Source organism: Ligilactobacillus ruminis DSM 20403 = NBRC 102161 (assembly GCF_900113455.1).
GTDB lineage: Bacteria > Bacillota > Bacilli > Lactobacillales > Lactobacillaceae > Ligilactobacillus > Ligilactobacillus ruminis.
Window position 1 is genome coordinate 1 of sequence record NZ_FOPI01000006.1, and the last position, 57,671, is coordinate 57,671.

The 57,671-nt window shown below is 43.3% G+C and carries 61 protein-coding genes and 3 pseudogenes (1 of these 64 running past the window's edge); 52 read left to right on the forward strand and 12 right to left on the reverse strand.

Annotation, left to right across the window (positions count from 1 at the left end; genetic code table 11):
- On the forward strand, positions 1-210 hold a 210-nt coding region (locus tag BMZ95_RS11235), incomplete at its 5' end, for a transposase domain-containing protein (RefSeq protein WP_191981825.1).
- 91 nt (positions 211-301) lie between these two features.
- Here BMZ95_RS11235 and BMZ95_RS01880 read toward each other — a convergent pair.
- Complete coding sequence (locus BMZ95_RS01880; protein ID WP_046921988.1) at positions 302-1,201, reverse strand: GSCFA domain-containing protein; 900 nt, start codon at positions 1,199-1,201, stop codon at positions 302-304.
- Positions 1,185-2,504: a hypothetical protein gene (locus BMZ95_RS01885; RefSeq protein ID WP_039121814.1), complete on the reverse strand. Its 1,320-nt coding sequence runs from the start codon at positions 2,502-2,504 to the stop codon at positions 1,185-1,187. The genes BMZ95_RS01880 and BMZ95_RS01885 overlap by 17 nt, the downstream gene beginning before the upstream one ends.
- 169 nt (positions 2,505-2,673) lie before the next feature.
- Between BMZ95_RS01885 and BMZ95_RS01890 the strand changes: the two genes are divergently transcribed.
- The 4 genes from BMZ95_RS01890 to BMZ95_RS01905 are packed head-to-tail and all read left to right on the forward strand — an operon-like array spanning position 2,674 to position 7,431.
- Positions 2,674-3,846 (forward strand): MFS transporter, encoded by a 1,173-nt coding sequence (locus BMZ95_RS01890; RefSeq protein ID WP_039121813.1) that lies wholly within the window; start codon positions 2,674-2,676, stop codon positions 3,844-3,846.
- Between the two features lie 11 nt (positions 3,847-3,857).
- Positions 3,858-5,114: an ATP-grasp domain-containing protein gene (locus BMZ95_RS01895; RefSeq protein ID WP_225354877.1), complete on the forward strand. Its 1,257-nt coding sequence runs from the start codon at positions 3,858-3,860 to the stop codon at positions 5,112-5,114.
- Complete coding sequence (locus BMZ95_RS01900; protein WP_046921990.1) at positions 5,111-6,280, forward strand: ATP-grasp domain-containing protein; 1,170 nt, start codon at positions 5,111-5,113, stop codon at positions 6,278-6,280. The genes BMZ95_RS01895 and BMZ95_RS01900 overlap by 4 nt, the downstream gene beginning before the upstream one ends.
- A gap of 2 nt (positions 6,281-6,282) precedes the next feature.
- Entirely contained in the window at positions 6,283-7,431 is a 1,149-nt protein-coding gene (locus tag BMZ95_RS01905; protein ID WP_046921991.1) for a hypothetical protein, read from the forward strand.
- 454 nt (positions 7,432-7,885) lie between these two features.
- On the opposite strand, the gene BMZ95_RS01910 is transcribed toward BMZ95_RS01905, so the two are convergent.
- Positions 7,886-8,431, reverse strand: coding sequence for a cysteine hydrolase family protein (locus BMZ95_RS01910; RefSeq protein ID WP_056990421.1), 546 nt, complete (start codon positions 8,429-8,431; stop codon positions 7,886-7,888).
- A 284-nt stretch (positions 8,432-8,715) separates the two neighbouring features.
- On the opposite strand from BMZ95_RS01910, the gene rpsJ reads away from it, so the two are divergent.
- From rpsJ to BMZ95_RS02100, 38 genes are all read left to right on the forward strand, one after another.
- On the forward strand, positions 8,716-9,024 hold the full coding sequence (gene rpsJ, locus BMZ95_RS01915) for a 30S ribosomal protein S10 (protein ID WP_003692937.1): 309 nt from the start codon (positions 8,716-8,718) through the stop codon (positions 9,022-9,024).
- Between the two features lie 31 nt (positions 9,025-9,055).
- Positions 9,056-9,676: a 50S ribosomal protein L3 gene (gene rplC / locus BMZ95_RS01920; RefSeq protein ID WP_014072866.1), complete on the forward strand. Its 621-nt coding sequence runs from the start codon at positions 9,056-9,058 to the stop codon at positions 9,674-9,676.
- A 25-nt stretch (positions 9,677-9,701) separates the two neighbouring features.
- On the forward strand, positions 9,702-10,325 hold the full coding sequence (gene rplD / locus BMZ95_RS01925; RefSeq protein WP_003692941.1) for a 50S ribosomal protein L4: 624 nt from the start codon (positions 9,702-9,704) through the stop codon (positions 10,323-10,325).
- The gene (gene rplW, locus BMZ95_RS01930) at positions 10,325-10,612 is read left to right on the forward strand and encodes a 50S ribosomal protein L23 (RefSeq protein WP_003692943.1); all 288 of its coding nucleotides are present in this window, start codon (positions 10,325-10,327) and stop codon (positions 10,610-10,612) included. Before rplD ends, rplW begins: the two co-directional genes overlap by 1 nt.
- A gap of 24 nt (positions 10,613-10,636) precedes the next feature.
- Entirely contained in the window at positions 10,637-11,470 is an 834-nt protein-coding gene (rplB, locus tag BMZ95_RS01935; protein WP_003692944.1) for a 50S ribosomal protein L2, read from the forward strand.
- 48 nt (positions 11,471-11,518) lie between these two features.
- On the forward strand, positions 11,519-11,797 hold the full coding sequence (gene rpsS, locus BMZ95_RS01940) for a 30S ribosomal protein S19 (RefSeq protein ID WP_003692946.1): 279 nt from the start codon (positions 11,519-11,521) through the stop codon (positions 11,795-11,797).
- A gap of 17 nt (positions 11,798-11,814) precedes the next feature.
- Positions 11,815-12,162, forward strand: coding sequence for a 50S ribosomal protein L22 (gene rplV / locus BMZ95_RS01945; RefSeq protein ID WP_003692947.1), 348 nt, complete (start codon positions 11,815-11,817; stop codon positions 12,160-12,162).
- Between the two features lie 13 nt (positions 12,163-12,175).
- Positions 12,176-12,832, forward strand: coding sequence for a 30S ribosomal protein S3 (rpsC, locus tag BMZ95_RS01950; protein ID WP_046921993.1), 657 nt, complete (start codon positions 12,176-12,178; stop codon positions 12,830-12,832).
- Between the two features lie 3 nt (positions 12,833-12,835).
- Positions 12,836-13,267 (forward strand): 50S ribosomal protein L16, encoded by a 432-nt coding sequence (gene rplP, locus BMZ95_RS01955; protein ID WP_003692951.1) that lies wholly within the window; start codon positions 12,836-12,838, stop codon positions 13,265-13,267.
- Positions 13,257-13,451 carry a 50S ribosomal protein L29 gene (gene rpmC, locus BMZ95_RS01960; RefSeq protein WP_003696805.1) on the forward strand — a complete coding sequence of 65 codons (195 nt, stop codon included), beginning with the start codon at positions 13,257-13,259 and terminating at the stop codon, positions 13,449-13,451. Before rplP ends, rpmC begins: the two co-directional genes overlap by 11 nt.
- 27 nt (positions 13,452-13,478) lie before the next feature.
- Positions 13,479-13,745: a 30S ribosomal protein S17 gene (gene rpsQ / locus BMZ95_RS01965; protein WP_003692954.1), complete on the forward strand. Its 267-nt coding sequence runs from the start codon at positions 13,479-13,481 to the stop codon at positions 13,743-13,745.
- 62 nt (positions 13,746-13,807) lie between these two features.
- Positions 13,808-14,176 carry a 50S ribosomal protein L14 gene (gene rplN, locus BMZ95_RS01970; RefSeq protein WP_004050293.1) on the forward strand — a complete coding sequence of 123 codons (369 nt, stop codon included), beginning with the start codon at positions 13,808-13,810 and terminating at the stop codon, positions 14,174-14,176.
- 35 nt (positions 14,177-14,211) lie between these two features.
- Positions 14,212-14,532, forward strand: coding sequence for a 50S ribosomal protein L24 (gene rplX, locus BMZ95_RS01975; RefSeq protein WP_003692957.1), 321 nt, complete (start codon positions 14,212-14,214; stop codon positions 14,530-14,532).
- 28 nt (positions 14,533-14,560) lie between these two features.
- Positions 14,561-15,103, forward strand: a complete 543-nt coding sequence (rplE, locus tag BMZ95_RS01980; RefSeq protein WP_003692959.1) for a 50S ribosomal protein L5 — start codon at positions 14,561-14,563, stop codon at positions 15,101-15,103.
- Between the two features lie 12 nt (positions 15,104-15,115).
- A complete protein-coding gene (locus tag BMZ95_RS01985; protein ID WP_003692960.1) occupies positions 15,116-15,301 on the forward strand; it encodes a type Z 30S ribosomal protein S14 in 186 nt (61 codons plus the stop codon).
- A 31-nt stretch (positions 15,302-15,332) separates the two neighbouring features.
- Complete coding sequence (rpsH, locus tag BMZ95_RS01990) at positions 15,333-15,731, forward strand: 30S ribosomal protein S8 (protein ID WP_003692961.1); 399 nt, start codon at positions 15,333-15,335, stop codon at positions 15,729-15,731.
- A gap of 31 nt (positions 15,732-15,762) precedes the next feature.
- Positions 15,763-16,299, forward strand: coding sequence for a 50S ribosomal protein L6 (rplF, locus tag BMZ95_RS01995; protein WP_014072868.1), 537 nt, complete (start codon positions 15,763-15,765; stop codon positions 16,297-16,299).
- Between the two features lie 37 nt (positions 16,300-16,336).
- Positions 16,337-16,702, forward strand: coding sequence for a 50S ribosomal protein L18 (gene rplR / locus BMZ95_RS02000; protein ID WP_003692965.1), 366 nt, complete (start codon positions 16,337-16,339; stop codon positions 16,700-16,702).
- A 21-nt stretch (positions 16,703-16,723) separates the two neighbouring features.
- On the forward strand, positions 16,724-17,224 hold the full coding sequence (rpsE, locus tag BMZ95_RS02005) for a 30S ribosomal protein S5 (protein ID WP_003692966.1): 501 nt from the start codon (positions 16,724-16,726) through the stop codon (positions 17,222-17,224).
- Between the two features lie 17 nt (positions 17,225-17,241).
- Positions 17,242-17,424, forward strand: coding sequence for a 50S ribosomal protein L30 (gene rpmD / locus BMZ95_RS02010; protein WP_003696799.1), 183 nt, complete (start codon positions 17,242-17,244; stop codon positions 17,422-17,424).
- A 33-nt stretch (positions 17,425-17,457) separates the two neighbouring features.
- Positions 17,458-17,892, forward strand: a complete 435-nt coding sequence (rplO, locus tag BMZ95_RS02015) for a 50S ribosomal protein L15 (protein ID WP_003698906.1) — start codon at positions 17,458-17,460, stop codon at positions 17,890-17,892.
- A 3-nt stretch (positions 17,893-17,895) separates the two neighbouring features.
- Complete coding sequence (gene secY, locus BMZ95_RS02020) at positions 17,896-19,194, forward strand: preprotein translocase subunit SecY (RefSeq protein WP_003692973.1); 1,299 nt, start codon at positions 17,896-17,898, stop codon at positions 19,192-19,194.
- A 164-nt stretch (positions 19,195-19,358) separates the two neighbouring features.
- Positions 19,359-20,018: an adenylate kinase gene (locus BMZ95_RS02025; RefSeq protein WP_014072869.1), complete on the forward strand. Its 660-nt coding sequence runs from the start codon at positions 19,359-19,361 to the stop codon at positions 20,016-20,018.
- Between the two features lie 211 nt (positions 20,019-20,229).
- Positions 20,230-20,448, forward strand: coding sequence for a translation initiation factor IF-1 (gene infA / locus BMZ95_RS02030; RefSeq protein ID WP_003692975.1), 219 nt, complete (start codon positions 20,230-20,232; stop codon positions 20,446-20,448).
- 34 nt (positions 20,449-20,482) lie between these two features.
- The gene (gene rpmJ / locus BMZ95_RS02035; RefSeq protein ID WP_003696792.1) at positions 20,483-20,596 is read left to right on the forward strand and encodes a 50S ribosomal protein L36; all 114 of its coding nucleotides are present in this window, start codon (positions 20,483-20,485) and stop codon (positions 20,594-20,596) included.
- Positions 20,597-20,618: 22 nt separating this feature from the next.
- Positions 20,619-20,984, forward strand: a complete 366-nt coding sequence (gene rpsM, locus BMZ95_RS02040; RefSeq protein WP_014072870.1) for a 30S ribosomal protein S13 — start codon at positions 20,619-20,621, stop codon at positions 20,982-20,984.
- 26 nt (positions 20,985-21,010) lie between these two features.
- The gene (gene rpsK, locus BMZ95_RS02045; protein WP_014072871.1) at positions 21,011-21,397 is read left to right on the forward strand and encodes a 30S ribosomal protein S11; all 387 of its coding nucleotides are present in this window, start codon (positions 21,011-21,013) and stop codon (positions 21,395-21,397) included.
- 85 nt (positions 21,398-21,482) lie between these two features.
- Entirely contained in the window at positions 21,483-22,427 is a 945-nt protein-coding gene (locus tag BMZ95_RS02050; RefSeq protein WP_003692979.1) for a DNA-directed RNA polymerase subunit alpha, read from the forward strand.
- 30 nt (positions 22,428-22,457) lie between these two features.
- Entirely contained in the window at positions 22,458-22,841 is a 384-nt protein-coding gene (rplQ, locus tag BMZ95_RS02055) for a 50S ribosomal protein L17 (protein WP_046921994.1), read from the forward strand.
- Positions 22,842-23,166: 325 nt separating this feature from the next.
- Positions 23,167-24,318 carry a hypothetical protein gene (locus BMZ95_RS02060; RefSeq protein ID WP_046921995.1) on the forward strand — a complete coding sequence of 384 codons (1,152 nt, stop codon included), beginning with the start codon at positions 23,167-23,169 and terminating at the stop codon, positions 24,316-24,318.
- 97 nt (positions 24,319-24,415) lie between these two features.
- Positions 24,416-25,255, forward strand: a complete 840-nt coding sequence (locus BMZ95_RS02065) for an energy-coupling factor ABC transporter ATP-binding protein (protein ID WP_014072874.1) — start codon at positions 24,416-24,418, stop codon at positions 25,253-25,255.
- Positions 25,231-26,097, forward strand: a complete 867-nt coding sequence (locus BMZ95_RS02070; protein WP_014072875.1) for an energy-coupling factor ABC transporter ATP-binding protein — start codon at positions 25,231-25,233, stop codon at positions 26,095-26,097. The genes BMZ95_RS02065 and BMZ95_RS02070 overlap by 25 nt, the downstream gene beginning before the upstream one ends.
- Positions 26,090-26,887: an energy-coupling factor transporter transmembrane component T family protein gene (locus BMZ95_RS02075; RefSeq protein ID WP_046921996.1), complete on the forward strand. Its 798-nt coding sequence runs from the start codon at positions 26,090-26,092 to the stop codon at positions 26,885-26,887. Before BMZ95_RS02070 ends, BMZ95_RS02075 begins: the two co-directional genes overlap by 8 nt.
- Complete coding sequence (gene truA, locus BMZ95_RS02080; RefSeq protein ID WP_046921997.1) at positions 26,887-27,639, forward strand: tRNA pseudouridine(38-40) synthase TruA; 753 nt, start codon at positions 26,887-26,889, stop codon at positions 27,637-27,639. The genes BMZ95_RS02075 and truA overlap by 1 nt, the downstream gene beginning before the upstream one ends.
- A gap of 155 nt (positions 27,640-27,794) precedes the next feature.
- Positions 27,795-28,238 carry a 50S ribosomal protein L13 gene (gene rplM / locus BMZ95_RS02085; protein ID WP_046921998.1) on the forward strand — a complete coding sequence of 148 codons (444 nt, stop codon included), beginning with the start codon at positions 27,795-27,797 and terminating at the stop codon, positions 28,236-28,238.
- An 18-nt stretch (positions 28,239-28,256) separates the two neighbouring features.
- The gene (gene rpsI, locus BMZ95_RS02090) at positions 28,257-28,649 is read left to right on the forward strand and encodes a 30S ribosomal protein S9 (RefSeq protein WP_003698908.1); all 393 of its coding nucleotides are present in this window, start codon (positions 28,257-28,259) and stop codon (positions 28,647-28,649) included.
- Between the two features lie 185 nt (positions 28,650-28,834).
- A complete protein-coding gene (locus tag BMZ95_RS02095; protein WP_046921999.1) occupies positions 28,835-33,229 on the forward strand; it encodes an Eco57I restriction-modification methylase domain-containing protein in 4,395 nt (1,464 codons plus the stop codon).
- Positions 33,230-33,231: 2 nt separating this feature from the next.
- Positions 33,232-33,975: a DNA methyltransferase family protein gene (locus BMZ95_RS02100; protein WP_046922000.1), complete on the forward strand. Its 744-nt coding sequence runs from the start codon at positions 33,232-33,234 to the stop codon at positions 33,973-33,975.
- 313 nt (positions 33,976-34,288) lie between these two features.
- On the opposite strand, the gene BMZ95_RS02105 is transcribed toward BMZ95_RS02100, so the two are convergent.
- The gene (locus BMZ95_RS02105; protein ID WP_046922001.1) at positions 34,289-34,621 is read right to left on the reverse strand and encodes a hypothetical protein; all 333 of its coding nucleotides are present in this window, start codon (positions 34,619-34,621) and stop codon (positions 34,289-34,291) included.
- A 270-nt stretch (positions 34,622-34,891) separates the two neighbouring features.
- Positions 34,892-35,317, reverse strand: a complete 426-nt coding sequence (locus BMZ95_RS02110; protein ID WP_046922002.1) for a hypothetical protein — start codon at positions 35,315-35,317, stop codon at positions 34,892-34,894.
- A gap of 493 nt (positions 35,318-35,810) precedes the next feature.
- Between BMZ95_RS02110 and BMZ95_RS02115 the strand changes: the two genes are divergently transcribed.
- On the forward strand, positions 35,811-36,776 hold the full coding sequence (locus BMZ95_RS02115; protein ID WP_225354878.1) for an alpha/beta fold hydrolase: 966 nt from the start codon (positions 35,811-35,813) through the stop codon (positions 36,774-36,776).
- A gap of 288 nt (positions 36,777-37,064) precedes the next feature.
- Here the strand turns inward: BMZ95_RS02115 and BMZ95_RS02120 are convergent, their stop codons facing one another.
- Positions 37,065-37,601, reverse strand: a complete 537-nt coding sequence (locus BMZ95_RS02120) for a sugar O-acetyltransferase (protein WP_046922003.1) — start codon at positions 37,599-37,601, stop codon at positions 37,065-37,067.
- 62 nt (positions 37,602-37,663) lie between these two features.
- On the opposite strand from BMZ95_RS02120, the gene BMZ95_RS02125 reads away from it, so the two are divergent.
- The 4 genes and pseudogenes from BMZ95_RS02125 (at position 37,664) to BMZ95_RS02140 (ending at position 43,441) form a co-directional block, all read left to right on the forward strand.
- Entirely contained in the window at positions 37,664-38,239 is a 576-nt protein-coding gene (locus BMZ95_RS02125; protein WP_046922004.1) for a DapH/DapD/GlmU-related protein, read from the forward strand.
- Positions 38,236-40,308: a DNA topoisomerase 3 gene (locus tag BMZ95_RS02130; protein ID WP_046922005.1), complete on the forward strand. Its 2,073-nt coding sequence runs from the start codon at positions 38,236-38,238 to the stop codon at positions 40,306-40,308. Before BMZ95_RS02125 ends, BMZ95_RS02130 begins: the two co-directional genes overlap by 4 nt.
- A gap of 377 nt (positions 40,309-40,685) precedes the next feature.
- A pseudogene (locus BMZ95_RS02135) lies at positions 40,686-41,909 on the forward strand (IS110 family RNA-guided transposase).
- 257 nt (positions 41,910-42,166) lie between these two features.
- Positions 42,167-43,441, forward strand: a pseudogene (locus tag BMZ95_RS02140) (ISL3-like element ISL3 family transposase).
- 222 nt (positions 43,442-43,663) lie between these two features.
- On the opposite strand, the gene pulA reads toward BMZ95_RS02140, so the two are convergent.
- From pulA to BMZ95_RS02170, 4 genes and pseudogenes are all read right to left on the reverse strand, one after another.
- Positions 43,664-47,578 carry a type I pullulanase gene (gene pulA / locus BMZ95_RS02145; RefSeq protein WP_074786381.1) on the reverse strand — a complete coding sequence of 1,305 codons (3,915 nt, stop codon included), beginning with the start codon at positions 47,576-47,578 and terminating at the stop codon, positions 43,664-43,666.
- 372 nt (positions 47,579-47,950) lie between these two features.
- Positions 47,951-48,357: pseudogene (locus BMZ95_RS11395) on the reverse strand (DUF4767 domain-containing protein).
- 271 nt (positions 48,358-48,628) lie between these two features.
- Positions 48,629-49,555: an alcohol dehydrogenase catalytic domain-containing protein gene (locus BMZ95_RS02165; protein ID WP_022280883.1), complete on the reverse strand. Its 927-nt coding sequence runs from the start codon at positions 49,553-49,555 to the stop codon at positions 48,629-48,631.
- 143 nt (positions 49,556-49,698) lie between these two features.
- Positions 49,699-49,959 carry a DUF454 family protein gene (locus BMZ95_RS02170; protein ID WP_074786384.1) on the reverse strand — a complete coding sequence of 87 codons (261 nt, stop codon included), beginning with the start codon at positions 49,957-49,959 and terminating at the stop codon, positions 49,699-49,701.
- Between the two features lie 95 nt (positions 49,960-50,054).
- On the opposite strand from BMZ95_RS02170, the gene BMZ95_RS02175 reads away from it, so the two are divergent.
- From BMZ95_RS02175 to BMZ95_RS02185, 3 genes are all read left to right on the forward strand, one after another.
- On the forward strand, positions 50,055-52,235 hold the full coding sequence (locus BMZ95_RS02175) for an AAA family ATPase (protein ID WP_046922007.1): 2,181 nt from the start codon (positions 50,055-50,057) through the stop codon (positions 52,233-52,235).
- A 7-nt stretch (positions 52,236-52,242) separates the two neighbouring features.
- The gene (locus BMZ95_RS11570; protein WP_263850149.1) at positions 52,243-52,365 is read left to right on the forward strand and encodes a hypothetical protein; all 123 of its coding nucleotides are present in this window, start codon (positions 52,243-52,245) and stop codon (positions 52,363-52,365) included.
- A gap of 128 nt (positions 52,366-52,493) precedes the next feature.
- Complete coding sequence (locus BMZ95_RS02185; protein WP_046922008.1) at positions 52,494-53,873, forward strand: threonine/serine exporter family protein; 1,380 nt, start codon at positions 52,494-52,496, stop codon at positions 53,871-53,873.
- 84 nt (positions 53,874-53,957) lie between these two features.
- Here the strand turns inward: BMZ95_RS02185 and BMZ95_RS02190 are convergent, their stop codons facing one another.
- Both BMZ95_RS02190 and BMZ95_RS02200 read right to left on the reverse strand, forming a co-directional pair.
- Positions 53,958-54,812: an undecaprenyl-diphosphate phosphatase gene (locus tag BMZ95_RS02190; protein WP_202813196.1), complete on the reverse strand. Its 855-nt coding sequence runs from the start codon at positions 54,810-54,812 to the stop codon at positions 53,958-53,960.
- 441 nt (positions 54,813-55,253) lie between these two features.
- The gene (locus BMZ95_RS02200) at positions 55,254-56,171 is read right to left on the reverse strand and encodes an L-lactate dehydrogenase (protein ID WP_014072886.1); all 918 of its coding nucleotides are present in this window, start codon (positions 56,169-56,171) and stop codon (positions 55,254-55,256) included.
- A gap of 303 nt (positions 56,172-56,474) precedes the next feature.
- Here BMZ95_RS02200 and BMZ95_RS02205 point away from each other — a divergent pair, with 303 nt between their 5' ends.
- On the forward strand, positions 56,475-57,671 hold the 5' portion of the coding sequence (locus tag BMZ95_RS02205) for an RNA-guided endonuclease TnpB family protein (protein ID WP_074786387.1). Its footprint extends 39 nt past the window's final position; 1,197 of the gene's 1,236 nt are visible here — the first part of the coding sequence; the start codon lies at positions 56,475-56,477; its stop codon lies off the right edge, out of view.

A 57,671-nucleotide genomic window follows, 5' to 3' on the forward strand; every position in this document is an offset into this window, starting at 1 on the left:
ATGGGGAGAAAAAACTGGCTGTTTTCGTCAACTTTTGAAGGCGCAAGGGCTAATGCCGTTGCGCTGTCGCTGATATATACGGCCAAACTTAATCAGTTGGATCCTGAAAAATACTTGAGAAAAGTATTAACGGAGATTACCAACATTGAGGTATTTGATCCTGAAAGGTTCCGCCAACTTCTCCCATGGAACATCGATCTTACCTCATAAATAAGAAAATAAAAACGATGCATAAGCAATAACCTGAGATAATAATACTATCTCGGGCTATTTGTGTACACACCGCTGTTTTAACGACCGCTTACATTTTTCCAAATTTATCTACCTTAGGAACCCAGAAACTATTTTTAGTACCACAAATGGGAATTTGCAATGAAGTAAGTAAATTTTTAGCTAATATAGAAACAGCTGTTGCTGTGAAATGTCTTCCGTCAATCTGTAATCCGTCTTTGATCTTTCCGACTACGTACTGTGATAATTCATACTCTGGATAGTAACTATCGGGAAATGAGTTACTGATGGCTTTATATATAGCAACAGTACTTTTGAACGTAGTTATATTTAAATTTTCTCGTATAGCACTCGCTTTATGCTCTAAAAAAGGTATTGAAAACAATATATTAATTTCTGGATTAATCAATGTTAAATATCTTACAATACTATGCAATATATCTTCAATTTCTTGTGTGCTAAGAAATTGACTGGTAATATTCATATTTTTAATATTATGAAGAGGTATCTTATTGAAAACATGATCATCTATCTTCCATATTTCTGCAGATCCTAAATTACAATACAAAATATTTGTTTCTGATATTATTTTTCTGAGCGCTGTATTGTATTTGTTATTAAGTGAAATGCATGTTTCAATGTCGTTAGATTTTATCCATGGTCGCAATTCATCGGTATAACTTTCACCATCGAAGTATAAGTACTCCTTATCAGAAGAGTTTAAACAAATCCTCTTCAACTCGTTTAATATTACAGGAGGATTGAAGAGATTTTCCCATGGGTCTCTAGATAATATTTTGGACTTATCTGCATACATGGATATATATCTGTGCGTGTTGCGGGTTGTACATGCGCCTATGAAAGTGATATTAATTTTTCCTAATTTAGACAATTTATTGTTTGACCAAAAAGATTGTAAATCATTGTCTGTATAGAAAAATATCCCATTATCTCTATATGCATTTTTCAAATTTAACACCTACCTTGTTTAACATTGTTAAAACATTACCGTATCCTCTAAGGATTTGTTCAAAATTTTCAATGATAATTTCTTTATAACTGCTATTTAACATAAATGATAAAATTATAGCCATACCTGCACGTATGTCAGGAGCTTGTATTTTATTTTCTTTTATTTCAATACAATTCTTATTATTAGTATGGCCCACTATACCTTTATTTAGTATATCAAGACTTATACCCATACTATTTAAAGGCGGAATATGAGAATACCGTTCGCTATAGGTATAATCAACTATCAAGCTTTCAATATTTTTCGTAGCTAAGAAACTAGTGATTATAGGGTTTAAATCGGTTATCATATCTGGATATTGACCAAAGCGGACAACTAGTGGATGTTCAATTATATCAATATCTTTTTTGATTAATTTAACGCTTCTTTGGTCATCAATCAATTTGATACCAATTTTTTTCAGAAATTCAATTTGAGAATTAATAAAGCAATTTGTAGTTATCCCTTTGAGAGATAGAGTGTCTAATATATTGTAGTTTAACAAAATATAGGACATCGCCATTGTTGTATCGGGACACAAGGAATATTCGCAGTTCTTGAAAATTATCTTATCAACCTTCCTAATAATAATGTGATTATGCTTAACATAGTATGTCCTATTTGTTGATAAGGAAAGAAAAGATAGCATTTCTTTAACAGAACTTTCTTTTGGAAATCCATAGATACTAATTTCACCAGGATATGAGTATGCCATTAGTAAGGAATTAAAGAATACACCTATACTTGATGTGCAACCTGTATAACAATTACAATTAATTTTTGGTGGCAACGTTGACAGTCTATTGGCTATATAGTAGTTATTGCTTGCAGAATATTCCAAAGTGGCTATTTCTTTCAACAAATTAAGGTGTGCGTCAATTGGCCTTTCGGAAAAGGTGCATCCTCCTGGCTTGCAAAATTCAAGGAAACCATTTCTGAGTACTAAACTAGAGATCATACCAATACTTGCTCTACTTACTTTATTTAATGGCGAAAGATCTTTTATTGATTTTAGAGATATAATTTCTAGAGACCTATCTTCTTTGTCAATATGAATTTTACCTATGTTATTTTTTTCTATAAAGTTTACAATACGAAAAAAGTCTAGGCAAAAAGGGATGTTCTTTATACGAATTCTTCTATTTGTTACGAAAAGAGATTGCAATAGAATATGTACGGAAGATATTTTATCTCCCTCTATTCGTATCTGTTTCTCACGTTCATCTACTATAGAATTATTTTTAATTAATTTTATTTTCATAATAAACCTCTTTTTAACTTGAATAATAAGATGAAAATGATATAATTGTGAGTGCGTGATTAATACAAATGATATTTTAACACTGCCAAAGATAAAGTCAACACAATCATTTCACATTAACGAAATAATTGTGACTTTTCGAGAATAATTTCTATTTATTGAAGGTGATATGGTGGAAAAAGCATTACTGTCGTCGAAAACAATTTCGACGGCCGGGACATTATTTTTTAATGCAGTGATTGATTTGTGGGTCGTCCAGATATTTGGTTCAGCCAAAATATTGGGGAATACAATGGCATTCACGACGCTTGCCGCAGCGATTTGTTCATTTATTGGCGGATACTTAGCGGACAGTTCATGTAGGCTGCGGGTTTTGATTATGATAAATGCAGTATCTTCTTTGGTATGCGGCATTGCATTTTTAGAGCAGAAACAGCTGATTGGAAAACCGCTGACAGTCTATTTGCTGGTATTTCTTTTGAACATCGGCAGCTATCTCAGTTCGCCGCTTTTTAAAACCATCACGTCAATCAGCGTTGAGAAGACACGAATAGTTGCATTCAATCGAAGCATAACTTTTGCATCTCAGCTTTGTACGGTTTTGATTCCGCCAGCAGCAACGTGGCTTTTTGCAAAAAAGATTATCGGCTTGGAAGGAGCGTTGCTTTTAAACGGATTATCGTTTGTTTTGTGTTCCTTGTTGATGGTTGGTTTGCGGAAAGCCGATGGTGTAAAAACGGCCGGAAACTCGAACGGGTATCTCGGAACCATAAAATTGATTAACAACAGCGGACCGTTGTTGTTTATGGCCTTGTCAGGCTTCATTCTTAATTTTTTCCTGTCGGGAATCAATGTTTGGCTGCCTTATTTTACGACCAAAATCTTGCATAATGCTTCCGTTTACGGTGTTGCAATTTCATGTCAGGCTGTTGGAGGCATAATCGGTGCTTTGTCGATCAAGAAAATCAAGCTGGATACTTCGCTAAGGGTTGAACGACTCGGCTTGGTCATTTCGTGCGGGTTGCTTATGGCGATGTTGTTTGCCATTTCAGCTCCATCGCTCATTTTGGCAATGTTCTTTTTGGCCGCAATCATAACAAGGTATAATATTGCACTTCAAAGTTTGATCCAAACGCACGTTGAACAAAAATATATCGGTAAAACGTTTTCGACGACGTATCTGATTGCCAATCTGGCTTTGCCGATTGCATCATTTTTGTTTGGGCATCTGCTTAATTTTTCATGGAAGTGGTTATTGGTAGTTGTCGCGCTTGGACTATCAAGCATGAATCTTCTTTGGATCATAATGAAAAAAAGAATCATCATAAGAAATATAGAGTAGGGGGATATACAATGCATGTTTTAATAATTTCACCGCTAAGAGAAGGATATATGAATCTTTGTGGCTGGTTGGACGGACTCAAAAGCGAGCGGGTTACGATTCTGACTCAAACAAAATATGAAAACAACATGAATAAGATGCTGAAATTGAATAATCAGGATGAATTTTGCCAAGTGAAGTCAATTGAAGCATTTACTGATGACAACGTTATTTGGAACGGGCTTAAAATCAATCGCGAAAATAAGATTGACGTTGTTTTCGCATACACGGAAGAGATGATTCTGCCTGCAGCTCGGTTGCGTGAAGAATTGGGAATCAATGGTCAGAGCGTTAAAAGCGCAAAAGCTTTTCGAGATAAATGGACAATGTATGAAACGCTTTGTTCGAGCGAATTGTCGCTAAACGTTCCGCAGACGTTTAAAGTTGAAGGAATCGAGGACGTTTTGAAACTGGAAGATAAATTTCCAGTGGTTTTAAAACCGCGTTTTGGAGCCGGATCGGTAGATACGTTCGTAATCAAAAAAACTGATGACTTAGGTGATTTGACCAGTAAGGCCGACCTTTCGAATTATATCGCGCAAACCTTTGTCGAAGGCGATGTCTACCACATTGACGCGTTGGTTTTGGATAATGAAATCAAATATTCGGTTGTTTCAAAGTACTTCAATACTCCGCTCTGTTATCAGGATCAAAAATCGATTGCAAGCATTCAGATTGAGCAGACATCAAAAATCGCCTTGGATTTGAAAAAACTGACTGAAGACGTTTTGCGTGCGATGCCAACGCCCCAAAGCACAATCGTCCATTTGGAAGCATTTCATGATGGGAAAAAAGCAACTTTTCTTGAAGTCGGATCAAGAATCGGCGGTGGAAGGATCAATCAAGAGTTCGTGTACAATTTAGGAATCGATCCTGACAAAATTTTGTTGGAACACATGACGGGTCATGATTCTTCAAATGAATTATTGAAAGAAATTGATGGAAAACTTTCGAAAAGACGCTGCGGTTTTGTTTTAACGGCACCGGGAAAAGGGGTGCTGACAAAGCTTCCGCCGCAATCGTTGTTTGACGTGCCTTCAAAAAATGTATATGATTACTATATTTATGGACGTACGGGCAGAAAATACGATTACGGACATTCAAGCGTTGACGCGATTGCTGCCGTCTCCGTATTTGGTAAAACAACTGATGGAATTTTGCAAGAGTTAAGGAAAATCAACGAGTGGGTTGATTTTAGCAGTGCTTATGAAGAGGAAGAGAAAAAGTGAAAATATTTGTTTATCCATATTCACCGACTACAATCGGGTTTGATCCTGATTTTGACGGATATGTCATCACGACGGCCAATTCTTTTGAGAGGTACTTGAAACTAGGTTTTTTGAAAGAAAAGATCGAAATTGCAGAAAGCATAGATTTCAAACACGTTTTCAGGATTGTCCAAGATCTGGTTGAAAAGTTTTCGGATTTTGATGAAGTTTTTACGCTCAAGGAAAATGATATTGAATGGATCGACGTAATCAATGATTATTTTTTTGGCGAAAAAAACAAGCCGACTTTGGCATTGTTTAAGGACAAATATTATATGCGTTCCGTGCTTCAAGGAAAAATCGAGCAACCTGATTTTGTTGCGATGACACCGGGAATTTCAGCTGAAAAAGTTCCGGAAAAGGGCGTAATCAAGCCGAGAAGAGCAGAGGCGTCGCTTGGGGTCGATTTTTATACGAATCAGTTTGAGTTTGAACGGACAAGGGCAAATCTTGCGGCGGATGACGAGCTTATTTTGGAAGAAGCGGTTGATTATGATGTAATGTTTACTTGTGACGGCGTTTTTTATCAGAACGAATTGATTCAATTCTTCTCCAATCAATATTCGAACAAGGTTTCAAATTGCGATATTGAAAGATACACGATAATCCACACGAATGAGAATTATTGGAAAAACCCTTCATTAATATCAAGATTGAAAGAAGATACTGCAGAAGTTTTAAAAATATTGACCAACGGTAAGGGGACGATTGCGTTTCATATGGAATGGTTCTATAATTCCGTCACGGATGCGCTGACGTTTTGTGAAGTCGGAGCGCGCTTTGGTGGATGGCATATTCCGGAAATAGTGGAACTAGCTTTTGGCCAGGACTATCGCAAAACCTACTGGGAGTTGAAAAAAGGAAAACAATATTTGAAAATGAAGCAAATCCCGCAGCCAAAGCAAGCCGCAGCAGTTGTCGGAATATATGCCAACCATACGGCAATTCCCGAAAACATGGGAAAACTGCTTGGAGCAAGATTCAAGTGCATCCAGTACGGAAGCTCATCAAAGAAAGGCGCAACTGGAAATTCTGATCTGTTGTGTTTAATCATGTTTGCAGAAGACGATATTGAAAGCATCTATCAAATATCAGAAAGAATTGGCAAAATGATTGAGGAGGCATAGATTTGTTTAACGAATCGTTTGAAAAGTGGTGCATCAATCAAGGATACGTTGAATTGGCCCCCAGTCCTTTGATAAGAAACGATAATCACTTGTTTACATTTTCTCCATTTGAAGATTTGGAAGATAACTATCTTGAAGAAAAGCGCTTTAAAGGATTTAAGGTTCAGGATTGTTTTCGCAACGTTTTCCCGCAAAATTTGGTCAATCCCTTGTCGACGCCTTTGCAGAAGCTGGTCAGCATCCATGATTTTTCGTTTTCCGACAGCTTGGGTGAATTGAAAAATTGCGTAAATGGTTTTTTGATTGACGAATTAGGACTTAATGAAACTGACGTCTACTATATTATTCCGGATGACGCAAGCGTGGTCGCATTATTTGGCGACAATCAGATTCCTGAAGAAAAAACGATCGTCATTGATAAAAACAGACTTGTCTGCAAGCTTCCTTTTGACGGGATTCATTACTATATCAAGGTGATTTATGCTTATAAGGGCGGCGTGGTTACCGTTGCGAACTTCGTTTTGGTCAATTATCAAAAGAAAAACTTTCAGCTTGACAGCGTGATTTATCCTGAAAGAATCAAAATGATCATGGATGATGGTGATTTCCTTTATGATTTGAAGATTTATGGAAAATGCAGAGATGAATTTTTCATAAAGATTATTGATGACAAAAGGACGTTTAACTTTGTCTTAGGCAATCTGAATGCGATTGATCATTTACGAAGGCTTGTTTTTGAGAGCAACAATAAGCAGGGGTACACGCTCAAACGACTTGAAAAAGAACTCTTCCAAGAATGTCTGACAAAGAAAATCGACTTTGAACAGATGATGACCGTTTTTTGTCAAAACGGAGTCGTTGACGGAAACTGTCGTGATTATCTCAGCGAACGTGAGAAAAAATTCGTTAAAAACAAAAGACAGTGCCTGCGAACGCTGAAGAAAAGATTGAAATCGGTCAAAATCGTTGATGAGGCTTTATTCAACATCCTTCACGGAGAACTTGGATGTACCAAAGAAGACGTAATTTCAACTTGTGAAACGTTGGGCATCAAAAACGAAATAAAAAAGGAAGCGATTCAACAACGTTTTGCCTTTTACTATGAAAAATCAAAAAATACGATGACCAACCCCAAAAATCAGTATTGCTAAAAAGAGGCTGGGAAAAAAGTCCCGATTCTCTCTTGAATTAAACGTACTGAACGAAGGCTGTACTATGTCCGGCTTTTTTAAATACAGTGCTGCTCAACCAATCTGGTCAAAATCTCATGCAAATTTACGGACGAAGTGCCATTTTTGGAGCAGGCCATTTACGGACAGAAGGCCCATTTTCATCGGTGTGTCCGTAAACGGCAGGTCTTTTGCCAAATGCAGCACCTGATAAATCAGCATGCCAAGCTCTCAGTCAAATTTATCGCCAAACTATTTTGGGTTATTTCCATCATGGAAGGCGATTGTCATGCATACACAAAAAACCGGATCAGATTTGCAATCAATTGCAAATCATCCGGTTTTTCAATTTGAGACAGAGTTTTTTCCTGCCTGTTTGTTTTGCATAATCTTTTCTATATGTGTAGAAAGAAGGCTGAGCACTGTATTTGGCAGATCAGACGATCGTTGCTCCGAGACAGTTTTTAAAATGATTCATTGCCCATTCATGACCGGTCTGATCAAAGCTTGCAACGGCATCTTTTGGAATCGTCAAAGAATAATTGAGGTTGTAGGCAGCAATTGCCGTGTGGAGTACGCAGATGTCGGTGCAAACACCGCTGAGCCAAAGTTCGGTGATTCCGCGCGAGCGCAAGTAGTTGTCCAGATTAGTGTTTTGGAAACTGGAATAGCGATTTTTATCAAATTGATAGACAAAATCCGAATCCTTGTGGGCATTGAACCACTCGGCCGTTTTTCCATAAAGGTCATGACCGCTCGTGCCCTTGATGTTATGTGGCGGGAACAGTTTTGTTTCCGGATGGTACGGGTCGTTTTTTTGATGAGTGTCCGTCGGGAAGATGACATAATCGCCGTTCTTTAAAAAAGAGTCCGCAAGTTCTTTGATGCGGTCGTCGATTTTTCTCCCTGGATCTCCGCAAGTCAATGCACCGTTTGGGGCAATGAAGTCGTTAGTGTAGTCGATGACAAGTAAAGCTTTCATTGAAATACCTCGCAGCTTTTTTCCTATATTATACGTTTAATTTGATCAAGAGTCCATGCGTAAAAAAAGTTTATGAAAAATAGAATTTTTGCTTGCTTTTCAGTTTTGTTTGTAATACCATAAAAAGGTACCTGTGCAAGGGACAGGTGCAAATTTAGTTGTTTAACTTTTGAAATGAGCTATGATGTGAAAGGTTGCGACACACCCGGCCGCTTTGCCACAGGTGTGGCGGTAATTTTCACGGAGCTAGTCTTGTTTTTAAAATAGACGAGGGAGGTAACACAATGGCAAAACAAAAGATTCGTATTCGTTTGAAGGCATACGAACATCGCATTTTAGATCAATCTGCTGATAAGATTGTTGAAACAGCAAAGAGAACAGGTGCTCAAATTTCCGGTCCTATTCCGTTGCCAACGGAACGCACATTATATACGGTTATCCGTTCACCACACAAGCACAAAGATTCTCGTGAACAATTCGAAATGCGCACACACAAGCGTTTGATCGATATCGTAAATCCAACGCCAAAGACAGTTGACTCATTGATGAAGCTCGACTTGCCATCAGGCGTAGATATCGAAATCAAATTATAATATATAAATTCAAATAATTGGAGGTGTACTCATGACCACTAAAGGAATCTTAGGAAAAAAAGTAGGTATGACGCAAGTCTTCACTGAAAATGGTGAATTAGTTCCTGTAACGGTTGTTGAAGTTGGTACAAACGTGGTATTGCAAGTCAAGACGGTCGAAAACGACGGCTACAACGCAATCCAATTGGGCTTCGACGATCAACGCGCAGTGAACGTCAACAAACCTGCTAAAGGTCATGCAGATAAAGCAAAAACTGCTCCTAAGCGCTTCGTTCGTGAAATCCGCGATGTGCAGGGAGATTACAAAGTCGGTGACGAAGTTAAGGCAGATCTCTTCGAAGCAGGCGACATCGTAGACGTAACAGGTACGTCCAAAGGACATGGTTTCCAAGGCAACATCAAACGTTGGGGACAAAGTCGTGGACCTATGGCTCACGGTTCTCGTTACCATCGTCGTCCCGGTTCAATGGGTGTTATCATTAACCGTGTTATGAAAGGTAAGATGTTACCAGGACGTATGGGTGGCAAGAGAGTTACGATCCAAAACTTGGACATCGTTAAAGCTGATACGGAAAATGGCGTTCTTTTGATCAAGGGTAACGTTCCTGGCGCAAACAAGTCATACGTTACAATCAAGAGTACGGTTAAATAATTAGAGGAAGGGAGGAAAAATACACATGCCTACAGTAGCATTATTTAAGCAAGATGGTACACAAAACGGTGACGTTCAATTGAACGATGCAGTTTTCGGTATCGAACCAAATAACAATGTTGTCTTCGACGCAGTTATCATGCAACGCGCATCATTGCGTCAAGGCACACACGCTGTCAAGAACAGAAGCGCTGTTCGCGGCGGTGGCAAGAAGCCATGGCGTCAAAAGGGTACAGGTCGTGCTCGTCAAGGCTCCATCCGTTCACCACAATGGGTTGGTGGTGGTACTGTTTTCGGTCCTACACCACGCTCATACGCATACAAGCTTCCACGCAAGGTTCGTCGTTTGGCAATCAAGTCCGTCCTTTCTCAAAAGGTCTTGGACAACAGCTTGGTTGTTGTTGATGCTTTGACATTTGAAGCACCAAAGACAAAGGCTTTTGCAGAAGTTTTGAACAACTTAGACGTTAAATCCAAAGTTTTAGTAGTTCTTGAAGATGACAACAAGACAGCTGCATTGGCTGCTCGCAACTTGGCCAACGTTACAGTTATCCCAGCTAAGGGCTTGAACGTATTGGATGTTGTTAACAACGACAAGTTGGTCATCACAAAGGGAGCTCTTTCTCAAGTAGAGGAGGTTCTTGCATAATGGAATCACGTGATGTAATTTTACGTCCAGTTATCACAGAAGCATCAATGTCTGAATTGGACAACAAGCGTTACACGTTTGACGTTGATACACGCGCAACGAAGACGCAAGTCAAAGCTGCTGTTGAAGACATCTTTGACGTTAAAGTTGCTAAGATCAACGTTATGAACGTTAAAGGCAAAAAGAAGCGCATGGGTCGCTACGAAGGCTACACAAAGAAGCGTCGTAAGGCTATCGTTACTTTGACTGCCGAATCAAATGAAATCAAATTATTCGACGAAGAATAAAATAATTAATAGGAGGGAAATATAGTGGGAATCAAGAAATTCAAACCAACCTCTAACGGTCGTCGCAACATGACTGGTTCAGATTTCGCTGAAATCACAAAGACTACGCCAGAAAAGTCATTGCTTGCCAAGAAGAGCAAGACTGCAGGTCGTAACTCTTACGGTCATATCACAGTGCGTCACCGTGGCGGTGGCCATAAGCGTCAATATCGTTTGATCGACTTCAAGCGTATTAAAGATGATGTTCCTGCAACAGTTAAAGCAATCGAATATGATCCAAACCGTTCAGCTAACATTGCATTGGTTGTTTACGCTGATGGTGTTAAATCATACATCCTTGCACCTAAGGGCCTTAAAGTTGGCCAAGAAATCCAATCCGGTACAGAAGCTGATATCAAGGTAGGTAATGCTTTGCCATTGGCAAACATCCCTGTCGGTACCGTTATTCACAACATCGAACTTAAGCCTGGCAAGGGCGGTCAATTGGTTCGTTCAGCCGGTACGTCAGCACAATTGCTTGGTAAGGAAGGCAAGTACGCAATCGTTCGTCTTACATCCGGCGAAGTTCGTATGATCCTCGTAACATGCCGTGCAACGATCGGTGCTGTTGGCAATGAACAACACGAATTGATCAATATCGGTAAAGCTGGTCGTTCCCGTTGGATGGGCAAGCGTCCACAATCTCGCGGTTCCGTAATGAACCCTAACGATCACCCACACGGTGGTGGTGAAGGTAAAGCTCCTGTTGGTCGTCCATCTCCTATGTCTCCATGGGGCAAGAAGACAGCCGGCAACAAGACTCGTTCCAAGAAAGCTCGTTCTAACAAGTTGATCGTTCGCGGTCGCAACAAGAAATAATCTCCATGCCGCATAAAGGCGGTTAATGTTCCGAAAGGAGGACATACTTTGAGTCGTAGTTTGAAAAAAGGACCTTTCGTCGATGAACATTTGATGAAGAAGGTTGAAGCACAAGCTGATCAAGAAAAGAAGTCAGTTATCAAGACATGGTCACGTCGTTCCACGATCTTCCCTAGCTTCATTGGCTACACAATTGCTGTGTATGATGGACGTAAGCATGTTCCAGTTTACATTCAAGAAGATATGGTAGGACATAAATTGGGTGAATTCGTTCCAACCCGTACGTTCCACGGCCATGCAGCAGACGATAAGAAGACAGGCAAGTAATCAAGGGAGGATAAAAAATGGCTGAACAAGTAACATCAGCAAAAGCAACTGCCAAGACAGTTCGAATCCCTGCACGTAAAGCACGTCTTGTGATCGATCTTATTCGCGGTAAGAGTGTTGCTGAAGCATTGGGCATCTTGAAGTTCACACCAAGATCCGGTGCTTTCTTAGTTGAAAAAGTATTGAAATCTGCAATTGCGAACGCAGAAAACAACTTTGATTTGGATGTTGAAGATTTGTATGTAAGCGAAGCTTATGCAAACGAAGGACCAACATTGAAGCGTTTCCGTCCTCGTGCTAAGGGTTCTGCTTCTCCAATCAACAAGCGCACAAGCCACATCACAGTTGTTGTATCTGTTAAATAAGGAGGGATAACGCGTGGGTCAAAAAATTAATCCTACAGGGTTACGTGTTGGTATCATTCGTGACTGGGATGCAAAATGGTACGCTGAAAAAGACTTTGCATCAAACCTTCACGAAGATTTGCACATCCGCAAATACATTGAAAAGAAGTTAGCCGACGCTTCTGTCTCTACCGTTGAAATTGAACGTGCAGCAAAGCGCGTTAACGTTTCAATCCATACAGCCAAGCCAGGTATGGTAATCGGTAAAGGCGGTTCTGAAGTAGAAAAGCTTCGTAAAGAATTGAACAATTTGACAGGCAAGCGAGTACACATCAACATTGTGGAAATCAAGAAGCCTGATTTGGATGCTAAGCTTGTTGGCGAAAGCATTGCGCAACAATTGGAAAACCGTGTTGCTTTCCGTCGTGCCATGAAGCAAGCTATCCAACGTACGATGCGTGCTGGCGCACAAGGCATCAAGGTCCAAGTTGCCGGTCGTTTGAACGGTGCTGACATGTCTCGTGTCGAACATTTCTCAGAAGGTACCGTTCCATTGCACACATTGCGTGCTGATATCGACTATGCATGGGTTGAAGCTCGCACGACATACGGCCAATTGGGCGTTAAGGTATGGATCTACCGTGGCGAAGTTTTGCCAGAAAAGAAAGATAACAGCAAAGGAGGGAAATAATCTATGTTAGTACCAAAACGTGTAAAGCACCGTCGTGAATTCCGCGGTAAGATGCGTGGTGAAGCTAAAGGCGGCAAGGAAGTTGTTTTCGGCGAATTTGGTTTGCAGGCTCTTGATTCACATTGGATCACAAACCGTCAAATCGAAGCTGCTCGTATTGCAATGACTCGTTATATGAAGCGTGGTGGGAAAGTTTGGATTAAGATTTTCCCTCACAAGTCTTACACAGCTAAGGCTATCGGTGTTCGTATGGGTTCTGGGAAAGGTGCTCCAGAAGGTTGGGTAGCTCCAGTTAAGCGCGGCAAGGTTATGTTTGAAATCGGCGGCGTTTCTGAAGAAATTGCCCGTGAAGCATTGCGTTTGGCATCACACAAACTCCCAGTCAAGACAAAGTTTGTAAAACGTGAGGTAGGTGGCGAATCAAATGAAGATTAATGAACTTAATGAATTAACCACTGCTGAAATGCTTGAAAAAGAAAAGCAATTCAAAGAAGAATTATTCAACCTGCGTTTCCAATTAGCTACCGGTCAATTAGAAAATACGGCTCGCTTAAAGGAAGTTCGCAAGTCGATTGCACGCATCAAGACAGTATTGCGTCAAAAAGAATTAAACAAGTAAGAATACGAAGAAGGAGGCTAATCGCGCATGAGTGAAGGTCGTAACCAACGCAAAGTCTATCAAGGACGTGTCGTTTCTGACAAGATGGATAAAACAATCACAGTTGTTGTTGAAACTTATGTTAACCACAAAGTTTACGGCAAGCGTGTCAAGTATTCCAAGAAGTACAAGGCACATGACGAAAACAACGAAGCAAAAGTTGGCGACATCGTCAAGATTATGGAAACACGCCCATTGTCAGCTACAAAACGTTTCCGTTTATTAGAAATCGTTGAAAAAGCAGTTATTATCTAATCTGATAATCAACTTAACATTCGTATTCTGATCTATCTAATAGCGAAAGGAGGTCACATACTGTGATCCAACAAGAAAGTCGTTTGAAAGTCGCTGATAATTCAGGTGCTCGTGAAATCTTGGTTATCAAGATCTTGGGCGGTTCTCGTGTGAAGACTGCAAATATCGGTGACATTATTGTTGCTACTGTTAAACAAGCAACACCAGGTGGCGTTGTCAAAAAAGGCGATGTTGTCAAGGCTGTTGTTGTTCGTACAAAGTCTGGTGCACACCGTGCAGACGGTTCTTACATCAAGTTTGATGAAAATGCCGCTGTAATCATCGGTGATGATAAGTCACCTAAGGGTACACGTATTTTCGGGCCGGTTGCTCGTGAATTACGTGACGGAAACTTCATGAAGATTGTTTCCTTAGCACCTGAAGTATTGTAATAACCGTATATCAGGCAAGGAGGTGCGCAAGCAGAATGTTCATCAAAAGCAATGACAAAGTTAAAGTGATCGCCGGTAAGGACAAGGGCAAGGAAGGCGTTGTATTACGCGTATTGCCTGCCAAGGATCGCGTGGTCGTTAAAGGCGTAAACGTCGTTAAGAAACATCAAAAGCCAAACAACGCAAACCCAAATGGCGGTATCGTTGAATTTGAAGCACCAATTCATGTTTCTAACGTTATGCTCATTGACCCATCTACAAACGAACCAACACGTGTTGGCTTCAAGGTTGTTGATGGCAAGAAAGTTCGTGTTTCCAAGAAATCCGGAAATGCTATCGAATATAAAGAAGACTAATTAGTCGAGAAAGGAGGAACTATTCTTCATGGTCAATCGTTTAAAAGAAAAATATGATAAAGAAATCGTTCCATCAATGATGGAAAAATTCAATTACACATCAATCATGCAAGCCCCAAAGGTTGATAAGATCGTTATCAATATGGGTGTTGGTGATGCTGTAGCAAACGCTAAGAATTTGGATGAAGCTGTCGAAGAACTTACACTGATTGCTGGTCAAAAGCCTGTAATTACACGTGCTAAGAAGTCTATCGCTGGTTTCCGTCTTCGCGAAGGCATGGCCATCGGTGCCAAAGTTACGCTTCGCGGCCAACGTATGTACGAATTCTTAGACAAGTTGGTTTCAGTTTCATTGCCACGTGTGCGTGATTTCCACGGTGTAAGCAAGCGCGCCTTTGACGGTCGCGGCAACTACACATTGGGTGTACGTGAACAATTGATCTTCCCTGAAATTGATTTTGATAATGTTAATAAAGTACGCGGTTTGGATATCGTTATCGTTACGACAGCCAACACTGATGAAGAATCACGCGAACTTTTGACACAACTCGGAATGCCATTCGCTAAATAAGGGGGTATTACATTGGCTAAAAAGTCACAAGTTGTAAGAAATCATCGACCAGCCAAGTTCTCGACACAAGCTTACACACGTTGCGAACGCTGTGGTCGTCCACATTCTGTATATCGTAAATTTAAGTTATGCCGTGTTTGCCTGCGCGACCTTGCCCACAAGGGTCAAATCCCTGGCATGAAAAAGGCTAGCTGGTAATCCAAATATTCTATAAAAGGAGGCAAACAACATGGCAATGACTGATCCAATTGCAGACTTCTTGACACGTATTCGCAATGCCAACATGGTAAAGCACGAATCCGTAGAAGTTCCTGCTTCAAAGATGAAACGTGACATCGCTGAAATCCTTAAGAATGAAGGATTTATCCGTGATGTTGAATACATCGATGATGACAAGCAAGGCATCATCCGCGTATTCTTGAAATATGGTAAAAATAACGAACGCGTAATTTCTGGCCTTCGTCGTATCTCTAAGCCAGGCTTGCGTTCATACGTTAAAGCAGACGCTGTTCCTAAGGTTCTTAACGGCTTGGGCATCGCTATCCTGTCAACATCTGAAGGTGTCATGACAGACAAAGATGCACGCGCTAAGAAAATTGGCGGCGAAGTAATTGCTTACGTTTGGTAATATAAATTAACCGCAAGGAGGTGTCCATTCCGTGAGTCGTATTGGTTATAAAGCAGTTGAATTGCCTGCAGGAGTTGAAGTCAAGCAAGACGGCAACGTTGTGACTGTCAAGGGTCCTAAAGGTGAATTAACTCGTGAATTTTCAGATTTGATCAAAATCAACGTTGAAGGCAACGTTGTAACTTTTGAACGTTCATCTGATGACAACAAGTCTAAATCATTGCACGGTACAACGCGTGCAAACTTCCACAACATGGTTGTTGGCGTTTCAGAAGGTTTCAAGAAGGAACTTGAACTTCGTGGTGTTGGTTACCGTGCACAAATGCAAGGTAAGAAGCTCGTTTTGAACGTTGGCTATTCTCACCCTGTAGAATTTGAAGAAGAAGATGGCATTACTTATGAAACACCATCTGCAACTTCAATTATCGTTTCCGGTATCAATAAGGAAGAAGTTGGCGATTGTGCAGCTCGCATTCGTGCAACTCGTGCACCAGAACCTTACAAGGGCAAAGGTATTCGTTACGTTGGCGAATTTGTTCGTCGTAAGGAAGGTAAGACTGGTAAATAATCTTGCAGCATGATGCTGTTTTAATTTTAATTAAGAGGTGAAAATTGTGATTTCAAAACCAGACAAGAATAAGACACGTCAAAAACGTCATACGCGTGTCCGTGGTAAAATCTCTGGTACTGCTGAGTGCCCACGCTTAAATGTTTATCGTTCAAACAAAAACATCTACGCTCAAGTTATTGATGACGTAGCGGGTGTGACGCTAGTTAGTGCCTCTACTTTAGACAGTGAAGTTAGCGGCAGCACAAAGACTGAACAAGCTGCTTCAGTTGGTGCTGTAGTTGCTAAGCGTGCTGCAGACAAGGGTATCAAAGAAGTTGTATTTGACCGTGGCGGATACCTTTATCATGGTCGTGTGCAAGCTTTGGCTGAAGCTGCGCGCGAAAACGGCTTAGACTTTTAGGAAAAGGAGGAAATAACGTTTATGACTTTTATTGATCCAGCTCAATTAGATTTAGAAGACCGCGTCGTTGCAATCAACCGTATCACTAAAGTTGTTAAAGGTGGCCGTCGCCTCCGTTTTGCAGCTTTGGTTATCGTTGGCGACCACAACGGTCACGTGGGCTTCGGTACAGGTAAAGCTCAAGAAGTTCCAGAAGCTATTCGCAAGGCTGTTGATGCTGCTCGTAAGAACTTGATCAAAGTTCCAATGGTCGGAACAACACTTCCTCACGAAGTTGTCGGTCAATACAGCGGTAGCCGCATCTTGCTTAAGCCAGCTGAAGCAGGTTCTGGGGTTGCAGCCGGCGGTGCAGTTCGTGCCGTTATGGAACTTGCCGGAGTTGCTGATGTTACAAGTAAATCATTGGGCTCCAACACACCAATCAACGTTGTTCGCGCAACAATGGATGGTTTGTCAAGAATGAAGGATGCTGAAGAAGTTGCTGCAATGCGCGGCGTTTCCGTACAGCATTTAGCAGAATAATTAAGGAGGACAAATTCATGGCTAACTTGAAAGTTACATTAGTTCGTTCTGTCATCGGACGTCCTCAAAACCAACGCGATATCGTTAAGGGCCTTGGCCTTGGACGTGTCAATAGCTCTGTCGTTGTTCCTGACAATGCTGCTATGCGTGGTGTGATCCGCAAGATCAATCATTTAGTGGACGTTGAATTGGCTAAATAATTATTATTTAGAAGAATGGAGGTGCCAACCCTAATGAAATTACATGAATTAAAGCCAGCAGAAGGCTCACGTCAATTGCGCAACCGCGTAGGTCGTGGTACTTCATCCGGCAATGGTAAGACTGCAGGCCGTGGCCAAAAAGGTCAAAAGGCTCGTAGCAAGGTGCGTGTAGGTTTTGAAGGTGGACAAATGCCATTGTTCCGTCGTATGCCTAAGCGCGGTTTCAAGAACGTAAATCGCAAGGATTACGCAATTGTTAACTTGGAAACATTAAACAAATTTGAAGACGGCACGGAAGTTACGCCAGCATTGTTGGTTGAAACACGTGTTGTTAAAGATGAAAAAGATGGTATCAAGGTTTTGGGCAATGGTGAATTGACAAAGAAGCTTACTGTCAAGGCAAGCAAGTTCTCTGCATCTGCCAAAGCAGCCATCGAAGCAGCAGGCGGTACAGCTGAGGTGATGTAATAAATGCTTAAAACAATGAAGAACGCCTTTGCTGTAAAAGAGATTCGTCAAAAAATCTTATTTACCTTAGGTGTCTTGATTGTATTTCGTTTAGGCACTTACATCACTGTCCCTGGGATCAACGCTAAAGCTTTGCAAAGCGTTGCGTCTTCAGGGTTAATTAGTATCTTGAATACTTTTAGCGGTGGCGGTTTGACAAACTACTCCATTCTCGCAATGGGAGTTTCTCCATATATTACTGCTCAAATCGTTATTCAATTGTTGCAAATGGACATTGTTCCGCGATTTGTTGAATTGGGTAAACAAGGGGAAGTTGGTCGTCGTAAGCTCAACCAATATACGAGATATTTAACGATCGTGCTTGCGTTTATACAATCAATCGGTATTACGGCCGGTTTCAACTACATGAGTAGCTTGAATCTGGTCCAACATCCAGGTGTTAAAACGTATATCAGTATCGGTATCATTTTGACTGGTGGTACCATGTTCACGACCTGGTTAGGTGACATGATTACGGAACGCGGTCTTGGCAACGGAATTTCCATGATTATCATGGCGGGTATTTTGGCTCGCGTTCCCGTTGGCGTTCATCAGATTTACGTTGAACAATTCAAGAGTGCTTCCAGTATCTGGCAGCCAATTTTGTATGTTGTCGTTCTTGCATTGGTCATCTTGGTTATCGTAACGTTTGTAACTTACGTCCAACAGGCTAATTACAAGATTCCGATTCAATATACGAGACGTCTTGCAGGAGCTTCAGAGAGTTCGTATCTTCCGCTGAAGATCAACATTGCCGGTGTTATTCCGGTTATCTTTGCAAGTTCATTTATTGCTACGCCGCAGACGATTTTGATGCTCTTTACTCAAAATCACTCAGAAGATACTTGGTATCAGGTGATGAGCAATCTTTTCAACATGCAGACGACTTCAGGTATGATTCTGTATACTGTTTTGATCATTGTGTTTACATTCTTCTATGCCTTTGTTCAGGTCAACCCTGAAAAATTGGCTGAAAACTTGCAAAAGCAAGGCAGTTATATTCCTTCTGTCTGGCCGGGCAAGGAAACGGAGAAGTATGTATCAGGTCTCTTAATGCGTTTGAGTTCCGTTGGTTCATTATTCTTGGGGCTTGTTTCCTTGATCCCATTGATTGCATCCTCCGTTTGGGGCTTGGATGAGTCGATCGGATTAGGTGGTACGAGTCTGCTGATTGTTGTCGGGGTTACCCTCGAAACAATGCGTCAATTACAAGGTATGATGATGAAGCGTGAATATGTTGGTTTCATTCGTGACGAAGCCTAACGCTGCTAGATGAGAAGTCGGGTTTTCCCGGCTTCTTTTTTTATGAAATGCAGAGCTTTCAATGCACTGCATTTTTAAGCGGCAGCATTATTTTTCCTACTATTGAACGGATATTTAAGGTATAATGAACGAGTAGGACATTGAATAATAAAGGAGAAATTGTCATGGCATTAAATCTTATGTTGATGGGTCTTCCTGGCGCCGGCAAGGGAACTCAAGCTGAAAAAATCGTGGATGAATACAAGATTCCACACATTTCAACAGGTGATATTTTCCGCGCCGCAATGAAGAACGGTACGCCGATGGGCCTTGAGGCTAAGAAGTTTATTGATAAGGGCGAACTTGTTCCTGATGAAGTTACGAATGGTATCGTTAAGGAACGTTTGGCAAAAGATGACGTGAATGACGGCTATATGTTGGACGGCTTTCCGCGCAACATGGCTCAAGCAGAAGCTTTGGATGAATTCGGCAAGGAACTTGGCAAGTCGCTCAGTTGCGTCATCAACATTCACGTTGATCCTGAATCATTGATGGAACGTTTGACAGGTCGCTACATCTGTCGCGATTGCGGTGCAACTTATCACAAGGTTTTCAACCCGACAAAAGTTGAAGGTACTTGCGATCGTTGCGGCGGTCACGAATTCTTCCAAAGAGAAGACGACAAACCTGAAACGGTCAAGAATCGTCTTGACGTTAACATCAAGATGAACACGCCATTGCTTGATTTTTACAAGAAACAAGGCCTGCTTCATGAAGTAAACGGCAACCAGGATATCGACAAGGTCTTCGCTGACATCAAGGAAATTTTGGACCAAATCAAATAAATTTTTCAAAAGAACCTGAATTGTTATTTTTTTGCAGTAGTGCTTGCAACCACAAGTCTATTGTGATATGATAATTCAGGTTTATCTTTTCAATAGGTGCAGTTTGCCCAAATTTGGAAATTGCCCTGCGGAAAAAGGTGGGACTCCAAAAAAGCTTCTCACATTTTGACGTGTAAAGTTTTAAAACCAAAATTTAAGGAGGTACTTTTGCGTGGCGAAAGATGATGTGATTGAAATTGAGGGTACGATTAAAGAAACGTTGCCCAATGCGATGTTTAAAGTTGAACTCGAAAACGGACACGAGATTCTTGCTCACGTTTCTGGCAAGATTCGCATGCACTACATTCGTATTTTACCAGGTGACAGGGTTACGGTTGAAATGTCCCCTTACGATTTGACTAAGGGTCGCATTACCTATCGCTTTAAATAGATTGTACTTCGAAACTATTCAGGAGGTATGATTAATGAAAGTAAGACCATCAGTTAAACCGATGTGCGAACATTGCAAAGTAATCAAGCGCAAGGGTCGCGTTATGGTTATTTGTGACAATCCTAAGCACAAACAACGTCAAGGCTAATAATTTAAGGAGGTGAAAATAAATGGCTCGTATTGCAGGTGTCGATTTACCACGTGACAAGCGTATCGTAATCGGCTTAACATACATCTACGGTATCGGTGATACTACTGCTAAGAATATCCTGGCAGAAGCAGGTGTTTCAGAAGATGTTCGTGTTCGTGATTTGACTTCTGATCAAGAAGACAAGATCCGTGCAGTTGTTGACAACTACAAGGTAGAAGGTGACCTTCGTCGTGAAGTATCCCTCAACATCAAGCGTCTTTCTGAAATCGGCTCATACCGCGGCCTTCGCCATCGTCGTCATTTGCCATCTCGTGGACAAAACACGAAGAACAATGCACGTACATGCAAAGGTCCTAAGGTAACTATTGCCGGTAAGAAGAAATAATCTAGAGTAAGGAGGTTAGCTATTTCATGGCAGTAAAGAAAGCTCGCAAGCGCCGTGTCAAGAAGAATATCGAAAGCGGTGTTGCACATATTCATTCCACATTCAATAACACACTTGTTATGATCACAGACGTTCATGGTAACGCTGTTGCATGGTCATCTGCAGGTGCATTAGGCTTCAAGGGTTCACGTAAGTCCACGCCGTTTGCCGCACAAATGGCAGCTGAAGCAGCTGCTAAGGGCGCAATGGATCATGGTATGAAGAACGTTGAAGTCGCAGTCAAAGGTCCTGGTTCCGGTCGTGAAGCAGCAATTCGTGCGCTTCAAGCAACAGGTCTTGAAGTTACATCTATCAAGGATGTTACACCAGTGCCTCATAACGGATGCCGTCCTCCAAAACGCCGTCGTGTTTAATGTGGATCAGTATTCATTTTGAGGGTACACTTCATAATGTTTTCGCCAGATTACACGTTACGTTTTGAAAGGGGTAAAGATAAGAATGATCGAATTTGAAAAACCAAAAATTCACAAAATTGAAGAAAGCAATAACCATGGCAAGTTTGTCATTGAACCGCTTGAACGTGGCTATGGTACGACATTAGGCAATTCGCTTCGTCGTATTCTGCTTTCTTCATTACCAGGTGCTGCTATCACAGACGTTCAAATTGATGGCGTTTTGCACGAATTCTCCACTGTAAAAGGTGTGCTTGAAGACGTGACTGAAATCATTTTGAATCTCAAGAAAGTTGCATTGAAACTCAACTCCGAAGAACCACAATCATTGGAATTCGATATTGTTGGACCTAAGGAAGTTACTGCCGGCGATATCAGCACGAACAGCGATGTTGAAATCCTCAATCCGGATCTTTACATCTGCACGGTTGCTGATGGTGCTTCATTCCATGCACGGATGACTGCAAACAAAGGTCGTGGCTACGTTTCCGCAAACGAAAACAAGGCTAAGGCAGATGATATGCCAATCGGCGTATTAGCAATCGACTCGATTTATACCCCGATCGAACGTGTCAACTACCAAGTAGAAAAAACACGTGTTGGTCAAAAAAATGATTATGACAAATTAACATTAGACGTATGGACTAACGGCTCAATCACGCCTAGCGAAGCAATTAGTCTGTCCGCTAAGATCTTAACGGAGCATTTGGCGTTATTCGTTAATTTGACAGATGAAGCTAAGAATGCTGAAATCATGGTCGAAAAAGAAGAAACGCACAAAGAAAAAATGCTCGAAATGACAATTGAGGAACTCGATTTGTCCGTTCGTTCATACAACTGTTTGAAGCGTGCAAGCATCAATACCGTGCAGGCTTTGACAAACAAGTCTGAATCTGACATGATGAAGGTTCGTAATTTGGGCCGCAAGTCATTGGAAGAAGTCAAGGCTAAGTTGGCAGATCTTGGTTTATCATTACGTCATGATGACTAATATTTTTTAATTAAGGGAGGGAATCTGTTCATGGCTTACCGCAAATTAGGACGCACAAGCGCACACCGCAAATCAATGTTACGCAACTTGACAACTGATTTGATCGTTAATGGTCGTATTGTCACAACAGAAACTCGTGCTAAAGAAGTACGCAAGTTTGCTGACAAGATGATCACATTAGGCAAGAAGGGCGATCTCGCTTCACGTCGTCGTGCAGCTGCATTCATGATGGATGTTATTGCAGACGTTAAGGAAGAAGAAGACAAGGTCGTTGCTCAAACTGCTTTGCAAAAACTTTTTGACGATGTTGCACCTCGTTTCGAAAACCGTAACGGTGGTTACACACGCATCATCAAGATGGATGCTCGCCGCGGCGATGCTGCAAAGATGGCTGTGCTTGAATTAGTTGACTAATTCAATAGCAATCGAATAAAAAAATTGTCACTTTTACAATGATAACTGGGCGTTACGATGTTGGGTTAAAATCCGAGTCTAGTCCTAAGTAGCAGGTTGCGGAACCTGTGAAACCTTCATTGTAAAAAGTGATTTTTTTTTGGCTTGAAGATGACGTCCAAGCCTTTTTTAGTTGTGTTTGGTTCATGTAGGAAAGTTGGTTTTTTATCGTGAGTTTTTCTAGTAAACTTCAAATAATTTTTGTACAATGAAACATAATATTGCCAATTCTCTATTGTTTTGTACGAAAGGAACGAATAATTTTGTTATTCTTGAAAATGTTTAAATGAAAATCAAAATTTGGCGCGGGATGACGATCATATTGGCAAGTTTTTGGAGCGTTTTCCTGTTCTTTAATGCATATATATACAAGACCAAACTCTATGAATCGAAATTTTCCATGATTTATGCAATTGCCGGGATTTTTGCGATGCTTTTTTATCTATGGCAGATTACCGTCTTGGTGATGCCTGAAAAAAGCTTCGACAGCTGGAACGAGTGGATACATAGTCTGCTTTTGAGAAATTTATTTGAAACCGCGTCGTGGCTGATGCTTTCGATAAGTTCGCTGCTCTATTTCATGACTGAAGAAAATTTTTTAAGCGGTGCGCTGCTACTTTTGTGTCTCGTTTTGGTCTGGGGATGCGGGGCTTGTCTGACATGGCTTCTTTTAAAGAAAGATTCCGGCCATGAACAAAAAGAACGCTCATTTGAAGCCGTTTCTTCGCGTCTGGAGAAAAACGTTCATTACGTTGTTGATTCGACTGTTGAGAAATTTGTCGAAAATGAAATCATCGTTCATTTTAATGCCTGCTTACGTCGAAGCATTTTGGCACTGGTGCTGACAAGCATTGTTTTGATCGTCAGCGTTTGCGATTTTGATTGGAACAGCTTGGTTTTTGCCGGCGCCTGCGTTTTTTTTGCACTGTATCTTGTGACAGGAAAGATTTCTTACCGATCAAAGGTTGCCAAACGGCGCAAACAGGCGGTATACCTTTTGTCGGCAGCACAATTGCTCGGTATTTACAAGACGATCATCTCGCTGGCTGATACCAGAATCTTGGATTTCAGGCCGATTGACGAGCTTCAGATCGCGTATTGCCTTTTCAGGGTCGAAACTTTTGATGAGTGCATGGCCTACATGGATACGATCTCTTCTGAAAAATACAGTACCGAACTCGAATATTTGCGGCTGTCATGCAATGTCGGCCTGCATCGGCGCGACCGTGCGCTTGCGCTCTTTGCTGATCTGCAGGAAAAAATCGCACGGATGAATCAAAAGAAAGCTCACGATTACAGACTGGGACTGACTTTTTTGAGCACGATTCTTTGGCGAAGATATGATCAGGCGCAGTTTGAATTGAATGCCTACAAGCCATGCATTACCGAAGAAGAAGAAACTTTTTATCAGGCCTGGATCGATGAACAGGCAATCTAGAAATCGTCGTGTCCGCAAGTTGACAATTTGCGACACGGCTTTTTTTTTTGTAAAATGTGGTATGATATTTTTAACATGATGAGAGCGGGGAAACAGATTGAGCTCAATAATTAAAATTAAAAATCTGACATTTTCATATTCAGCTGAAGAGGAAAGAAAAACACTGGATAACGTTAATTTAGAAATTGAAGCAGGCCAATGGGTCGCACTGATCGGCCACAACGGAAGCGGCAAGTCGACCTTGGCACGGTGCATTGACGGCCTGCTCATGCCTGAATCCGGGTCGATTGAAGTCGACGGACTGCATTTGACGGAAGAAACCGTCTGGGACGTCAGAGAACGCATCGGCATGGTTTTCCAAAATCCCGACAACCAGTTCGTTGGCGCGGACGTTGAAGGAGACGTGGCATTTGGCATGGAGAACAGGGGGATTCCGCGCTCAGAAATGCAAAAGCGCGTCAAAGAAGTTTTGGAAGCAGTCGATATGACCGCATTTGCAAAACACGAGCCCGTGCGTCTTTCAGGAGGGCAAAAGCAGCGCGTGGCGATTGCCGGCGTTCTGGCCGTCAGACCGAAGATCATTATTTTTGACGAATCGACAAGCATGCTGGATCCGGAAGGAAAAAGAGACATCGTCGGACTGATGCGTCGGCTGAACGATGAGGAAAACTTTACCATTATTTCGATCACGCACGACATCGATGAAGCCAGCCTGGCCGATCGCGTCATTGTCTTGAACGACGGCAGGGTCATTGATGATGACGTTCCGGAAAAAATTTTTGCGAGCGGTGATCTGCTGACGAAAATCGGACTTGATCTGCCGTACCCCGAAGCGTTGAAAGAAGAGCTGAAAGAAAAAGGAATCGATGTTCCAAATGAATATTTGGATGAAGAAGGGATGGTTGACTGGTTATGCCGATCCGCGTTGAAAAATTAAGCTACAGCTATCAGGCGGGCACGCCGATGGAACATAAGGCGCTGGAAGATGTTTCGCTTGAGATAACAGACGGAAGCTATACCGCCGTCATCGGCCACACCGGAAGCGGCAAGTCGACTCTGATGCAGCATTTGAACGGCTTGCTGAAGCCGACTGAAGGATTCCTGGAAATCAATGGACGTCAGATTACGCCGGAAACGCAAAACAAGGAGCTCGGCGATTTGAGAAAAGAAGTCGGGTTCGTTTTTCAGTTTCCTGAAGCGCAGCTGTTTGAAGAAACGGTCAAAAAAGATATTGCGTTTGCTCCGAAAAATTTCGGCAAGTCAGACGAGGAGGCAGAAGCAATCGCAGTCAGGATGGCCAAAATGGTCGATCTTCCCGATGAGGTTTTGGACAAGTCTCCGTTTGAGCTTTCCGGAGGGCAGATGCGGCGCGTGGCGATTGCCGGCATTTTGGCAATGGAGCCGAAAATTTTGGTTCTGGACGAACCGACGGCAGGACTTGATCCCATGGGTCGTCTGGAAATGATGCGGCTTTTTTCAAGACTTCACAAAAACGGGATGACGATCATTTTGGTAACGCACCAGATGAATGATGTCGCTGATTATGCCGACCATGCGCTGGTTTTGGAACATGGCAGACTGATTGCCGATACGACGCCAAAAGCTTTATTTTCAAAACCTGAATGGCTCAGAGAACATCATCTCGATCTGCCTCAGACGACCAAGTTTGCCGAAAAACTGATGGCAAGCGGGATGAAATTTGATTCTCTTCCGCTGACGAAAAAAGAATTGGCGCAGATCCTGGCGGACAGGATAAAAGGGGGTTCTGCAGATGAATAAGCTTTTGCTTGGGCGCTACGTCAACGGTGATTCTTTGGTTCACCGAATGGATGCCAGAAGCAAGCTGGTGCTCAGTTTCTATTTTGTGGCAATCATCTTTTTGTGCAACAACTGGCAGACGTATCTGTTGCTTACGGCATTTGTCTTGATGTGCGTCAAGTTTTCCGACCTTGGCATCGGATTTTTCATCAAAGGCGTCAAGCCCTTGCTTGGTTTGATCGTTTTTACCGTGCTTTTGCAGGTGTTTTTCACAAGAGGCGGCCATGTCTATTGGTCTTTCGGTCCGCTGTCCCTGACGCATTTTGGGATTGTCAACGGCTTTTACGTCTTTTGTCGCTTCGTTTTGATCATTTTCATGTCGACGCTTTTGACGCTGACGACTGCGCCGCTTGAAATTTCCGATGCGATCGAGTCGCTTTTGAAGCCGCTCAAGGCCATCAAGGTTCCGGTATACGAAATTTCCTTGATGCTTTCGATCGCATTGCGCTTTGTGCCGACTCTGATGGACGAAACGGAAAAGATCATGAATGCGCAAAGATCGCGCGGCGTCAATTTTTCGGAAGGGACTCTGATGCAACGGATCAAGGCCGTGATTCCGCTGTTGATTCCGCTGTTCGTCAGTTCGTTCAACCGTGCGGAAGAACTTGCGACGGCAATGGAAGCACGCGGTTATCGCGGAGGTGAAGGCCGGACGAAATACAGAGTGCAGGTTTGGACCAAAATCGACACGATTGCGGTGATTTTATTTGCGATTGTGACGATTCTGCTATTTATTTTGAGGAAATTTTAATGACTAGAAGATACAAGATTACGCTTGCTTATGACGGCACCAATTTTGCCGGTTTTCAGGTACAGCCGAATCAAAGAACCGTGCAATCGGTACTTGAGGATGCCGTCAACAAGATGAGCAAAAATTCTGATTACATCACGATTTACGGCTCCGGCAGAACGGATGCCGGCGTGCACGCTTTGGGACAGGTCGTGCATTTTGACTTTCCGCATGACATTCCGGCAGAAGGAATGCTCAAGGGGCTGAATTCAATGCTTCCGCTCGACTGCGAGGTTGTCGGATGCGAAATCGTTCCAAACGACTTCCATGCTCGTTTTACGACGCATGGCAAGCGCTACATGTACCGTGTCAGTCGCGGGCGTTTTACGAACCCGTTCAAGCGTTTTTACACGGGTCACTACAAATATCCGTTGGACATTGAAAAAATCAAGGAAGCCATGCCCGATCTGGTGGGAACGCATGATTTTTCAAGTTTTGTTGCTTCCGGCAGCCAAACGAAAAATCACGTTCGCACGATTTATGAGGCAACCGTCAGAGAAGACAAGGAAAACGACGAAATCATCTTTGAATTTTGTGGCAACGGCTTTTTGTACAACCAGGTCAGAATCATGGTGGCAACGCTGCTTGAAATCGGCAACGGCAAACGTCCCGTGCATGATTTTTTGAGATTGTACGAAGTCAAGGATCGAAATGAATGTCGCGAAACGGCGCCTGCCAGCGGACTGTATTTAAAAGAAGTCTATTATGACTAAGGAAAAATTGCAGATTCTTTAAATTTTTAAGAGAAATCCAATTGACTATATCGAAGAAAAATCGTAATATAGTATTTGGTATTGTTTGCCCCACAGTAAGCCCCGTTAATCTTATTGTATGTCAAACATGTATACATCAAATGGAGGAAATTAACGTGCGTACAACATATATTGCAAAACCAGGCGAAGTAGAACGTAAGTGGTATGTCGTAGACGCAACAGACGTGCCTTTGGGCCGTTTGTCAGCTGTTGTGGCTTCCGTATTACGCGGTAAGAACAAACCAACATTTACACCAAATGTTGATACAGGCGATTACGTAGTCGTTGTCAATGCTGAAAAGGTTGCTTTGACAGGTCGTAAAGACAAGAACAAGATTTATTACCATCACTCAAACCATCCAGGTGGCTTGAAGGCTCGTACAGCTGGTGATTACCGTGAAAAGGATCCGGAAAAGCTTATCGCATTGTCCGTTAAGGGCATGCTTCCAAAGGGTTCCCTTGGCCGTCAACAAGCTAAGAAGCTTCATGTATACCGTGGCACAGATCACAAGCATGCAGCACAAAACCCAGAAGTTTTGGATATCACTAACTTAATCTAACCTAGGAGGAAAACGATTTTGGCACAAGTACAATATCGCGGCACAGGCCGTCGTAAAAACTCTGTCGCTCGTGTAATCTTAGTTCCTGGTACAGGCAAGATCACGATGAACGGCAAACCTGCAGAAGAATATGTTCCATTTGCAAACTTACGCGAAGTTATGGTACAACCATTTGCTGTTACGGAAACAAAAGGTCAATATGACGTTTTGGTAAACGTAAACGGCGGTGGTTTCTCCGGCCAAGCAGGCGCTACACGTCATGGTATCGCTCGTGCATTGCTCGAAGTTGACCCAGATTTCCGTGGCGTTCTCAAGCGTGCAGGTCTTTTGACACGTGATGCACGTATGAAAGAACGTAAGAAGCCAGGTCTTAAGAAAGCTCGTAAGGCTTCACAATTCTCCAAGCGTTAATTTTCGATTATCGCAAGGAAAAAAGCACTCGCTCTATGGGGGCGGGTGCTTTTTTGCGTGGTGTAGGTCTGATTTTGCCTCAATAAGAGCTTCGTGATCAGATTTTTTTTGACGATGAAAAGTGCTATAATTTGTTTACTGGAATATGAATGGAAAAATCAATAGTGATGGCGGGGTGTTGTCATATGGAAAGTAATTTTGAGTTTTTAAAGGGCGATACTGATACGATTGACTTATATAAAACTGCAAGAGAGATTGAAGAAAATTATTGCAAAGAAAGATATGACGTGGAAAATATTTTGATTCGCAAAGTGCTTGAGCAGGTCGTCAAAATGGTGTTGGACTTCAATTATATTAATGTTCACGAAAGTTCAACGTTCAATGACTGTCTGCGCACCTCAAAAAATCATTCTTTTATACCATCAAAAATATTGAAACAATTCTATGAGTTAAAGAATATCGGGAATGATTCTGTTCACAATATCGTGGAATATTCTCATAGCGAAGCTTTAGAAAACATTAAAAAATTTCATGAAATTATGGTATGGTTTGCCACTGAATATACCGAACAAAGACCGAGGGTTGAAGATTTTAAAGAGCCTAAACTAAAAGCTGACTATAATCCCTTTGAAAGAAAAGTCATCTACGTTCAAACGGCGAACGGAAATTCTGATGAATGGCCCGCTTATAAAGGGGCGGAAAAAATCGGAGATGCCACAATTAAAGATCCTGAAACCGATAATACCCCTAATAGTCAAGATCTGAGGAACGCAGCTAAAAAGCGAGTTGCGGATTACATGGGAACGGCCGGTGTTCCCTACAATATTGAATGGGCAGAATTGGCTTGCTGCAAGGTTAACAAAACATGGTTCAGGGATTATGACGTTCATGATGTTTTAGAGCGATCAGGCGTAAAAAGAAATCCCAAACTTGGCAGAGAATGGTTCTTGACAGATTTAGAAACGGCTAAAGCAGCTATCAAGGCTGTTAAAGAAGGTCGAAAATCTTTGGAGGATTTGTCAAAAGTTCAAGACGGAAAAAAGTTTGCTATCAAGCTTCGTCCGGAACAAAAGGACGCAGTCAATAAAACAGTGAAAGTTTTCAAAAAAGATAACAAAATGTTATGGAATGCCAAGATGAGGTTTGGTAAGACGTTGTCGGCCTTATATCTTATTAAAAAAGAAAAATATCAACATGTTTTGATCATGACTGATCGTCCGGCAGTTGATGATAGCTGGTTTGAAGATTTTCGCAAGATGAATATGAATGAAGAAGGATATGCCTATGGTTCAAAAAATAATGGTGAGCCAATCAGCTGTCTTCAAAAAAGCAATAAGCCGTTTATTTATTTTGCAAGTATCCAAGATTTGAGGGGGTCAGAGATTTTTGGCGGAAAAACCGGTGATAAAAATCGTGAATTTGCTGAAATTGACTGGAATTTAATAATTGTTGATGAAGCTCACGAAGGAGCACAAACGGATCTGGCCAAAAATGTGATCAACGGAGTGAAAAATGAAAACACCAAGATTTTGGAACTTTCCGGGACACCGTTCAACATTATGGGCAATTACGATGAAGACCATATTTATACTTGGGATTACGTGATGGAACAAGAAGCTAAATGTGGTTGGGAAAAAGAACACCCTGACGAAAAAAATCCTTATGAGAACCTTCCAAAGGTTTTAATGTATACTTTTGACATTGCCGAGCAGTTTCGCGACAAAAATTACACCGACCTTTTGGACAAATCTTTTAACTTCAAAGAGTTTTTCAGGACGGATGATGAAGGAGAATTTGTTCATAAACAAGATGTCATTAAATTCTTGGATAACATTACTTCGCCTGACGAAAAGACCAATTACCCATTCTCTACTCAAAAATTCAGAGAAAATTTGCGGCACACGCTTTGGATCCTGCCAGGAGTCAAAGAAGCCAATGCTTTGGAAAAGCTGATGAAAAAACACCAGGTTTTTGGATTCGGCTATAATATCGTTAATGTCGTCAAAGATGACAAGTCAGACAACGTTGAAACATCAAATGCCAACGATCTGAAAAAAGTTCGCGATGCAATCGGGAACGATCCTTCAGCAACTCGGACCATAACTTTGACCGTTAGAAAATTAACTACGGGCGTTAACGTTCCGGAATGGACAGGGGTTGTTTTTCTGTCCAATACGACTAGCGCAATGCAATATCTACAGGCGGCATTTCGTGCTCAGACGCCATTTTTTGATGAGAAGATGGGGAGAAAGGCTGAATGTTTCATCTTTGATTTTGCTCCTGATCGAGCATTGACGGTTATGGCAGAATCCTCTCGGTTAAATACAGGGGTCGGCAAGAAAACATCTGCCGTTCAAAAAGAACAGATGGCCAAGCTTTTGAACTTTTTGCCGATCATCGGCGAATCAGGCAACGGAATGAAACGATACGAAGTTGACAGTCTGTTGACCAAAATCAAGCGAGTCTATGCCGAAAAAGCAGTTAAAACCGGTTTTGATGATGACTCTTTGTATTCAGACAATCTTCTGACTTTGAACGATGCCGATTTGAAAGAGTTTAATAAATTGAAAGCCATCGTAGGGACGACTAATAAGGAAAAGAGCCCAATCAAAATTGACGTTAACAAGCAGGGACTTTCTGACGAGGAATACGACCAGGCTGAACGAGGCAAAAAGAAGAAACCGAGGGAGCGGACACCAGAAGAAATCGCCGCCATGGAAAAGATGAAGGAATTAAAGAAACAGCGTAAGGCAATGATTTCAATTTTGCGTTCTGTTTCTATCCGGATTCCGATGATGATTTATGGGATGGATATTGATATTCAAGACGGCGTCAATATGAAAAAGTTTGTCAAGCTCGTTGATGATGTTTCTTGGACTGAATTCATGCCAAAAGGCGTTACCAAAGAATTATTCCTGGCTTTTTCCAAGTATTATGATCAAGAGGTATTCGTTGAAGCCGGAAGAATTATCAGGCGGAAAGTCAAAAAACTCGATTCTTTGGATCCAATCGATCGAACGGAGAAGCTGGCAGAAATATTTGGCTCCTTCCGTAACCCTGACAAGGAAACGGTTCTTACTCCATGGCGCGTGGTAAACATGCAGCTTGGTAAGACCATCGGCGGATACTCGTTTTATGATGAAGATTACAGGCAGACAACAGTTGATGGAAAGAGTGCTGCTCACTGGATTCAAACAAATTACACCGATAACGTTTTCAATTCTAATGCTCATATTCTGGAAATCAACGCCAAAACGGGTTTGTATCCGCTTTATGCGGCCACTTCACTGTATTTTAAAGAATTCGAAAAACTTAATGAGGAAAAAGCGGGCAAATTTACTCCCGAAGAAGAGTTCTTTTTGTGGAAGAAAATTCTTCGAGAAAATATTTTTGTCATTGCCAAAACACCGATGGCAAAGGCAATCACGAACCGCACGCTTTCCGGGTACCAGCATTTGGATACTAATGTTGAGTATATTGAAAATATTGTGGAGGATTCTAAGGAAAACTCGTCAAAAGAAGCTAAACTAGTAAGAAGTAGGTTTAATAATATGAAATTTGATGTAGTAATCGGAAATCCGCCATATACAGAAAAAGACGGAGGAGCTGGATCAAGTGGCAGTCCAATTTATCAAAACTTTGTCGAGTTATCTAAAAAGCTGGATCCAAAATATATTAGCTTAATCACACCAAGTAGATGGTTTGTTGGAGGAAAAGGCCTGGATGATTTTAGAGATAGTATGTTAAAAGACAATCAAATCAAAGAATTGCATGATTGGCTGACACCACAAGATATATTTCCGAGAACAAACATTCGAGGAGGGGTTTCTTTCTTTTTGTGGGAAAAAGGATATGATAATTCTAATGAAGGTGTCAGAGTTGTAACCTACAAAGATAATAAAATTGTGTCTGATTGTTTTAGAAATATGAAAATTGACGATATCGATGTATTTATCAGAGATAAAGTTGGATATGACTTCGTTTCAAATAATGTAAAGTTGTTGAAAGAAGATAATTTTTCTCTTCACATGTCGTCACGTAAGCCATATGGACTGGATACATCTTTTAATAAAAAAGGAAAATTATCCGATAGCAAAATCGGAATGAATGATCCTTTGTTGTGCTATGCAAATAATGGCAAGGTTGGATTTTTGGAAAGAGATAAAATAAGCCAAGGTTTTGATTCTATTGACGCATGGAAAGTTTTGACGACTCGTGCAAACAATGTCGGAACAGAATTAAATGATGATAACGTTAACACGATTATTGCATCACCAGGAACAGTATGTACAGAAACATATTTAGTAGTTGGCGCAGACTTAAATTTAGATAGTGCGAGTTCTAAAAACTTAAGTAAATACATGAAAACTAAATTTTTCAGATTTTTACACGGGCTAATGAAGGGTGGACAAGATGCATCTCTTAAAACTTTTAAGCTTATTCCAATGCAAGACTTTACGTGTGAATCTGATATAAAATGGGATCTTTCAATAGATGAAATTAACAGGCAGTTGTTTAGAAAGTATGGTTTAAACGAGGAAGAATGTAATCACATCAACACATCAATTAAGGAGATGTGATTATGGAATATGAACAGATAAAAAGTAATGAAAGAGTTAAGAATTATGGTGAAGTTTTTACTCCCCCAAAAACAGTCAATAAAATGTTAAATCTTTCTGGGATAAAAGAACATACCGAATTGCTTACGTCCACCTTCCTTGAACCCTCTGCTGGTGAGGGAGCCTTTTTGACTGAACTTTTGCACCGGAAAATGATTGTGGCTTTTGAAGATAGTTCAACTTTAGAAGAGTATGAAGATAATTGTTTGATTGCTCTTTCAACTTTATATGGGATTGAGTTGATGGAAGATAATGTTGAAATGCTGGTTATGAAGATGAACGATGTATTCCAACGTTGCTACCGTGAAGGATTGTCCAAATTTTTCGGAAAGGAAAACATGGATGTTGTTCGAAGCGCCATGGTGATTATTCAAGCCAATATGGTTCAGGGAAATACCCTGACAAAATTAGATGGAAACGGAAATCCCTTGATTTTTAGCGAATGGAAGCTTCCTCCTAAAAAGAAGGGGAAACGGCAGATGGTTCAACGTTTGGAATATACCTTCCAAGAAATTATCGATGGTTCGGATGAATCGGCAGGAAAGCTCAATCATGAAGGGACAACCGTAGTCAAAGAATATAGTCTGTTTGATTTTGACTATGAGGGTAATAAATTTCCCGATGATGAGGACGAAATAGACAAAAAAATCAGCTACGTTCCTGTCAGGATAACGGAAGTATATAAAAAATTGACTAAAGTTGAGTGAGGCTGGGAAAGACTATGCCTCAAACTAAAAAACTTGGATGATGCTGGGGAAAAAGCCTCTTTTCTCTCTTGAATTAAACGAAAAGCCGAACGAAGGCGGTCGATTTGCGACTGACTTTGTCCGGCTTTTTTTAATTTCCAATGAATAAAAACTACTTTTTTCAAGCATCAGTACTGCTCAATCAATCTTAGCCAAGATCTCACTCAAATTTACGGACAAAGTGCCATTTTTGGCTGATTTGTCCGTAAGCATTTTTTTCATGATAAATTCCTCCAATCTATCTATAATTTTGAATATAAATTCTTTTCCAACATTAACGGTAAGTTGAAAAATAATGCGTTAGCTTGCCATTATTAACGATGAAGTCATCAAGCATTGATTTTCCGTTGTAGTAAACTTGTTGAGCGTAGAAATAAAACGCTACTATTTTTTGAGCATATTCGTCTTGATTAGTATTATTTAACCCCTGTAACTTGAATGATTCAGCTAAAGATTCGCTGTAAAAGTCACGTTTTGTTTTGTCTGATAAATTTAGTCTTACTTTGTCTGCTACATACGCACGTTTAGCAGGTGTATCAAAGATTCGATTCATTTTTTGTACCTCAGTTTGAACATGAGGTGGTGTTACAAAAATTTTTGTGTTCATTTAGTTTTCTCCTTCCTATATTTTGGCTTTTTCTTGTGTGTCACAATATTACAATGGTGAAGCTCTACTCATAAACAACCTCCTTCGAATCGGTATTTTGACACGCATTTTCTTAGGCTAACCTAATGATTAAAATTTTAACAGCTTATTAAGCTGCTAAATAGAGTTATCTTAATTATTGTCGCGCATTCTACTAGGCTAACCTACGATAATAGTATAAATCTTTTTCGAATACTTTGCAAGTATTAACTCGCATTCTACTAAGCTGACCTAAAGCAAATCTTTTTCTATTTTTTGAATATATAAGTATTTCAACATCAACTTGACAGAAAAAGCCCTATATAAACGCATATTCCATTGCTCAGATAAGGTTGTTGTAATTTTATCTATTAATTCGCTTGTGTCATCTGTAAGCTTAAATTTTATCGTTCCGCCTTTAAGTTTGTCAATATTACTATTCAAAAAAATATCCTGCTCTTGTGAATAAACAACTTTATGATCTAAAACGTCTTTGAAGTTTACGCTATCTATATCATTACCTATTTCTTTTGCTGCTTCATCTAAGATGTAACCATACTCAATACCACCAGTTTCAAAGCTTTCAAATTGATTATCGATTTTTTTACTATAATAATCTTTTAAAATAAGCAAATAGCATTTTGCTTCATATCCAGTCCTAAATTGTTTTACTTTCATTTTATCACTCCTCGTATTATTTTATAAAAATCAAATTTTAGTTTGGCTTTTTTTAGTATTTTTTTAGGCTACACCAATTGTATGAATATCTTTTGTATTTGTCAAATCAAGTCTAATTTATTGTAGCAAATCACATCTAAATTCTTCCATTTTCATCAAATACAATCCACTTAATAATTCTAAAATCGTTGATATAAGTGGATATTCAAGTATATCGAACACACCAATATTTCAAAATTATTGCTCAAAGCGTTAATTTTCGATTATCGCAAGGAAAAAGCACTCGCTCTATGGGGGCGGGTGCTTTTTTGGCGTGTTTGGGGATGCGCTGGTGATTCGGCAACGAGTGGGCAACTTTTCGTAAAAGCATATTCCCTTACCAACATTTTACCAACTCTGTACATAAAAAGAGCCGAATTCCATAGTATAATTTCCTTTGGAAACTATTTTTTAATTTCAGTTTCGAAAAGATGCTTTGGAAGGGGTACATGATTTGAACGAAGTAAGGATGGTTCCGTTCAAGGACGAGGACTGTGAACGTTTTATGGAGCAGGAAGTCAAGCCGTGGATTGAAGAAAACGTCACGGATTTTGCGTTTGACAGCTATGACGGAAAAAAGCTTCAAGCATACTGTGCGATTCCGGAAAAACCAAAAAAAGCGCTTGTTTTCGTGCATGGTTTTTGCGAATTTTTTGGCAAGTATCACGAGCTGTTTTACGATTTTTATCATGCGGGATATGCCGTGTTCTTCTATGAGCAGCGGGGATTCGGGAAGTCTTTGCGCGAAGTTTCGGACAAGGATGCGGTTTACGTCGGAAATTTTGCCGAGTATGTCGAAGACTTGAAATTGTTTACCGATGAGGTTTCCAAAATGATGGGAAAAAAGCTTGAGTTGATGTTGTTTGCGCACTCGATGGGCGGCTGCGTCGGTGCGCTGTATTTGGAAAAATACCCGGAAACGTTCAAAAAAGCAGTGCTGAGCTCGCCGATGATGAGGATGGCACTTGATCCGCGGTTAAAAAAGGTCGCCAGGCCGCTCTGCCTGGTGCAAAAAGCTCTTCATCGCGCCAAGCGACTGGCAATCGGACAGGAAAGATTCGACGAACGGCCTGATTTCAAGAACAGCTGCGCGTTGTCCGAGGCGCGCTATTCGTATCAGTTCAAGCAGCGCCTGAAAAATGCAGAGTATCAAACGAACGGCGCGACCTATTCATGGGTTTTGGCAGCGCTGAACGCGGAAAAACAGCTCATGCAAAATGCAGGCAGGATCAAATGTCCCGTGCTGCTTTGTTCGTCAGGGAACGATGCGATGGTTGACGTTTCGGGGCAAACGGAATTTGCCGAGAAAAGCAAATTCGTCAGACTCAAGCAGTTTCCTGAAGCAAAGCACGAATTGTTCAACTGTTCGGCTGAAATTCTGGAAGAATACTATGCGACTTTGCTGAAATTTTACGAATAAAGCGAAAAACCCGGATGATTTGCAATTTACTGGAAATCATCTGGGTTTTTGAGCAGTGGATGCGCAGCACTGAATTTGGCAAAAAATGCCGGACCGCCCTGTTCGGCTTTTTTTATGCCTTGATTTTTATCTTGCCTGCAAACGAATAGCCGAAACCGCGGTTGGTTTTGATCCACAAAGGCGTGTTCGGATCGTCTACAGCAAAAACGGTCATCTGGTTGAATTAAACGACAAACAGTAGTTTTGAATACCCGAAAAAAGCTCGCGACACCCCTAGGTCGCGAGCTTTTAGTCTGCTTCGATTTTTTTGATGACTTTGGCAGGATTGCCGACTGCGATCACGTTTTCCGGAATGTTTGCCGTGACGACCGAACCTGCTCCGATGATGCTGTTTTTGCCGATCGTGACTCCGCCCCAGATGGTCACGTTTCCGCCGAGCCAGACGCCGTCTTCGATCACGACCGGTTTGGCGTAGCGTTTTTTTTGTCTTCTGAGTTCTTTGTCTTTCGGGCAGAATTCAGTGAAGATGCCTGTTCTCGGCGCAATGTTGACGTTGTTTCCGATTGTGATTTCCGCCATGTCCTGAAGCGTAACGTCATGGTTCAAAAATACCTCATCGCCAAGTTCAATCCTTGAACCCAAAAAGCAGCGGAAATTCGGTTCAACGTAGGGATCTCTGCCGACTTTTTTGAGCAGCGCGTTAAGCAATGCTTCATCATAAAAATTTTCTTGATTGACTTTTTCGTTGTATTCAACGCACAATTTTTGTGCTCTTTGCTTTGCCTGGATGATTTTTTCATCCTTAAGGCTGTAGTAATTTTCCATAGTCATCACCTCAAATTATATTTTATCAAAAAACTGTTATAATTAAAAAAGAGGAATTTGCAATGAATCTTAATAGACGACATAAATTAACCAAAGAAGAAACAGAACACGTCAAAAAGATTACGAACAGCGGGCGTCTCTATTATGATTACGATCCGCTGATTGAAAGCGCAAGAAATTTTGCCTATGAGACGTGTCGACGCTACAACCGCAATGAAACGGACATTGACGAATTAAGGTCCTTGTTTGAAAAACTGGGCAAAAATCCAAGTATCGCTGACGGGTTCATTACCGAATTCGGCTTTAATCTTAGCATCGGCGACGACTTTGACGCAGGCTGCGGCTTAAAAATCATCGATTGCAACGAGGTCTCGATCGGAAACAACGTCACCATCGGAGAAAACGTTGGAATCTACACGAGCAATCATGCAAAAGATCCCAAGCTGCGTCGCGATCACTGGTGCAGCGAGCTTCCGATTAGAATCGGAAACAACGTTGTGATCGAAAGCAACTCGGTCGTTTTGCCAGGGACGATTATCGGAGACGATGCATGGATCAGACCCGGAAGCGTCGTTTTGGGCAGAATCGAAGCGGACAGTATTTGTGCGGGCGATCCCGCAAGAAGGGAAAGTAAATGAAACAACTGATTTTGGCTGAAAAGCCGAGCGTTGCCAGAGATTTGAGCCAAATTCTCGGAGCAACGGAAAAACATAAGGATTATTTTGAAGGAGATGGCGTGATCGTCACTTGGGCATTGGGGCACCTGCTCGGGCTCAAAATGCCGGAAGATCTGAACAAGGATTGGCAAAAATGGCAGCTTGAGACTTTGCCGATGCTTCCGAAGTTCATCGGAACGAAGCCTTTGCCGAAAACGAGGCATCAGCTGCAGGCAATCGAACGTCTGGCAAAGAGATCGGACGTCAAGGAAGCCGTGATCGCAACGGATGCGGGAAGAGAAGGCGAGCTTGTGGCACGCTGGATTCTGCAGTACGTCAGGTTCAACAAGCCGGTCAAGCGTTTGTGGATCTCTTCTCAGACGACAAAAGCCGTCAAGGAAGGGTTTGCCAGGCTGAAACCTGCTTCTGATTATGATGATCTGTATCAATCGGCATTGGCGCGCGCAACTGCAGACTGGCTTGTCGGCCTCAACGTGACGCGTGCCTTGACCGTGAAATATCAGGACAATTTGTCGGCCGGGCGCGTGCAGACGCCGACTTTGGCCTTGGTTTTGAAGCAGGAAGACAAAATTTCAAGCTTCATTCCGCAAAAATACTATCAGATTGCGTTGAACGCATCGAATCAAAAGGCACTGATGGAACAAAAAAATCCTTACGGCATCAAGAACAGAGAAGCAGCGCAAAAAATCGTTTCGGAACTTGAAAGAACAATCGGCAAGGTCGAAAAAATCACCGTCAAGGAGCACTCCGAAAAAGCACCTTTGCCTTATGATCTGACCGAGCTTCAACGTGCGGCGAACGAAAAGTACGGCTATTCTGCCAAAAAGACCTTGTCCGTCGTGCAAAGTCTCTACGAAGTTCACAAAATCGTCTCCTATCCGCGAACGGACAGCAAATATTTGTCGACCGACATGATTTCGACGATGAAAGAACGCCTGCAGGCAGTCGGCTCAATGGTGCCGGAAGCTTTGGAATATGCCAGAAAGGGCGCAAAAGTCGTTCAAAAAAAGGTCTTCAACAACGAAAAAGTGACCGATCACCACGCGCTCATTCCGACTGAGCAGCGTCCCGACTATGCCAAGCTGTCAAGCGATGAGCATCGAATTTACGGGATGATCGTCAAACGGTTCGTAATGATTTTTGCGCCCGAGTATCGCGAGAAAAAAGAAAAAATCACCGTTTCCTTTGCCAATCGCAGGTTCAATTTTTCCAAGACGACCGTTTTGCAAAAGGGATGGAAAGAAAATGCGCAGACGTCGGGCGAAGCACTGCATTTTAAAGAAGGACAACAAATCAAGGGAACTTTTGAAGTCAAGGAAAAGCTGACGACGCCACCGAATCCATTGACCGAAGGCGGTCTGCTTGCCTTGATGGAAAGATACAGTCTGGGGACTCCGGCAACGCGTGCAGAAATCATCGAAAAACTCGTGTCATCAGAACTAATGGAACGCGCCGGCAGCTTTTTGCGCGTAACACGCAAAGGCCGCCAGCTGCTCGAACTGGTCAATCCGTCCCTGGTGACGCCGGAACTGACCGAAAAATGGGAAAAGCAGCTTGAAGCCATTGCTTTGGGCAAGTTTTCAAGCCAAAAGTTCATCGCAGAAATCAAGAACGATACGAAAAAACTCGTCAGCGAAGTCAAGAATTCGACCAAAAAGTACCAGGACTTCTCCATGACGCAAAAGAAATGCCCTGAATGCGGAGCTTTCTTGAAGGAAAAGAAGGTCAGGGACGGCAAGCTTTTGGTCTGTTCAAATGCAGAGTGCGACTACAAACGCCGTGCTGAAGCCAAAGTTTCCAATCACCGCTGTCCGCAATGCCACAAGAAGATGCTGATCGTCTCCGGCGAAAAAGGCGAATATTTCCGCTGCAAGTATGACGGAACGACTGAAAAACTAGGCGGCAAAAAAGGCAAAAAGAAGATGAGCAGGCACGAAGAACGTCGCTTGCTGAAAAAAATCAACCAAGACGACGAGCCGCAGGAAAGCGCATTGGCTGCGGCATTGAAAAAAGCCATGGAAGAAAAATAGGCAACAGAAAAGATTATCGTTTGTCGGCAGATCAGACTCGTTTTCAGCAATCGTCACTTGCGTGGGGCGTTTTTTGATTTTGGCGGTGCAGACACTGCATGTGGCATCAAGAGCAAACAAAACATACTAATCTGGTGTTGGATGATTACTCGACGGAGTAGTCGTTCAACACTTTTTCTTTTACTATATAAAGTGGAGATGAAGCCAATGCCGTGCGTCTTTTGGACACATGATGTCGTAAATAAAACGGGCAGCTTCACCATTCAATTGAGAATCTCGTCTAAGTATGTTGGCTGTTAAAGTCCGGTTGAGAAAATTAGATCTGATTGAATTGGGTGAAGGAAGCTCATCTCCAAGTAAAGCGGAGGTTTATTCTTATGGATTTATTGAAAACTGTTTTCGGTATTGATGTTAGCAGCCGGAAGTCTAACGTATGCATTATGGTCAATGGCCAAAAAGTTAATGACTATGCCATCTCCAACGATATGGTAGGCTTCAATCAGCTGCTGGGTGACCTTAAGCAGGTTACTAAACCGCAGATTATCTTTGAAGCAACTGGCGTCTATTCCAGAAGACTCCAGGCGTTCTTGGACATGCACGAATTGCGCTATGTCATGATGAATCCGCTAGAAGCCAAAAGAAAGACAAAGGATGACCTGCACCAGAACAAGACCGATAAGCTTGATGCCTTGTACCTTGCCAAGCTGCAATCTGAGCACCCGCAGCGGCTGGCCTACGTTCAAAGCGAAGAATATCAAGAATTGATGGCCAATAACCGTATCTATGAGCAGGCTTCGCACGATCTGATAACCAACAGGAATAGACTGCACAAAGCCATTCAGCTCACTTTCCCAGAGATTGAGCACTTAATGGTTAATCCGATAGGGAAAAACTACTGGAGTATTGTCCTCAGATTCCCACACCCAGATATCGTACTAGAAACAAAAGAAGCCGATATCATCGACTTCTTAAAGGGCTTAACCGGTATTGGTAAAAAACGCGCTAACGACATAGCGCAAAGTCTTATTCGGTTGGCTAAAGTCGCATGCCCAGCTGTCAAAAAGAACAGTGCTCATATTCGTGGCCTCAAAATGGCTATTAACAACATTCTGAGCGCTGAAGAAGAGTGACAGACTGCTTTACAGGAGATGGCAAAGCTGGCTCCTAAACGGGATCTGGAGATCCTCACAAGCATTCCAGGCATCGGCAAAAACACTGCTCTAAGAATCATTAGTGAGCTTGGGGATATCAGACGTTTTAACAACCCTAGCCAATTAAATGCCTTCGTTGGTGTTGATCCTCAAGTTTATGAATCTGGCAATCTCACGGCCCACCTGTCAATTTCAAAGCGTGGGACAGCTATTGGCAGAAAGGTGCTGTACTTGGCCATAAGCCAAATTCAGTCGGCTAAGAAAGCTGGAAACCCTTGTCATATTGCGGATTATTACGAGAAACGAAAACGGTCTTCTGAGACTGCAAGTCACAAGAAGGCCGCTATCGCATCGATCCATAAATTATTACGGACGATCTTCGCTTTAATTACGAATGATCAATTGTATAGCTATGACATAGCCAAACATAACCAAAGACTTTTGTCATAAAAATTGATCCAATAGATATTATAACAGCCTCTTTTTTGAAATTACAGAAGGTGGCTGTATTTATCGTGCCCTAAATCAGATATTTGACTTGATCCTTCAGGAGTCATTTCCCGATCGAGCTCTTATTTCAAAATAAAATTGCCTAAAATCGTTGATAACACTTGACTTAGAGTAGAAAAAAAGAGGCCCATAGGCCTCGCTATTCGTAACTTAAAATCCTCTACCACAATTCTTCTAAGTATAGAAAGCTGGTTTCTATGAACCCTACTGCTAATTATATTGAAAACTTGCTTAATGTTAAAGACCCTTGCCTAAATTTTGTAGATTGCTCTCAAACAACTTACAAGGGGAGAAAAGTAATCATGTGTACAGCCATTGCCGAGCTCGACACATGTCCTAATTGTAAATCTGCTGATGACTATATATATAACGGCTTCAAGGTCGTTCATATCCCTTATATTTCAGCTGACGAAAGCAATCCAGTCATTATCAAAGTCAAGAAGCACGGTATTTTTTGTAAGAACTGTGAGCTATACAGTTATCCGTCTACCCAAATCGTTGACAAGTATTGCCACATCTCTAACGCCGTTAAACGTAAGATCATTGTCGGACTCACTAAAGATCATTCTATGACCAGTATCGCTGAAGAGAATGGTGTATCAGTTACTACTGTGCAAAGATACTTAGACCACTGTAGCGCTCAATTTACTCCTTCATTCGATTCTTTGCCAGAACACTTAGCGTTTGATGAATTTAGAGGTGTGGGGCGAAAGCTGCACTTTATCTGTCAAGATGGCGAAAAACATACCATCGTCGCCATTTTAGAGAATCGCTTCAAAAACACTATTATTAAATACTTTTTGCAGTTCCCGGAAATAGTTAGAAAGACTGTCAGAACAGTAAGTATGGACCTCAACTGCTACTACGGTGATATTGTGCGTCAGATTTTCCCAAACGCCGAGCTTGTCATTGACCGTTTCCATATGGTTCAAATGGTAAACAGATCCTTTATCGGTTTTAGAGTTCAAGTCATGAAACAGTTAGATAAGAAATCCAGAGAATACAAGCTTCTAAAACGATATTGGAAGCTGTATATGAAGAAATATAAGGATCTGGAAGGCAGTAAACAATTTTATGACAGATGTCTTAAAGTCCCGTATACACCGGCTCAAATCGTTGATGAAGGCCTTAAATGCAATGAAACACTGAAGAACACATACGACTTCATGCAGGATTTCGTGTATGCTTTAGCAGACAAAGATACGAAAAAATTAACGATCTGCTCGACAGTAATATCGGTCAGTATTGTGAGCAATTGAAAACAACCATACGGATCTTCAGAAAGAACAGGAGGGCTGTCATTAATGGTGCCAAAATGTCGTACTCAAATGGCTGCCTAGAGGGCGTTAATCGTAAGATCAAACAAATTGAACGTACAGCCCTATGGCTATTCTAATTTCACTCACCTTTTGAAAAGGATCAGACTAGAGCAGAACATCATTTGCTTCAAAAAAAGCACTAAACATATGTAAGATTTCTTGACAAGCATCAGTAAGATTTGACAAAGAGCCTATATAATACGTAAAACTCGAATTTGCGCTAGCAGTTTTTTTATGCCGACTCGAACTAACCGGTACCGTTCGGCTTAAATCAGCCACAAAAAAGGGCTAGTCAAGCATTCAAGCCGACTAGCCCTTCTTCATTAGTTGAATTATAACTAAAGTTACAAACCGCGTTGCTTTAAATTTAAAAACTTAATTCCGTTTCCGTTGCGGTTTTACCAAACTCATCAAGCCGGCTAACATGATTCCCAGTAAGCCTAGCAAGCTTGCGGATTGACCCGCCCGCTCACCAGCTTGTGGTAAACCGGTTGCCGCGGCCCGACCAGCTTTGGCAGCGGTCGTTGGCGTCAACGTGGCCTTAGTAGCTGACGACGTCGCCTGATTAGCGGTTGTGGTCGGTATGGTTGGTTTTTCCACTTCACCAGCAAGCTGGTCTTCAGCAGTCGTCGTGGTTGATCCGCCACCCGGTTGCGTGGTCGCGCCGGTCTGACCATTTTCTTTGCCATGGTGATCACCAGTCTGACCGTTACCACCACTTGGTTGTCCTCCGGGTTGGCCGTTATCAGTTGTCATCTTCGCAACCAGTACCGTCACAATTCGCGCCGTGCCATCGTTATCAAAGTCGTAGCTAACCGTCGTCTGGTCACCGGTCAAATGGTACCCAGCTGGCGCCGTCAGTGTGTAAGCCGTGCCAGCCGCGGTCAACGTTACGGTCGTCGTTTTAACCAGTTGACCGTTGTCATCCTGGTAATTGATCGTCACGGTCTGCGGCAAGTCTTCGCGCACGACTAACGTACTGAGAGCGGCCAGGTTAGTGACCGTTCCGAGGGTGACCGCATCGCTGCCGAGCAGCACCCGGCCGTTGGTCAATTTGACGGCGTCAAAGACTTGGGCGCTGTCGTTCACGTTAAAGAGCACGTATAACTTGTGGCCGCCCGCTAAATATTCGAAGGCGAAGACGCCGTTTTTACCGTCCTGTAAGACCTTGACCGTCTTGTCGATGTCAGCGTAGTTCGTCAGCCGGAACGCACTTTCGTCCTTGCGTAACTGAACCAGCTGCTTAAAGTAGTCGACCAGTTCCTGATTATCCTGAACGCGGTCCCAGTCGATCTGGTTGACCGCATCCGGTGACTTGTAACTGTTCTCGTCGCCGCCCTTGGTCCGCAGGGATTCCTGTCCACCGTAAACGAACGGGACCCCCTCGGCCAAGAAGGCCATCGAGGTTGCCAGCTTGTCACGCTTGATCAGGTTAGCCTGGGACTCGTTCGGCATCAAAGCCGTTAACATGTCGTAGAGCGTCCGGTTATCGTGGCAAGCCACGTAGTTCAGCGTCTGACTCGGCGACTGGTACGGGTGAGCCGGGACTGCGTTAGCGTAATCCTGACCACCGAGGAAACCGGCAATAAACGCCTGGGCGTGCTGGTCGTAGTCGTCTTCCTGGGCGTTTCCTTCGACCAGCCCCTTACTGATGCCGCCAAACTCGGCCCCCCTGATGGCGTCGCGAATATCACCACTGAAGAAACCAATGTGCTGATCAAGTTTGTCAGCGTTATACTGTCCCGCACCAATGTCGTGGTTGGTAGCGCGCATGTCCCAGCCTTCTCCGTAAACCAAGATACCGGGGTCGATAGCGTTCAATTCGGCGCGAATCGCGTTCATCGTGTCGACGTCCAAAATGCCCATTAAATCAAAGCGGAAACCGTCGATGTTGTACTCGGTCGCCCAGTACTTCACCGAATCCAGAATGTACTTGCGAACCATCCTGCGCTCACTGGCGACGTCGTTTCCGACCCCGCTACCGCTGGTTGGGTGGCCACCTTGATCATACTGGAAGTAGTAACCCGGCACGACCTTTTGAAAGGCCTGTTCGTCCATTGAGTAGACGTGATTATAAACCACGTCCATCACCACGCGAATCCCGGCCTTGTGGTAGCCGTTGACCATTTCCTTCATTTCCAGCACCCGCGCAGTCGGGTCGCTGGCGTCGCTAGAATAAGTCCCCTCCGGAACGTTATAGTTCTTCGGGTCGTAACCCCAGTTATAACTCGGGTCGGCGCTGGTTTCATCAATGCTGGCAAAGTCGTACATCGGCATGAGTTGTACGTGGGTCACCCCGAGGTCCTTCAGGTAATCCAACCCGGTCGCTTGACCGGATGCGGTGTGGGTGCCGGATTCGACCATGCCGGTAAACTTCCCCTTGGCCGTCACACCGGAATTCGGGTCCTTGGTGAAGTCGCGGACACTAGTTTCATAAATCACGGCGTCGGTTGGATCACTAAAGCTCGGTAACCGGTCAAAGTCGGCTGGCTTGACTGCATCAACGTCGGCAATCACACTGCGGTTGCCATTAACGGTGACCGCCTTGCTATAAGGGTCCTCAGTGGTGGTCACGCTACCGTCACCGAAGTGGAGCTGATAGTCGTAGGCCCAGCCCTGATAATCGCCGGGAAGCACCGCCGTCCAAACGCCCTTGGCGCCCCGCTGCATGGCAATCGTCTTGGTCACCGCGGCGTCGGCGGTATGTTGCTGATAAAGGCGTAGTTCGATTTGATTGGCGGTCGGGGCCCACAACTTGATTTGCGTCCGTTGCTTGCTGTAGGTCACACCTAGGTCGTCGCCGTCGTAATAGTATTCGTTATCGAACGCTTGTGAGCGGACGTAATCGCCGATGTCCATAACCTTAGCGTTACCGTTGAAGCTGACGCTGTTAGTGGTCATAATGTCGAGGTCGGTAGTGGTCGTCAACTTGAACTGCTTGCTCCGTCCGGTTGCGTCCGGTGCAATTGCCGTCACGTCCTTAACGGTATGTCCGGCCACGCTCAGTTGTTGGCGGGCCTCCGCCGCCGTCAGGGCCTTGCCGATTGTCACGGTAACTTCCGTCGGCGTTTGCATGGCCGCGCTAGTCACCATTTCCTGTTGCAACGCAAAACTAGCGGTGTAATACGGCTGCTGATCCCCGGCCACGACGTAAATGTCGGTCGCGGCGTCACTAGCTACCGGCGTGAAGGCCCGCGTCAATTCATCAGCACCGACCGGTTGGACGTAAACGGTCGTAAAGTCGGCGGCCGTCAACTGCACGGTGCCGAGCAAATTGCCGTTGGCGTCGGTTTGGTTCAAATCAACCGTTTGCGCCCCTGCCTCACCGGCCTTGTCGGTCCACACGCGGTAGCGATTAACGGCCGACTGATTCTTGTCATGATAATGCACGTTGATGGTGGTGTCGTGGTAAGTCGGCGTCACGTCCTGAGCGTCGTCACTGCCCGCACGGTACCAGACTTCGCCCTTCCCGTTAGCGTCGACGGTAACGGTCCGGTCGGCGCCATTGCCGTCCTTATCCCAACTATCGACACCCTTGATCAGCACGCCGAGTTGTTGGTAATTTTGATCCATGTCGATTTCGGCGTAGGCACCAAAATCATCGGTTCCGGTCCAGTCGTACTGCTGACCATTACCGTTAGGTTTCAGTCCCCAAACGTACGGCGCCCACTTACTACTGTCACCCTGATAGTGAATAATCACCTTGGTCGTGTCTTTAACGGGGACCGGTGCCGTCGTTTCAGTCTTCGTGTCAACTTGGGCCGGGGCACTGACTGGTTGGGTGACCGGCGCCGGTTTCTCAACTTGACTGTTTTTCGGTGTGGCGGTTTTGGCCTTTTCGCTAGTGACCACCGGATTAGTCTTCGCTACTTCCGGTACGGCAACCGACTTAGTTGAAGAAGTTGACTGATTAGTCTTCGTTTCAAGTGACGATTGCAGGTCTTTTTCACCCGTTAGCGTGCTGGTCGCTGCCGGCGTTTGGGATATCGCCACGTCGGTTTTCGTCGGCTGGTCAGCAGCTGGGTCGATGCTTGGCACCTGGTCCGTTTCGGCAACGGTTCCCGATTGTTCCGCGTTGGTTGTACCAGTTGTCGTTGTCGTTGCCGGTTTCGCAACCGATTGCACGGCCGTCGTGGTTGTTTGAGTATTTGACAGCGTATCCGCTTGCACTGTCGTGGTCGACAACCCCATATAGATTCCCATGGCTAAGACCGCACTTGACGCATACAGCCACTGTTTCCCGTGTTTCCACATCCGCCAATTTTCCTGAACAACATCCTGATTATGCATATTCTGCAACCCCCTAATAACATTCTGTTCACCCTTGAATCTAAACCTAGACCAATTGTTGCTCATACCACTAGGCTAATGCAAGCGCTTCAATAACGCAAGCATTTTTCAAATGTTAACGCTATCATTATTACTAGGTGCTATAAATAATTGACAGTGGTCAACGCTGTACTAAACAACTGACCGAATCACGAACGTTGCGCAACTAATGACCAGTGCCGATGGTTAACTTAGGTTGGTTAAGTCAGCTACCCAATCAAAAACTCGGGATGGTAGTGGCCACACCGAGTTGTGTTAATTATTATGAACCTCATCACCGAATTGGTACGTCTGTAGGTTGGCGACATTTAAGTCCTGATTACTGGCAATGGTTTACGCTTTTTCCGTCACAATCTTGGCAAAACCGGCTTGCAACTCGCTGTTTTGGCTGGTGCGAACGTATAAATCATCACCGTTAGTTGTTCCGGTTACGAAAACTACCGGTTGCTGATTGTGTAAGCAAAAAAGTAGGTCGTTAAAAACCCATGCTGATTATCCATCGTTGCCGCTTCCACCACTTGAAACGGTGCCGACTGTTCACCGTCCTCCGACCAGCGCAACTGAATTCGCTGATTAGCCAAAATCACGCGATTATCAAGTTGTCCAGATTCAATTGCATTCGGAAAAGTAAATCCATAATGATCCGGGCGTTCACCGTCATAGGTTCCCACGTAGGTCTGCCCCCATTCGTTGCTGCCACGCGTGCATAAACTTAACCAGTTGCCAGCGTTTAGTTGCATTCCAACGGGTCGCCGTGACCGTCTCCTTAGCGTCACGACTTTTTTGAGCCGTCCCAGTGGTAGAACTTGCCCGGTCAGTACTTGCCTGTTTTGATTTTGCCCGCTGCTGACTAGTTTGCAATGCTTCTTGATTGGTGGGCGTTTCAGTAACTTTAACCTGGTCGTCCCCACAGCCACTCAGTAATAATACCCCCTGCAAATAAGACTCCCCAGCCTTTGCGCATCCGCCTGCCCCTCCCTTTAATTATTAATATATTTATATTAAATGTTACTAAAACTGGCCGGAAAAGCAACTTAAAAAACGGCCCGCAAACGGCTGGCAATTAAGGTCGTCTTCGAGTAACGCACCCGCGGCAAACTGCGGATTTAACCACTTTGCCGCCCGCGCTAGTTGGTCGTCGGTAGCGTGGCTGATGACGAAGCCGCTAATTTGCTTTTGGGCCATGTAAAACTGGCGGACGTCGAAGGTAAAATGATTATCCGCCGGCGCCGTGATCAGCGTGACCTGGCCGCCCTGATTGAGCGCCGCCAAGTTAGCCTGCAATGGCACCTTACCGGACGTATCAATGATGTGATCAAACTGCCGGTCGCACTGGGACGCCACCGGTTCGTGGTAATCCAACGTTAACTCGCTTCCCAATTGCCGACAGCGGTCAAAGTCGCGCGCTGCGGAAGTCGTCGTCACGACCGCCCCTAACTGGTGCGCTAGCTGAATAAACTTACGGCCGACGTTCCCGGCCGCCACCTCGATTAGGATGGCCTGCCCGCGGGTTAGTTGCATGACGTCTTGCAACACAATCGCGGCCGTCGCGGCCGAATGGACCGCCGCCACCAGTTGGCGGGCGTCCACACCGCATGGCACCGGATAAAGCCGGTCGGCAGCAACCGCCACCATTTCGGCGGTCGCCCCCATCCGCCCGTCGTAACCGGCAGAGTTGGTCCAAACCAAATCACCGACCGCAAATTTAGTCACGCCGGCCGCCACCCGCAGTACCGTGCCGACCAAATCACGGCCGACAACGTGCGGCGTGGCCAGTGCCGTTTGAAACGCCCCACTACGAACAAAGGTATCGACGTGGTCGACCGCCACGGCCTGCACCCGGACCAGTACCTGATTGGCCCGTAGTTGCGGTTCGTCAATTTCCCGCAATCGTAACGCTTCCGGCCCACCGAGTTGCTCGAAAGTCACTGCCTGCATCTAAAAAAACTCCTCTCATCATTTTAATTATATCTGTCCTTGAATGGCTCTATAATTTTTCTTACTGATGGATGTCAAGTAATACATCCGTCGGTAAGATTTTTTGTTTAAAACAAAAAAGAGGCCGTTTCCGACCTCTTTTTTTAGAGCTTGACTCTGCTTTTTGACAAGCGTTTCATGCCGATTTTTTCTTTTTCATTATTCATGAAGCCCTTTAACCAGCGGTAAACTCTCGTGTTCAGGAGCCACTTGTGAAACCGCGGCGAAAACTTTGAAAGACTGTACAAAAATGCGAGAAGGAACGGAACTTGCGGCACGATCGGCAAAACAATTCCGTCGATCAAGAGCAAAAAACTTACGACAGACATCAGCAACCATAATAAGCGACGTACCAAAAAAATCACTCCTTGAAAGTTTTCTCGGATAAAGCGTATCATATTATTCTAGAGAAAAGTATTATGAATGAAATAAGAATTTGTTAAGAAAGGGAAATGCTTTCATGGATAAGCTTGCCGAAACGTATCAAAAAGGAATCGCCAAAATCAAGGCAAAAGATTATCAGCAGGCCATGGCATTTTTTGAGCGCGTTTTTAAAGAAAATGCCGGCTTTTTGTCCGTTTGCTACTACTTGGGCAAGTGCCATTATTTTTTGCGGGAATTTGACGAAGCGGAAAAATTTCTTGAACTGCATACGAAAAACGACACGGAGAAAAATCAAGGGCAGGCATGGAAACTGCTGACAAAAATTTATGTCAGCAGACAAGACAAGGAAAAAGCAGCGTCTTCTTTGCAGGAGGCATCAGAGCATGGTGCTGAAAAACTTGCCGGCTTAAAGGAGAAAATCGCAAAAATTGATGAAACTTCTTTTTCAAAAAAGATGCGTTTCAAATTTTTGCAGCTCGCCAAAAACAAGACGCCGATTGCCAAAACGGATCTCAAGGAATATGAAAAGGTGAAATTTTTCATCAACGGGATGACCGACGAGCAAAAGAAAAAATTTTGTGACGGCAAGTGGCACGAATTAGAAGTCACGAAGCCAAAAAAGGTCAAGTTCAAAGGGTTCATGTCGGTTGCGCTTTTGGACGATCGAGGCTATTACAAAAAATACCTGCCTGAAATCGGCAGCTTGTATCTGCGCTCTTCGTTCAATGATTATTTGGAAGAAGATCGCTTTTTTAAGACAAAGTGGGAGAAGTCAAAGGTTTTTGCGCTTTTGCTGACGAAAATCTTTTCACGTGAGATGATCGAAAGACTTTTGCTTCAAAACGACCTGCTCGACACGCAGGCTAAACGTCACCTCAAAGGCTGCGACGATCTGGTTTATTTGAAGAAACAGGGCGAGGTCATGCCGCTTTCTTTTGAGCCCGTTTTGGAAAATGCAGAGCAGCTGAGGAAATTCGGCTTTATTTGTGACAAAAATTGCCAAAATACGGTGCACCTTAAAGAAAAATGTCTGGGCGAACGGTTGATCGAAAAGCTTTTGAAGCAAACGACAAGACAAAAGCTGCCGTTCCGGCATCCTCCAAAAGAATATCGGCCGACAAAAGAACAGTTCAGGTTTATCCACTGGATCTTTCAAAACAATCATCGCATCATCAGCCTGCTTGGAGTAGGCGGAAGCGGCAAGACGTATACGCTTGGGCAAATTTTGGATCATGAGAGGGTTTTGGCGCTTGCACCGACGCACAAAGCACGAATCAATCTGGAAAAGTGCGGTTTCAAGCACAACGAGACGATTCAAAAAGTGATTTATGAGCTTGAAAACAGTCAAAGCGAGCTGATCGACGGAGACGACTATGACGTTATCGTGATTGACGAAATTTCAATGGTTACGCAAGACATGCTGAAAACGCTGCTGCAATACGTCGGAAACGACTATCGCTTCATCTTTTTAGGCGATGACAAGCAGCTTCCTCCGGTCAGTCAGGATGAGGATGCGCTTGAAGTATGCGGCAACGTCATGCAGCTGTTGATTCAATCCGGATCGCACTTTGATTTTCAGGCCAACCTGCGCTGCAAGGATGAACGAGTGCGCATGTTTATTGCGCAGTGCCGCTATAAGAATACGAAAAACCTCAAGCAGCTGCACGTCTTCAAGCAGTCAAATGCAGACGACATGATTGCTTACAAACTAAAGCACCTGCCGCTTGAGGACTGCATGATTATTGCTTATCGCAATGCAACGGTCGGCAGAATCAACGAGCAGTTTTTCAAAGTGCTTTCAAAAGACAAACAAAACGTTGTCCCCTTCGAGTATAAGAACGGTTACGGACGTGGCGGCTTTTTTGTCGGAGCAAAGGTCGTCTTCTACAGAAACGACGATCAGTATCAAAAGTATGGCTATACGAACTCTGAATTTGGCAAGATCGTTTCCCTGGAACTTCCGAGCGAAAAGAACAAAAACGGCAAAGTCGTCGTCAAAACGGACCAAAAAGAATATGTGCTGCCGATTTGGCGCGCCAAAGAAGATTTGCTTTTGGCGTATGCGCTGACGATTCATAAAGCACAAGGAAGCGGCGCCAAACGCGTTTACGTGCTTGAAGCGGTTGATTACGGACTTGCCTATACGGCGGTTTCCAGAACGAAAAAAGAGCTGTGTTTCGTTGAGATGACGCTTGATGATCTGTGCTTGGCGCTGGAAACTCCGACACGAGAAAAAGCTAATGTTTATACTTTCTGAAGCCTGATTGCGTGAATTTTTTAATATTCCCGTTCAGGTTGCTTATGACAATGGCGATGTTGAAAATTATGGTGACGGAGCAAAGAAGAACCTGGAATTGAAGTTATCTTTTGCAGAAATTCTGGATTAGAGAATATATGTACAAATAACAAAAAGACTCGGGGATGCGCTTACATCTTTGCCGAGTCTTTTTCAGTTTTTCAAACTGTGCTAAAATTGAAAGTGTTTTTACCAAGGAAGATATTTGGAGGAATTGACATGAGCAAAGAAGAAGAGCTGAGACAAAGAAGCAGCATTCATTTGTCTCAGAAGCATCAAAAGCATCACAAACATCACATGGCGATGCCTTGGCACGACTTTATTCCGGATGACGATCATGATTTGGCCAGAGCGGCCAGTCTTCCGGCAAAGGCAGCCGTTGTGGGACGAGTTGGATTGATGATGCTTGCTTGCGGAACCGGAGCATGGCGCGTTCGTGATTCAATGAACGTCATGGCCAGGAAATTAGGCCTGGTCTGTTCGGCAGATATCGGATTGATTTCAATCGAGTTCACATGCATCGACAAGGACGGGCAGTCCTATACGCAAGCCCTGTCTCTTCCGACGACGGGCGTCAATACCGATAAATTGACCCGAATGGAGCATTTTGTCAAAAGAATCAACCGCAAGGAAACGAAGATGACGCTTGAAGAGATTCATGACGAACTCGACAAGATTCAGAAAACCCCTGGCAATTACAAACCGTATCAAGTCGGCTTGGCATCTGCGCTTGCATGCTGTGCCTTCGTCTTTTTGCTTGGCGGCGGCATTATTGAAATGATCGGTTCGTTTATCGGAGCCGGATTAGGGAATTATACGAGACGCAGGATGCTTGACAAGCACATTACGCTTTTGGCGTGCGTGGCAGTCAGCGTAATGGTCGCCTGCCTGTCATATACGCTGTCGTTTCATGTGATGGAGCTTTTGTTTAACGTTTCGGCCAGACACGAAGCCGGCTATATTGGTGCAATGCTGTTCGTTATCCCGGGATTTCCGTTCATTACGAGCGGCCTTGACATTGCCAAAATGGACATGCGCTCAGGTCTTGAGCGACTGGCTCACGCAATCGTCATCATTGGGGTTGCAACGCTTGTCGGCTGGGTAACTGCGCTTGTGGTGCACTTGCAGCCGGAAAACTTCATGCCGCTTCAATTGACCGTTTTGCAATTGATGTTTTTACGGGTCATTGCCAGTTTTTGCGGGGTCTACGGTTTCTCGATCATGTTCAATTCGCCGCGCAAAATGGCTTCCATTGCAGGATGCATCGGAGCCGTTGCCAATACGCTTCGCCTTGAGCTGGTTGATTTATGCGGGATGGCGCCCGGCGTCGCTGCATTTTTCGGCGCCTTGACCGCCGGACTGCTCGCATCATACGTATATAAGAGGATGCACTATCCGCGCATTTCGCTGACGGTGCCTTCAATCGTCATCATGGTTCCCGGGCTTTACATGTACCGTGCGATCTACAACATCGGCGTCACGTCGATTTCTGACGGGGCATTATGGCTGACGAAGGCGCTTTTGATCGTCATGTTCTTGCCGCTCGGACTGATCGTTGCCCGAATCATTACGGATGACAAGTGGAGATATTGCAACTGATTTTTTAAAGCAAAAAACCAGGACTCATTTTTTGAATCCTGGTTTTTTTGTTGTCATCTTAATGAAAAATGCAGTGCCAAAAATCTACTTGATGACCAAGAAGTAAAGCAGCACCAGCAGGCCAAGGACGATGCGATACCATCCGAAGACCTTGAAGTCGTGTTTTTTGATATATTGCATCAAGAATTTGATAACGATGATTGATGAAACGAATGCAGTAATCAAACCGACGATCAAAATCAAAAGTTCGGCAGGTGAGAAGACGAAACCGAATTTCAACAGCTTGAACAATGAAGCGCCGAACATGACCGGGATTGCCAGGAAGAACGTGAACTCTGCGGCAACGGTTCTTGAAACGCCAAGAATCAAGGCACCGACGATCGTTGCGCCTGAACGAGACGTTCCCGGGAAAACAGCGGCAATCAATTGGAAGAAACCGATCAAAATAACCGTATAGTATGAAAGCTCGGCAAGCGAACTGATTTTGGCGCGCTTGTTTTTGTGAACCGTTTCGACCCAAATGAACGCGATCCCGAAAACAATCAGCGCAATCGCAACGCTGACCGGGTTATAGAAAAGTTTTTCAAACGTGTCGTTGAAAGCAACGCCGATAATGCCGGCTGGAAGGCAGGCAATTACGATTTTGATCCACATGATGATGATGTCTTTGTCGACATAGCGCCAAATTCCGGTCGGAGCCATCGGACCCGTTTGCTTGCTTTTATGGAACGGCCAGATTTTGTTCCAGTAGATGACGACAACGGCCATGATGGCTCCAACCTGAATGACGACTTCAAACATGCTGTAAAATGATTTTGAAACGTCCAATTTGACAAATTGATCAAGCAGGATCATGTGCCCCGTGCTGCTGATTGGAAGCCATTCGGTGATGCCTTCAACAATACCGAACAGGAAGGCTTTGATTAGTTCAATTATCATTATGATTAAAAGTCCTTTCTGAATATATCTTGATTGATTAACTTCCTTATTATAGTCTATGAAAATATGGCTGACAAGCGTTTGAAAAGAATGAGCCATAAAGTTTAAGAAATGGTTAGGCAAATCGGAATATGCAGTGTGGCTGTTCGACTAATGTGCCAGAATTTCATTCAAGTTTTACGGACAAAGAGCCAATTTTTATCGATGTGTCCGTAAACGGCAGAGCTTTTGCCAAATGCAGTGCCTGATAAATCAGCGCGCCAAACTATTTTTGGGTAATTTCCATCATTGAAGGCGATCGTCCTGCATACGCAAAAAAACCGGATCAGATTTGCGATTGATTGCAAATCATCCGGTTTTTCGATTTAAGACAGAATTTTTTTCCGGCCTCTTTTAATTTGAGGCAGAGTTTTTTCAAGCCTCATCAAAACAATTTATGAATCAGTCTTCGAGAGACTTGACCTTTTTTGCGATAAATTCAGCGGAGCTCTGGAGCTTTTCTTCTTCTTCGGCAGGAAGTTCCGTGTAATTTACCGAAACGACGCCTTCAGCACCGATAACGGCAGGATAGCCGACGTAGCAGCCGTACTTTTCAAGGTAGACTGAGGCCGGACATGCAAGGTGCGCATCAGAGAGAACTGCCAAGGCAAGCTTGATGGCACAAGTTGCGATGGCATAACAAGTGTAGCGCTTGCCTGAGAAGACGAGCCAGCCGCCGCGACGAGCCTGCTTGTCAAGGTCTTCAAGGTCAAGATTGTTTTCTTTGGCAACTTCGGCAATCGGATGGCCGGCAACTCGAACCGTTGACCATGCCGTAAATTGTGATTCGCCGTGTTCGCCCATGACGTAGCCGGTAACGTTCTTTGGATCCTGATTGAGTGCTTGACCAACGGCGCGCTGCATGCGTGCCGTGTCAAGGAAGGTCCCTGTACCAAAGACTTGGTTCTTTGGAAGTCCCGTGTACTTTTGGAGCAGCGTTGCGATAACGTCGCACGGGTTGGAGATGTTGACGATAACGCCGTTGAATCCTGATTCCTTGATCTTTGGACCGACGTCTGCAGCTGCGGCAGTGTTGAAGTTGAATTCTCCGAAACGATCGCCGTCCAAGGACAATGCGGCGATGTTGCCAAATGCAGTGATGATAATGTCTGCGTCCTTTAATTCGGAATAATCCTGCACCTTGATTTTCGTATGAGTATCAAGGCGACCAAGAGAGTCGAGCAGATCGTATTGTTCAGCCATGCATTTGTCATCGTTTGAATCAATCAGAACAAGTTCATCAGCCAAACCTTTTGTGACAAGAGTATATGCAACGGTTGCGCCAACGTGGCCCAAGCCGATAACGGCAAATTTTCTCATAAAGAAAGCCCCCTATTAATTTATTGATCTAATTTAGTTAATTATAATCCTCCTTTAATCAAAATTAAAGGGCAAATTCAATCTTTTGACAAAATGTCCGATTTTTAAGTCGCCCGTTGACGATTTAGTGCCATGCACTGTATTTTCATTGATAAATATATAGGCTGGAAACCCGTCACTTTAGTGATGGGAGGAAAGCCTCGCTCAAGAACCTGAGGCGCTTCTTTTTTGCCTTTTCCCTTTCCCGACTTTTCCCATATCAATATGATATAATTGATGTATGAAGAAAGCGAGGTGAACCTGTTGCAACAAACCATTACCATTAAATGTAAATTAAAGCTACAGTCATCATTGGATGAATCGGTTTTGACCAAATCCTTAGAACAATACCGACGAGCTTGTAATGCGGTTTCTCAGTATATGTTTGACCATAGCTTTGAAATGGCTCAAGCAAAGCTGAACAAGGCATTGTATCACCAGTTGCGGAATGATTATGGATTAAAAGCACAAATGGCTCAGTCCGCAATCCGTAACGTCGTTGCCCGTTACAGAACGGTTAAAACGCAGTTGGCTCAAAAGCCTTATCGCTACAATACGGGCAAACAAGATCGATACGGCAACGATATTTGGAAAAACGAGACCCGTACCCTGGATTGGTTATGGCATCCTATCAATTTCAAACGTCCTCAACTGGACTTGCAACGCAATCGTGATTGGTCGCTTAAGGACAATCACATTATGTCTATCAATACAGTTAACGGGCGTATAAAAGTGCCGTTTACCTGTCAAGGATTCGATCAATATTTAAACGGTACTTGGGAATTCGGCATGGCTAAGATTCTCCATGTTGGCAACAAATGGTATATGCACATTAGCGCAACTAAAGAACTGCCGGATTATCTTAAAGAACAATCACAACATGTGGTTGGTATTGATCGCGGATTGCGATTCTTGGCGACTGCTTATGATGAACACGGAAAAACACTGTTTTTTCAAGGTCAGGAAGTGCTACGCAAACGGAGCAAGTTTAAGCGATTGCGTCAGCAACTGCAAAGCAGGGGAACCAAATCTGCCAAACGTCGTTTAAAGAAAATCGGTCAACGAGAGAACCGCTGGATGACTGATATTAATCATCAGTTATCAAAGACACTCGTTAATCGTTATGGAGCAGACACCCTCTTCGTTTTGGAAAATCTGGCAAATGTGCGATTCGCAACTGAAAAAGTAACAAAAACACAACGTTATGAGCAGGTTTCATGGGCTTTTTATCAATTAGCACAGTTCTTGACATACAAAGCTCATTTAGTCGGAAGCGAAGTGGTTCAAGTTTCAGCTAAATACACAAGCCAGCGATGCCCAAAATGTGGTCGTATTTACAAAAATAACCGTAATCATCAGCAACATTTGTACGTGTGCGATCGTTGCGGTTATCAATCCAACGATGACCGTATTGGCGCTATGAACATTCAGCTTTTGGGCACGCAATATATTAGTGGCAAT

What these genes read in the sequence shown, in the direction of transcription:
- BMZ95_RS02095 (WP_046921999.1), top strand. Translation starts at nt 28,835, where the DNA reads ATGGAAAGTAATTTTGAGTTTTTAAAGGGCGATACTGATACGATTGAC.
- pulA (WP_074786381.1), bottom strand. Translation starts at nt 47,578, where the DNA reads ATGCATAATCAGGATGTTGTTCAGGAAAATTGGCGGATGTGGAAACAC.
- rpsQ (WP_003692954.1), top strand. Translation starts at nt 13,479, where the DNA reads ATGAGTGAAGGTCGTAACCAACGCAAAGTCTATCAAGGACGTGTCGTT.
- rpsH (WP_003692961.1), top strand. Translation starts at nt 15,333, where the DNA reads ATGGCAATGACTGATCCAATTGCAGACTTCTTGACACGTATTCGCAAT.
- BMZ95_RS02060 (WP_046921995.1), top strand. Translation starts at nt 23,167, where the DNA reads ATGAAAATCAAAATTTGGCGCGGGATGACGATCATATTGGCAAGTTTT.
- BMZ95_RS02200 (WP_014072886.1), bottom strand. Translation starts at nt 56,171, where the DNA reads ATGAGAAAATTTGCCGTTATCGGCTTGGGCCACGTTGGCGCAACCGTT.
- rplO (WP_003698906.1), top strand. Translation starts at nt 17,458, where the DNA reads ATGAAATTACATGAATTAAAGCCAGCAGAAGGCTCACGTCAATTGCGC.
- BMZ95_RS02130 (WP_046922005.1), top strand. Translation starts at nt 38,236, where the DNA reads ATGAAACAACTGATTTTGGCTGAAAAGCCGAGCGTTGCCAGAGATTTG.
- rplW (WP_003692943.1), top strand. Translation starts at nt 10,325, where the DNA reads ATGGAATCACGTGATGTAATTTTACGTCCAGTTATCACAGAAGCATCA.
- rpsM (WP_014072870.1), top strand. Translation starts at nt 20,619, where the DNA reads ATGGCTCGTATTGCAGGTGTCGATTTACCACGTGACAAGCGTATCGTA.
- BMZ95_RS02070 (WP_014072875.1), top strand. Translation starts at nt 25,231, where the DNA reads ATGCCGATCCGCGTTGAAAAATTAAGCTACAGCTATCAGGCGGGCACG.
- BMZ95_RS01885 (WP_039121814.1), bottom strand. Translation starts at nt 2,504, where the DNA reads ATGAAAATAAAATTAATTAAAAATAATTCTATAGTAGATGAACGTGAG.
- BMZ95_RS02120 (WP_046922003.1), bottom strand. Translation starts at nt 37,601, where the DNA reads ATGGAAAATTACTACAGCCTTAAGGATGAAAAAATCATCCAGGCAAAG.
- BMZ95_RS02100 (WP_046922000.1), top strand. Translation starts at nt 33,232, where the DNA reads ATGGAATATGAACAGATAAAAAGTAATGAAAGAGTTAAGAATTATGGT.
- secY (WP_003692973.1), top strand. Translation starts at nt 17,896, where the DNA reads ATGCTTAAAACAATGAAGAACGCCTTTGCTGTAAAAGAGATTCGTCAA.
- BMZ95_RS02190 (WP_202813196.1), bottom strand. Translation starts at nt 54,812, where the DNA reads ATGATAATTGAACTAATCAAAGCCTTCCTGTTCGGTATTGTTGAAGGC.
- BMZ95_RS01910 (WP_056990421.1), bottom strand. Translation starts at nt 8,431, where the DNA reads ATGAAAGCTTTACTTGTCATCGACTACACTAACGACTTCATTGCCCCA.
- rpmD (WP_003696799.1), top strand. Translation starts at nt 17,242, where the DNA reads ATGGCTAACTTGAAAGTTACATTAGTTCGTTCTGTCATCGGACGTCCT.
- rpsK (WP_014072871.1), top strand. Translation starts at nt 21,011, where the DNA reads ATGGCAGTAAAGAAAGCTCGCAAGCGCCGTGTCAAGAAGAATATCGAA.
- rplX (WP_003692957.1), top strand. Translation starts at nt 14,212, where the DNA reads ATGTTCATCAAAAGCAATGACAAAGTTAAAGTGATCGCCGGTAAGGAC.
- BMZ95_RS01895 (WP_225354877.1), top strand. Translation starts at nt 3,858, where the DNA reads ATGCATGTTTTAATAATTTCACCGCTAAGAGAAGGATATATGAATCTT.
- BMZ95_RS02165 (WP_022280883.1), bottom strand. Translation starts at nt 49,555, where the DNA reads ATGCAGGCAGTGACTTTCGAGCAACTCGGTGGGCCGGAAGCGTTACGA.
- rplP (WP_003692951.1), top strand. Translation starts at nt 12,836, where the DNA reads ATGTTAGTACCAAAACGTGTAAAGCACCGTCGTGAATTCCGCGGTAAG.
- rplV (WP_003692947.1), top strand. Translation starts at nt 11,815, where the DNA reads ATGGCTGAACAAGTAACATCAGCAAAAGCAACTGCCAAGACAGTTCGA.
- rplE (WP_003692959.1), top strand. Translation starts at nt 14,561, where the DNA reads ATGGTCAATCGTTTAAAAGAAAAATATGATAAAGAAATCGTTCCATCA.
- BMZ95_RS02110 (WP_046922002.1), bottom strand. Translation starts at nt 35,317, where the DNA reads ATGAAAGTAAAACAATTTAGGACTGGATATGAAGCAAAATGCTATTTG.
- rplQ (WP_046921994.1), top strand. Translation starts at nt 22,458, where the DNA reads ATGGCTTACCGCAAATTAGGACGCACAAGCGCACACCGCAAATCAATG.
- rplD (WP_003692941.1), top strand. Translation starts at nt 9,702, where the DNA reads ATGCCTACAGTAGCATTATTTAAGCAAGATGGTACACAAAACGGTGAC.
- rplC (WP_014072866.1), top strand. Translation starts at nt 9,056, where the DNA reads ATGACCACTAAAGGAATCTTAGGAAAAAAAGTAGGTATGACGCAAGTC.
- BMZ95_RS02050 (WP_003692979.1), top strand. Translation starts at nt 21,483, where the DNA reads ATGATCGAATTTGAAAAACCAAAAATTCACAAAATTGAAGAAAGCAAT.
- rpmJ (WP_003696792.1), top strand. Translation starts at nt 20,483, where the DNA reads ATGAAAGTAAGACCATCAGTTAAACCGATGTGCGAACATTGCAAAGTA.
- BMZ95_RS01890 (WP_039121813.1), top strand. Translation starts at nt 2,674, where the DNA reads ATGGTGGAAAAAGCATTACTGTCGTCGAAAACAATTTCGACGGCCGGG.
- BMZ95_RS02175 (WP_046922007.1), top strand. Translation starts at nt 50,055, where the DNA reads ATGGATAAGCTTGCCGAAACGTATCAAAAAGGAATCGCCAAAATCAAG.
- rpsE (WP_003692966.1), top strand. Translation starts at nt 16,724, where the DNA reads ATGACTTTTATTGATCCAGCTCAATTAGATTTAGAAGACCGCGTCGTT.
- truA (WP_046921997.1), top strand. Translation starts at nt 26,887, where the DNA reads ATGACTAGAAGATACAAGATTACGCTTGCTTATGACGGCACCAATTTT.
- rpsJ (WP_003692937.1), top strand. Translation starts at nt 8,716, where the DNA reads ATGGCAAAACAAAAGATTCGTATTCGTTTGAAGGCATACGAACATCGC.
- BMZ95_RS02185 (WP_046922008.1), top strand. Translation starts at nt 52,494, where the DNA reads ATGAGCAAAGAAGAAGAGCTGAGACAAAGAAGCAGCATTCATTTGTCT.
- rpmC (WP_003696805.1), top strand. Translation starts at nt 13,257, where the DNA reads ATGAAGATTAATGAACTTAATGAATTAACCACTGCTGAAATGCTTGAA.
- BMZ95_RS02025 (WP_014072869.1), top strand. Translation starts at nt 19,359, where the DNA reads ATGGCATTAAATCTTATGTTGATGGGTCTTCCTGGCGCCGGCAAGGGA.
- BMZ95_RS02105 (WP_046922001.1), bottom strand. Translation starts at nt 34,621, where the DNA reads ATGAACACAAAAATTTTTGTAACACCACCTCATGTTCAAACTGAGGTA.
- BMZ95_RS02125 (WP_046922004.1), top strand. Translation starts at nt 37,664, where the DNA reads ATGAATCTTAATAGACGACATAAATTAACCAAAGAAGAAACAGAACAC.
- BMZ95_RS02075 (WP_046921996.1), top strand. Translation starts at nt 26,090, where the DNA reads ATGAATAAGCTTTTGCTTGGGCGCTACGTCAACGGTGATTCTTTGGTT.